This window comes from Prevotella communis (assembly GCF_022024115.1).
GTDB classification, from domain to species: Bacteria; Bacteroidota; Bacteroidia; order Bacteroidales; family Bacteroidaceae; genus Prevotella; species Prevotella communis.
On sequence record NZ_CP091792.1, the window covers coordinates 2,534,960 to 2,592,630 of the forward strand.

The 57,671-nt window shown below is 47.5% G+C and carries 61 protein-coding genes, 1 tRNA gene and 3 pseudogenes (2 of these 65 running past the window's edge); 48 read left to right on the forward strand and 17 right to left on the reverse strand.

Going from position 1 to position 57,671, the window contains the following annotated elements; translation table 11 throughout:
* Positions 1 to 596: the 5' portion of a histidine phosphatase family protein gene (locus L6468_RS10620; protein ID WP_237793215.1), read on the reverse strand. Its footprint begins 73 nt before the window's first position; 596 of the gene's 669 nt are visible here — the first part of the coding sequence; its start codon is at positions 594 to 596; its stop codon lies off the left edge, out of view.
* 294 nt (positions 597 to 890) lie between these two features.
* Between L6468_RS10620 and L6468_RS10625 the strand changes: the two genes are divergently transcribed.
* The 7 genes from L6468_RS10625 (at position 891) to epsC (ending at position 10,749) form a co-directional block, all read left to right on the forward strand.
* A complete protein-coding gene (locus tag L6468_RS10625; protein WP_237793216.1) occupies positions 891 to 2,021 on the forward strand; it encodes a pentapeptide repeat-containing protein in 1,131 nt (376 codons plus the stop codon).
* A gap of 65 nt (positions 2,022 to 2,086) precedes the next feature.
* The gene (locus L6468_RS10630; RefSeq protein WP_237793217.1) at positions 2,087 to 3,781 is read left to right on the forward strand and encodes a hypothetical protein; all 1,695 of its coding nucleotides are present in this window, start codon (positions 2,087 to 2,089) and stop codon (positions 3,779 to 3,781) included.
* 38 nt (positions 3,782 to 3,819) lie between these two features.
* Positions 3,820 to 4,914: an alpha-amylase family glycosyl hydrolase gene (locus L6468_RS10635; RefSeq protein WP_237793218.1), complete on the forward strand. Its 1,095-nt coding sequence runs from the start codon at positions 3,820 to 3,822 to the stop codon at positions 4,912 to 4,914.
* A gap of 50 nt (positions 4,915 to 4,964) precedes the next feature.
* Positions 4,965 to 5,321 carry a hypothetical protein gene (locus L6468_RS10640; protein ID WP_237793219.1) on the forward strand — a complete coding sequence of 119 codons (357 nt, stop codon included), beginning with the start codon at positions 4,965 to 4,967 and terminating at the stop codon, positions 5,319 to 5,321.
* A gap of 622 nt (positions 5,322 to 5,943) precedes the next feature.
* Complete coding sequence (locus L6468_RS10645; RefSeq protein ID WP_237793220.1) at positions 5,944 to 7,488, forward strand: AAA family ATPase; 1,545 nt, start codon at positions 5,944 to 5,946, stop codon at positions 7,486 to 7,488.
* A gap of 129 nt (positions 7,489 to 7,617) precedes the next feature.
* Positions 7,618 to 9,810, forward strand: coding sequence for a glutamine synthetase III family protein (locus tag L6468_RS10650; protein WP_237793221.1), 2,193 nt, complete (start codon positions 7,618 to 7,620; stop codon positions 9,808 to 9,810).
* A gap of 24 nt (positions 9,811 to 9,834) precedes the next feature.
* Positions 9,835 to 10,749, forward strand: coding sequence for a serine O-acetyltransferase EpsC (epsC, locus tag L6468_RS10655; RefSeq protein WP_091819082.1), 915 nt, complete (start codon positions 9,835 to 9,837; stop codon positions 10,747 to 10,749).
* Between the two features lie 31 nt (positions 10,750 to 10,780).
* Here epsC and L6468_RS10660 read toward each other — a convergent pair whose 3' ends face one another.
* The 3 genes from L6468_RS10660 to L6468_RS10670 are packed head-to-tail and all read right to left on the reverse strand — an operon-like array spanning position 10,781 to position 16,902.
* Complete coding sequence (locus L6468_RS10660; RefSeq protein ID WP_237793222.1) at positions 10,781 to 11,950, reverse strand: MFS transporter; 1,170 nt, start codon at positions 11,948 to 11,950, stop codon at positions 10,781 to 10,783.
* Between the two features lie 24 nt (positions 11,951 to 11,974).
* Complete coding sequence (locus L6468_RS10665) at positions 11,975 to 13,249, reverse strand: MFS transporter (protein WP_371836492.1); 1,275 nt, start codon at positions 13,247 to 13,249, stop codon at positions 11,975 to 11,977.
* A gap of 20 nt (positions 13,250 to 13,269) precedes the next feature.
* A complete protein-coding gene (locus tag L6468_RS10670) occupies positions 13,270 to 16,902 on the reverse strand; it encodes a DUF4922 domain-containing protein (RefSeq protein ID WP_237793223.1) in 3,633 nt (1,210 codons plus the stop codon).
* A 151-nt stretch (positions 16,903 to 17,053) separates the two neighbouring features.
* Here L6468_RS10670 and rlmN point away from each other — a divergent pair, with 151 nt between their 5' ends.
* From rlmN to L6468_RS10715, 9 genes and pseudogenes are all read left to right on the forward strand, one after another.
* Positions 17,054 to 18,151: a dual-specificity RNA methyltransferase RlmN gene (gene rlmN, locus L6468_RS10675; RefSeq protein ID WP_237793224.1), complete on the forward strand. Its 1,098-nt coding sequence runs from the start codon at positions 17,054 to 17,056 to the stop codon at positions 18,149 to 18,151.
* Positions 18,152 to 18,156: 5 nt separating this feature from the next.
* Positions 18,157 to 19,239, forward strand: a complete 1,083-nt coding sequence (pdxA, locus tag L6468_RS10680) for a 4-hydroxythreonine-4-phosphate dehydrogenase PdxA (protein ID WP_091819077.1) — start codon at positions 18,157 to 18,159, stop codon at positions 19,237 to 19,239.
* A 58-nt stretch (positions 19,240 to 19,297) separates the two neighbouring features.
* Positions 19,298 to 20,491: pseudogene (locus L6468_RS10685) on the forward strand (sigma-54 interaction domain-containing protein); the annotation flags it as partial.
* A gap of 93 nt (positions 20,492 to 20,584) precedes the next feature.
* Positions 20,585 to 20,977 (forward strand): annotated as a pseudogene (lptE, locus tag L6468_RS10690) (LPS assembly lipoprotein LptE); the annotation flags it as partial.
* Between the two features lie 53 nt (positions 20,978 to 21,030).
* Positions 21,031 to 21,816, forward strand: coding sequence for a DUF8458 domain-containing protein (locus L6468_RS10695; protein WP_237793225.1), 786 nt, complete (start codon positions 21,031 to 21,033; stop codon positions 21,814 to 21,816).
* A 15-nt stretch (positions 21,817 to 21,831) separates the two neighbouring features.
* A complete protein-coding gene (secG, locus tag L6468_RS10700; RefSeq protein ID WP_091819096.1) occupies positions 21,832 to 22,200 on the forward strand; it encodes a preprotein translocase subunit SecG in 369 nt (122 codons plus the stop codon).
* A gap of 78 nt (positions 22,201 to 22,278) precedes the next feature.
* A tRNA-His gene (locus tag L6468_RS10705) sits at positions 22,279 to 22,355 on the forward strand.
* A gap of 156 nt (positions 22,356 to 22,511) precedes the next feature.
* Positions 22,512 to 22,751: pseudogene (locus L6468_RS10710) on the forward strand (aldo/keto reductase); the annotation flags it as partial.
* 137 nt (positions 22,752 to 22,888) lie between these two features.
* Positions 22,889 to 25,384, forward strand: a complete 2,496-nt coding sequence (locus tag L6468_RS10715; protein ID WP_237793226.1) for an NPCBM/NEW2 domain-containing protein — start codon at positions 22,889 to 22,891, stop codon at positions 25,382 to 25,384.
* A gap of 59 nt (positions 25,385 to 25,443) precedes the next feature.
* On the opposite strand, the gene L6468_RS10720 is transcribed toward L6468_RS10715, so the two are convergent.
* The 7 genes from L6468_RS10720 to L6468_RS10750 all read right to left on the reverse strand — a co-directional run bounded on the left by L6468_RS10720 (position 25,444) and on the right by L6468_RS10750 (position 31,948).
* Positions 25,444 to 26,031, reverse strand: a complete 588-nt coding sequence (locus L6468_RS10720; protein WP_237796674.1) for a 3'-5' exoribonuclease domain-containing protein — start codon at positions 26,029 to 26,031, stop codon at positions 25,444 to 25,446.
* A gap of 40 nt (positions 26,032 to 26,071) precedes the next feature.
* Positions 26,072 to 26,341 carry a DUF1294 domain-containing protein gene (locus L6468_RS10725; protein ID WP_237793227.1) on the reverse strand — a complete coding sequence of 90 codons (270 nt, stop codon included), beginning with the start codon at positions 26,339 to 26,341 and terminating at the stop codon, positions 26,072 to 26,074.
* Between the two features lie 174 nt (positions 26,342 to 26,515).
* Positions 26,516 to 28,138 carry a hypothetical protein gene (locus tag L6468_RS10730; protein ID WP_237793228.1) on the reverse strand — a complete coding sequence of 541 codons (1,623 nt, stop codon included), beginning with the start codon at positions 28,136 to 28,138 and terminating at the stop codon, positions 26,516 to 26,518.
* Positions 28,138 to 29,166 carry an HlyD family secretion protein gene (locus tag L6468_RS10735; RefSeq protein ID WP_237793229.1) on the reverse strand — a complete coding sequence of 343 codons (1,029 nt, stop codon included), beginning with the start codon at positions 29,164 to 29,166 and terminating at the stop codon, positions 28,138 to 28,140. Before L6468_RS10735 ends, L6468_RS10730 begins: the two co-directional genes overlap by 1 nt.
* 4 nt (positions 29,167 to 29,170) lie before the next feature.
* Positions 29,171 to 30,553, reverse strand: coding sequence for a TolC family protein (locus L6468_RS10740; protein ID WP_431356688.1), 1,383 nt, complete (start codon positions 30,551 to 30,553; stop codon positions 29,171 to 29,173).
* Positions 30,554 to 30,899: 346 nt separating this feature from the next.
* Positions 30,900 to 31,457 carry a sugar O-acetyltransferase gene (locus L6468_RS10745; protein ID WP_091852740.1) on the reverse strand — a complete coding sequence of 186 codons (558 nt, stop codon included), beginning with the start codon at positions 31,455 to 31,457 and terminating at the stop codon, positions 30,900 to 30,902.
* Positions 31,454 to 31,948 (reverse strand): NimIJ family nitroimidazole resistance protein, encoded by a 495-nt coding sequence (locus tag L6468_RS10750; protein ID WP_237793231.1) that lies wholly within the window; start codon positions 31,946 to 31,948, stop codon positions 31,454 to 31,456. Before L6468_RS10750 ends, L6468_RS10745 begins: the two co-directional genes overlap by 4 nt.
* A 144-nt stretch (positions 31,949 to 32,092) precedes the next feature.
* Between L6468_RS10750 and L6468_RS10755 the strand changes: the two genes are divergently transcribed.
* A complete protein-coding gene (locus tag L6468_RS10755; RefSeq protein ID WP_237793232.1) occupies positions 32,093 to 32,299 on the forward strand; it encodes a hypothetical protein in 207 nt (68 codons plus the stop codon).
* A 109-nt stretch (positions 32,300 to 32,408) separates the two neighbouring features.
* Here L6468_RS10755 and L6468_RS10760 read toward each other — a convergent pair whose 3' ends face one another.
* The 4 genes from L6468_RS10760 to L6468_RS10775 form a co-directional block, all read right to left on the reverse strand.
* A complete protein-coding gene (locus L6468_RS10760; protein ID WP_237793233.1) occupies positions 32,409 to 32,645 on the reverse strand; it encodes a hypothetical protein in 237 nt (78 codons plus the stop codon).
* Positions 32,642 to 32,968: a thioredoxin family protein gene (locus L6468_RS10765; RefSeq protein WP_237793234.1), complete on the reverse strand. Its 327-nt coding sequence runs from the start codon at positions 32,966 to 32,968 to the stop codon at positions 32,642 to 32,644. Before L6468_RS10765 ends, L6468_RS10760 begins: the two co-directional genes overlap by 4 nt.
* A gap of 77 nt (positions 32,969 to 33,045) precedes the next feature.
* On the reverse strand, positions 33,046 to 33,651 hold the full coding sequence (locus L6468_RS10770) for a GNAT family N-acetyltransferase (RefSeq protein WP_028908272.1): 606 nt from the start codon (positions 33,649 to 33,651) through the stop codon (positions 33,046 to 33,048).
* Between the two features lie 340 nt (positions 33,652 to 33,991).
* A complete protein-coding gene (locus L6468_RS10775; RefSeq protein ID WP_237793235.1) occupies positions 33,992 to 34,336 on the reverse strand; it encodes a winged helix-turn-helix transcriptional regulator in 345 nt (114 codons plus the stop codon).
* Positions 34,337 to 34,644: 308 nt separating this feature from the next.
* Here L6468_RS10775 and L6468_RS10780 point away from each other — a divergent pair, with 308 nt between their 5' ends.
* The 30 genes from L6468_RS10780 to L6468_RS10930 all read left to right on the forward strand — a co-directional run bounded on the left by L6468_RS10780 (position 34,645) and on the right by L6468_RS10930 (position 55,349).
* A complete protein-coding gene (locus tag L6468_RS10780; RefSeq protein ID WP_091818607.1) occupies positions 34,645 to 35,100 on the forward strand; it encodes a cupin domain-containing protein in 456 nt (151 codons plus the stop codon).
* A gap of 5 nt (positions 35,101 to 35,105) precedes the next feature.
* Positions 35,106 to 35,555 (forward strand): pyridoxamine 5'-phosphate oxidase family protein, encoded by a 450-nt coding sequence (locus L6468_RS10785; protein ID WP_237793236.1) that lies wholly within the window; start codon positions 35,106 to 35,108, stop codon positions 35,553 to 35,555.
* A gap of 306 nt (positions 35,556 to 35,861) precedes the next feature.
* A complete protein-coding gene (locus L6468_RS10790; protein ID WP_237793237.1) occupies positions 35,862 to 36,266 on the forward strand; it encodes a NifB/NifX family molybdenum-iron cluster-binding protein in 405 nt (134 codons plus the stop codon).
* 6 nt (positions 36,267 to 36,272) lie between these two features.
* Positions 36,273 to 37,070, forward strand: coding sequence for an MBL fold metallo-hydrolase (locus L6468_RS10795; protein ID WP_237793238.1), 798 nt, complete (start codon positions 36,273 to 36,275; stop codon positions 37,068 to 37,070).
* The gene (locus tag L6468_RS10800; protein ID WP_237793239.1) at positions 37,067 to 37,360 is read left to right on the forward strand and encodes a nitrous oxide-stimulated promoter family protein; all 294 of its coding nucleotides are present in this window, start codon (positions 37,067 to 37,069) and stop codon (positions 37,358 to 37,360) included. Before L6468_RS10795 ends, L6468_RS10800 begins: the two co-directional genes overlap by 4 nt.
* A 230-nt stretch (positions 37,361 to 37,590) precedes the next feature.
* A complete protein-coding gene (locus tag L6468_RS10810; RefSeq protein ID WP_237793241.1) occupies positions 37,591 to 38,820 on the forward strand; it encodes a permease in 1,230 nt (409 codons plus the stop codon).
* A gap of 105 nt (positions 38,821 to 38,925) precedes the next feature.
* Positions 38,926 to 39,171 (forward strand): C1 family peptidase, encoded by a 246-nt coding sequence (locus tag L6468_RS10815; RefSeq protein WP_237793242.1) that lies wholly within the window; start codon positions 38,926 to 38,928, stop codon positions 39,169 to 39,171.
* A gap of 483 nt (positions 39,172 to 39,654) precedes the next feature.
* A complete protein-coding gene (locus tag L6468_RS10820) occupies positions 39,655 to 40,110 on the forward strand; it encodes a cupin domain-containing protein (protein WP_091818607.1) in 456 nt (151 codons plus the stop codon).
* Positions 40,111 to 40,115: 5 nt separating this feature from the next.
* The gene (locus L6468_RS10825; protein ID WP_237793236.1) at positions 40,116 to 40,565 is read left to right on the forward strand and encodes a pyridoxamine 5'-phosphate oxidase family protein; all 450 of its coding nucleotides are present in this window, start codon (positions 40,116 to 40,118) and stop codon (positions 40,563 to 40,565) included.
* Between the two features lie 306 nt (positions 40,566 to 40,871).
* Positions 40,872 to 41,276 (forward strand): NifB/NifX family molybdenum-iron cluster-binding protein, encoded by a 405-nt coding sequence (locus L6468_RS10830; protein WP_237793237.1) that lies wholly within the window; start codon positions 40,872 to 40,874, stop codon positions 41,274 to 41,276.
* Positions 41,277 to 41,282: 6 nt separating this feature from the next.
* Complete coding sequence (locus tag L6468_RS10835) at positions 41,283 to 42,080, forward strand: MBL fold metallo-hydrolase (RefSeq protein ID WP_237793243.1); 798 nt, start codon at positions 41,283 to 41,285, stop codon at positions 42,078 to 42,080.
* The gene (locus L6468_RS10840; RefSeq protein ID WP_237793244.1) at positions 42,077 to 42,370 is read left to right on the forward strand and encodes a nitrous oxide-stimulated promoter family protein; all 294 of its coding nucleotides are present in this window, start codon (positions 42,077 to 42,079) and stop codon (positions 42,368 to 42,370) included. Before L6468_RS10835 ends, L6468_RS10840 begins: the two co-directional genes overlap by 4 nt.
* A 140-nt stretch (positions 42,371 to 42,510) precedes the next feature.
* Positions 42,511 to 43,740 (forward strand): permease, encoded by a 1,230-nt coding sequence (locus L6468_RS10845; protein WP_237793245.1) that lies wholly within the window; start codon positions 42,511 to 42,513, stop codon positions 43,738 to 43,740.
* A gap of 156 nt (positions 43,741 to 43,896) precedes the next feature.
* A complete protein-coding gene (locus L6468_RS10850) occupies positions 43,897 to 44,124 on the forward strand; it encodes a hypothetical protein (protein ID WP_237793246.1) in 228 nt (75 codons plus the stop codon).
* A 2-nt stretch (positions 44,125 to 44,126) separates the two neighbouring features.
* Positions 44,127 to 44,528 (forward strand): type II toxin-antitoxin system VapC family toxin, encoded by a 402-nt coding sequence (locus tag L6468_RS10855; protein WP_237793247.1) that lies wholly within the window; start codon positions 44,127 to 44,129, stop codon positions 44,526 to 44,528.
* Between the two features lie 885 nt (positions 44,529 to 45,413).
* Positions 45,414 to 45,740, forward strand: coding sequence for a hypothetical protein (locus L6468_RS10860; protein ID WP_237793248.1), 327 nt, complete (start codon positions 45,414 to 45,416; stop codon positions 45,738 to 45,740).
* A 29-nt stretch (positions 45,741 to 45,769) separates the two neighbouring features.
* Positions 45,770 to 46,180, forward strand: a complete 411-nt coding sequence (locus tag L6468_RS10865; RefSeq protein WP_237793249.1) for a hypothetical protein — start codon at positions 45,770 to 45,772, stop codon at positions 46,178 to 46,180.
* Between the two features lie 2 nt (positions 46,181 to 46,182).
* Positions 46,183 to 46,473, forward strand: a complete 291-nt coding sequence (locus L6468_RS10870; protein WP_237793250.1) for a hypothetical protein — start codon at positions 46,183 to 46,185, stop codon at positions 46,471 to 46,473.
* A gap of 4 nt (positions 46,474 to 46,477) precedes the next feature.
* Complete coding sequence (locus tag L6468_RS10875; protein ID WP_237793251.1) at positions 46,478 to 47,032, forward strand: double zinc ribbon domain-containing protein; 555 nt, start codon at positions 46,478 to 46,480, stop codon at positions 47,030 to 47,032.
* Positions 47,033 to 47,048: 16 nt separating this feature from the next.
* Positions 47,049 to 47,693, forward strand: a complete 645-nt coding sequence (locus tag L6468_RS10880; protein ID WP_237793252.1) for a zinc ribbon domain-containing protein — start codon at positions 47,049 to 47,051, stop codon at positions 47,691 to 47,693.
* A gap of 251 nt (positions 47,694 to 47,944) precedes the next feature.
* Positions 47,945 to 48,328, forward strand: a complete 384-nt coding sequence (locus L6468_RS10885) for a LytTR family DNA-binding domain-containing protein (RefSeq protein WP_237793253.1) — start codon at positions 47,945 to 47,947, stop codon at positions 48,326 to 48,328.
* Positions 48,325 to 49,500 carry a penicillin-binding transpeptidase domain-containing protein gene (locus tag L6468_RS10890; RefSeq protein ID WP_237793254.1) on the forward strand — a complete coding sequence of 392 codons (1,176 nt, stop codon included), beginning with the start codon at positions 48,325 to 48,327 and terminating at the stop codon, positions 49,498 to 49,500. The genes L6468_RS10885 and L6468_RS10890 overlap by 4 nt, the downstream gene beginning before the upstream one ends.
* 4 nt (positions 49,501 to 49,504) lie before the next feature.
* On the forward strand, positions 49,505 to 49,852 hold the full coding sequence (locus L6468_RS10895; protein ID WP_237793255.1) for a hypothetical protein: 348 nt from the start codon (positions 49,505 to 49,507) through the stop codon (positions 49,850 to 49,852).
* Between the two features lie 16 nt (positions 49,853 to 49,868).
* A complete protein-coding gene (locus L6468_RS10900; protein WP_237793256.1) occupies positions 49,869 to 50,534 on the forward strand; it encodes a glycoside hydrolase family 25 protein in 666 nt (221 codons plus the stop codon).
* 604 nt (positions 50,535 to 51,138) lie between these two features.
* On the forward strand, positions 51,139 to 52,476 hold the full coding sequence (locus L6468_RS10905) for an MATE family efflux transporter (protein ID WP_237793257.1): 1,338 nt from the start codon (positions 51,139 to 51,141) through the stop codon (positions 52,474 to 52,476).
* Between the two features lie 14 nt (positions 52,477 to 52,490).
* Positions 52,491 to 53,021, forward strand: a complete 531-nt coding sequence (locus L6468_RS10910) for a hypothetical protein (protein ID WP_237793258.1) — start codon at positions 52,491 to 52,493, stop codon at positions 53,019 to 53,021.
* Positions 53,022 to 53,029: 8 nt separating this feature from the next.
* A complete protein-coding gene (locus tag L6468_RS10915) occupies positions 53,030 to 53,542 on the forward strand; it encodes an NUDIX hydrolase (RefSeq protein ID WP_091817133.1) in 513 nt (170 codons plus the stop codon).
* Positions 53,543 to 53,673: 131 nt separating this feature from the next.
* A complete protein-coding gene (locus tag L6468_RS10920; RefSeq protein ID WP_091817130.1) occupies positions 53,674 to 54,225 on the forward strand; it encodes a LiaF domain-containing protein in 552 nt (183 codons plus the stop codon).
* A gap of 68 nt (positions 54,226 to 54,293) precedes the next feature.
* A complete protein-coding gene (locus L6468_RS10925) occupies positions 54,294 to 54,767 on the forward strand; it encodes an RNA polymerase sigma factor (RefSeq protein ID WP_091817191.1) in 474 nt (157 codons plus the stop codon).
* 3 nt (positions 54,768 to 54,770) lie between these two features.
* The gene (locus L6468_RS10930) at positions 54,771 to 55,349 is read left to right on the forward strand and encodes a hypothetical protein (protein ID WP_237793259.1); all 579 of its coding nucleotides are present in this window, start codon (positions 54,771 to 54,773) and stop codon (positions 55,347 to 55,349) included.
* A 6-nt stretch (positions 55,350 to 55,355) separates the two neighbouring features.
* Here the strand turns inward: L6468_RS10930 and L6468_RS10935 are convergent, their stop codons facing one another.
* Together L6468_RS10935 and L6468_RS10940 are read right to left on the reverse strand one after the other, a co-directional pair.
* Positions 55,356 to 56,213 (reverse strand): LytR/AlgR family response regulator transcription factor, encoded by an 858-nt coding sequence (locus L6468_RS10935; RefSeq protein WP_237793260.1) that lies wholly within the window; start codon positions 56,211 to 56,213, stop codon positions 55,356 to 55,358.
* A gap of 114 nt (positions 56,214 to 56,327) precedes the next feature.
* Positions 56,328 to 56,861, reverse strand: a complete 534-nt coding sequence (locus L6468_RS10940; RefSeq protein WP_237793261.1) for a hypothetical protein — start codon at positions 56,859 to 56,861, stop codon at positions 56,328 to 56,330.
* 264 nt (positions 56,862 to 57,125) lie between these two features.
* On the opposite strand from L6468_RS10940, the gene L6468_RS10945 reads away from it, so the two are divergent.
* Positions 57,126 to 57,671 carry the 5' portion of a lysylphosphatidylglycerol synthase transmembrane domain-containing protein gene (locus L6468_RS10945; RefSeq protein WP_237793262.1) on the forward strand. It continues 456 nt past the right edge of the window, so 546 of the gene's 1,002 nt are visible here — the first part of the coding sequence; it begins with the start codon at positions 57,126 to 57,128; the stop codon falls past the right edge of the window.

Below are 57,671 nucleotides of genomic sequence, written 5' to 3' on the forward strand. Positions count from 1 at the left end.
CCATCATCTTGCAGTTCCAACACCACCAAATCGCAGTTTTTAGGAGCTACCATTCGTTCAAACTCCTCCACTGTCAGGTGAAAGAAGCGCATGACGAACAAGCGGATAGTCAGTCCGTGAGTTACAAGCACGCAGTTCTCAGGGAACTTCTCATCTGTGAAATCCCTGTATAAACTGCCCAACAAATCATTGATACGATCGTAGACATCCGAACCTGCCTCTCCGCCTGGTATGCGATAGTAGAATGTGCCATATTCGCGTCTCTCCTGGCAAATCTTGTCAAACTCATCCTGTCCCCGCAGATAGCCCCATTCCTGCTCCCGCAACCGAGGTTCTTCGCCATACTCAAATTGGGTTTTCGGGAAAGCAGATGCCACGCCTTCGAAAGTGGAACGGGCACGCCAGAATGGAGAGACGTAGAAATACATCGACTCACTCCCAACCAAATCTCTCAGGCGTTTTCCCGCCTCCCGAGCCTGCTCATGCCCTTTGTCTGTCAACTCTATCGTGTAGTCGGGCACCCGTCCAAACAAGTACCGATCGACATTCGCCTGTGACTCTCCGTGTCTGATAAGTATGATTCTTTTAGGTTTCATAGGGCTAGTAAAATATGATGCAAAGATAATCACTAAAATAAGAAATTCCAAATAATCTGCACAAGAATTTGTTCATTTTAGAGAAAAACTATATCTTTGCAGAACCTAAAAGTATTTATTACAAATAAGATTCATATTATGATACTACAATCTTCACTTGGCATTTGGGGATTAGAACATGTCGGGCCTATTTATACTCTAACAATCGTATTGTCTGGAGCCATCCTATATGTCGCAACAAAGATTATTAGGACAAATAATCAAAGACGTCAAGACATACGAGATCAATTTAACATGGCAATAGAACTGTTATCTAAGAATAATGAAACATCTCAACTATCTGCAGCCATTATCTTGCGCCGATTCTATGATGCAGACATAGACAAAGACAAATTCCGTCAAGAAACTATCCGTGAAATCTCTGCGATGTTAAAGATTCACCCAACAGGTATCTTCCAAAAAACATTGGGTGACGGTTTGGCATATGCAGGTAATTTGAATTATGCAGACCTGATGCGAACAAATATGCAGGATTTGTATCTTGGGAGAAAGAACGAAAAAGATGACAATCTTGAGAAGAAGGGGCTTTCACCAAGACATACCAATGACGAATCATGGAAAATAACGATGGATTTCACAGACATGTTTGGAGCAAACCTATCTTATGCCTTAGTTGAGAATGTTGTTGGTTTTGGCACAATATTTAATAGTGCAATATTAAATCATACTAATATCAAAAACTGCACTTTCAAAAAAGCAGATTTCAAATATGCGGATTTAACCAATGTGTATTTCGAGAATGTTAAGCTCGAAGGTTCAAACTTCAAGGGTGCAATAGGCATCCCTGAAGAGTTGCTGAGTCATCTGGAGTGGGTTGATCAGGGGACGAAAGATGAAGCTTATGTGTACAAAGGCTCTGATGCGATTACATTAGACAAGACAAAGAAGAGGGGGGAACATAAAAGGGTGTTCTTTAGTATGCCTGGTTCCCTAACTGCATCAGAAGAAGCCTTAACGCTTTTCTATAAAGACCTGTTAGAAAAAAAGAACATAGAGGCTGTTATATATACACGCGATCATTATCCGAAAGATAGTCAGTTAACGAAGGTCAAGGAAGCAATAAAACAGTCTGACGCAATGATTGCTTTTGGTCTGAAACAGATAGAGATAAAAACCGGTCGTCTAAATCCCGATATGAAAGAATACAAAGAAGACTTATGGCTACCAACGCCCTGGAATGAGATAGAGGTAGGAATGGGAGTGATGGCAAACTTGCCAATCTTATTAGTAAGAGACGACAAGGTGGAAATAGGAGTCTTTGATAAAGTAATCTCTGAATATAAAATCAAAACCCTATCTTCTGCAATTCTCTTAAAAAACATTGAGCATAGTGAGGAGTTCAATCAATGGCTTGATTTATTTTAAGTTGTTAGTATAATTTTCTAGTTAGAAAAAAAATGCCTGCGGAAGATATTGCTAATTAAAAATAAATGTCTATCTTTGCAGACACCAAACTTAGAATTATTATGGCACAATCGGTGAAACAGTTTTATGCCAAAGATGGCTATCTTGCCTTCATCATCCCGTTTTCATTCACTACCGATAACAAGAAAGAAACGAACGTGTGTAAAGACCTTTTTGCTAAAATAAGGCCAGATGATGATCGTGAACAATATGAATACTATAATGATAAATTAGTTGCAATCATTAGCAAGGCATTTCCGAATGCCGCAAATGCATTCTTTGGAGCAACTGAACGAGATAAAAAAGGCAAGGTTGTTCACACCTGTCATTATGGAAAGGTAAAAACGAATTGCAACTCATATAAAGGCAGAAATCTTTGTCATTGTTTTTCTGTTTGCCGTAAGTTTCATGACGATCAGTCACAGGGTATTCCTCGTCTTGAAATATACCTGGGAACATATCGTGTACGTTATGAGATCAGTCAAAAGGAAGAAAAATTCTTTGAGTTCGATATAGATGCTTTACTCCTTCTTACAAATGCTACTGGTGGTGAGGGAGGATATCTGTTGTTCAACATCTCTTTAGCATCTGTTCAAAAGGCAGGAATAGAATCTTTGGAAGAAAACGACCTTGACAGTTTTATCTTTATAAAACATCTTTTTTATAAGAGTAGATTAAAGTGTACTATCAATGGAGAGCAGAATATCTCCATCTATGAATGGGCAGGCGCAATCTTCAAAGATTTAATGTATGCTTTGGAGATAAAGAATGGTGGTGATGTCGCGTTCAGATACACCATTATGGAACTGAATGATTTGAAAGACTCACCAGATTCGTCTGAAAAATCAATTATTTTTGAACCAATTGGTAGGTTCTTGATGGACTATAGGAGGCAAGTCTATGGTCTACTGACGAGTGATGAAGGTTGGCGCTATGTATCGAATGGAGAATTAAGACAGGCGTTCAAAGATAATCATTGGTCGTCGAGACGATATACAACAGCTTTCTTCTTAGGTCATAATGCTCTTATTATTAATCAATATGATGGTGAGGAATACAAAAGGGAACTCCCTGAAAAAGAACTATCAAAAGAGACACAATCCAATGGAGGTAAGAAACTAGGAGATAAAACAGAGGCCTATAATGAATTCTCAAAGACATGGTTTAAACCCTATACGGAATCGCCTGAATCAGGTTTTTATGAAGAGTATGTCCAATTGCGTCCCTGTGTGCCTGGTGTACAATCTTTGGTGTTGAATGCTTATCTAAAAGCAATCTATAAAGAAATGGTGCTGGCAAAAGTTAAGGAAATGTATGAAGGCAACTCATTTACAGATGAAGAAAAATACAACAGATTGGCATTTGCCCTGCAACAGCATTCCATGTCTTTAGATGTTATAAAAAATATCGAAGATTGCATCTATTCTCAATTTGGTATTCCTGCAGAGTTGCATGCCCTTCGTGAGAGCTACATGCGAGAAGCAAATAATGTGCAGAATCAGAAAATCATGAATCTTACATATATCACAGCTATCATTTCCATCTCTGCATTAATCATTGCCGTTCTTGCATTAGGCGTTGAAGGTGGCAATTCATTATTCGCTGCTGGTATGGATTGGACGATTGGAATACTTGTTGTTGCGTTGGCTGCACCAATAATAACATGTATCGTTGTGCAGAAAAATCTTTTGGATAAGCGTAAAAAGAAAAGGCAATATTGAGATGATTATTTTTGTTTTTAGCATAAAGAAATATACATATGATATATCAGATATTAATAGACCGTTTTAATGGAGGATGGACTATTCCACCTCAAAATGCCAATGCATACTTAGGAGGTACTTTGCAGGGCATTAAAGATAAACTGGATTATATAAAATCTCTTGGTGCAACGTCTATATGGCTTTCGCCGTTCTTCAAGAACGCAGCCTATCACGGCTATCATACCATTGATTACGAAGAGGTGGATCCTCATTTCGGAACATGGTCTGATTTGTCTGATTTGATTAATACTGCACATCAGAAGAATATTCGTGTCATTGCAGATTTTGTCCCAAATCATTGTCATGTAGAACATCCATTCTTCTTGGATGCAGTCGATAATCCTTTTACAAGCAAGTATAGGGACTGGTTTTATTTTAAGAATGAGACGTCGCCAGATTGCTTACATTTCCTGGGGTATCAGGAACTGGTAAAATTTAATTTGGATAATCCTGCAACAAAAGATTATTTCATAAAAGTGGGTGAGCATTTGTCTTCTATTGGTATAGATGGCTTCAGAATAGATCATGCACTGGGTATTCCTATGGAATTTCTCAAATCTTTCCGCAAGAGGATGCATGAGCTGAATCCGAATACAATCGTCTTGGGAGAAGTGTGGCCGTTCAATATCCAACGTCGCTATTATAATACTTTGCGTTTCCGCTCTTTCTGGCGTAAATGTTCCTGCTGGCTTTTTGGCTTTAACCAAGAAACGATGCAGTTGGACTATTATGACTGTTTGGATGCTGTTCTGGATTTTACATTCCAACAGATTCTTATCGATGAGGTAAAAGCAGGTAGGCGCTTGGATAATAATGACAAATTGAATCGTAAATTAGCCAAACATTTTTCGCGCTATCCGTCAGAATCCTTCCAAGTGATACCTTTTATAGATAATCACGATACAAATCGATTCCTATTCTATTGTAATGGTGACAAGACGCTATTAGCGGAAGCTTTGGCACTATTAGAGAAAACAGGAAAGGAATATGCGTTTTATTATGGTACTGAGTGCGGAATGAATAATGATCATTCGATTTTTAATGCTGAGCCATATGCTGACCTCATTGTTCGTGAACCTATGAAGTGGTAATTTGATGCAAGAAAGAACTAACTAAATATAAACAATTAATTACTTTTGATATGATTACAATCCTATTACAATGCTGTCAAGACAGTTTGAATGTGGTTAAGTGTATCTGTGCAAATGATGCAATGGCTATTCAAGAAAAGAGTCAGAATTTAGAAATAATCTGCAACATGATTATCTGGGTAACAGCGATTATCGTAGGAGGGGTTATTCTATGGAAATTTCTTGATTTAGTTTTCTATGGGGTTTCAGAAACATGCAAAAGAGATTACGATGTTGAAGATCGTAAGAATAAGCAGAGAACTAATTTACTTGAAAAGAAATTTGCTTTACTAAAGGAAAAAAATGATGAAGGCAAATCGTATGCCCAAGCAATTGATGAAGCATTAGATAATTTCCCCAATTATTAGTAGCGGATATAAATCTTGTTTGATAAAGGACACCCGAATTGGTTCGAGTGTCCTTTATTCTTTTATTACGCCATAAGTCTATCATCAAGCTGATAGACAATTTTGATAAAAATATCAGAGTTTTTCTTGGTGATATGAAAATTAATATCTACTTTTGTCCCCGAAATCATTAAACTATCACAAACAAAACAATTGTAACAATGAAAGGAAGGATTAAGGAAACATCTTTTTGCCGAGCGGTTCTGAGACGAAGGTAACACTTTGACTGGGAATCGGCAGGGGGTAGTGTGCGGTCTTTGAGGCTTCACCCCGAAGATTGGCGGCGCCTCAGCAAAGCCTGAAAGCGAGCTTTCGCTTTGCGTTCGGCTTGCGCGCTGACCTAATAAGGTCGACACTGCTCACGCTCGACAGATAGGAAACGAGTTTCCTTCTGTTCTCGCTTAACCGCAGCGTTCTTTGACTTATTGTTACAATTGTGTGTGATGTGATAGAGAACTCTGAGAAGAAAACTCTATGATAGTAAGGACGGATGCCCGCTGGGCATTTGTCTGAAGACTCTTGCGCCCCTTTTGCTAAGGGCATTCTAATGTGATTTTTGGTTGTTTTTAAAGATGTTTATAGGATGAATAATTTTTTGATTGGAATAAGGAGACTTATCTACGGTTTTCAGAAACAGACAAGAGAGACCATTTGGCAATACATGGATGAACTGGCCACAGAATCGGATATATACTCTAAGGAACTGAAGGACTTCTGTCCGGAGGTTGCCAACGACAGACTATTTGTCTATGCCTCTAACCACAACCTGGTGGTGGTGCTGCTGGATACCAGTGGCAGGGAGGAGAAGACGGGGCCTGAGGCGCGTGTGAAGGCGGTGCTCAACATCATAGAGACGCGTCTGGAGAATAGCCGCCACTATGTGAGCCTGTTTGGCGTGGTACTCACGGGAAAGACGATAAAAGAGCCCGCTTTGTCGCCCCTCGATGAGGAGTTTGCCGAGATCAAGGTGTTTGACAAGATGACGAACCTGAAGCGCCGCAGGGTGAAGCTCTACGAGGACCGTATGCCGTACGGCAAGGTGCTGGTGGAGGATGCCACGAACCCGTTCAACGACCTGTATGTGCCTATGGGCAATGAGGAGGACGAGGTGGACGAGGAGGATGACGACTACGACATGAACGACGCTGTAACAGGGGATAAGGAGGATGAGGATGAGGATGACGACGAGGACGAAGACATCACATTCCCCTCGGGCGAGATAGAGCAGAACCTGAACCTGAGTGTGAAGGTGAAGATACTGCGTCCGATTCCCAATCCGCGAAGGGAACTGGAGAAGCTGGTGGGTTGCGAGGACATCAAGCGGAGGATGGACGAGCTGGTGGCGCTGACGCAATACAACAAGATGATGCAGAAGTCGTTCCCCATGAGTAAGCAGCACGAGGTGTCGCTCCACAGCGTGTTCCTGGGCAGACCGGGCACAGGTAAGACCACCGTCTGCAAGATATTCGGCTCACTGCTCCATCAGGCGGGGGCACTGTCGAAGGGGCATGTGGTGATGTGCGACCGCGGCACGTTTATCGGTACGCTGTGGGGCGACGAGGAGCGCTCCATGAACCAGGTGCTGGAGATGGCAAAGGGCGGCGTGCTGATGATTGACGAGGCCTACCTTCTGAACGGCAAGCACGAGACGGACCCGGGCAAGCTGGTGATACAGTTGCTGATGAACATCCTGGCCGACGAGACGCAGCGCGACATTGCCGTGGTGCTATGCGGGTATAAGGAACCGATGCAGAAACTGCTGGACAGCAACCCCGGATTGCAGTCGCGCTTTCCCAACAAGTTTGAGTTTACGGATTTCTCCATCGAGGAACTGCTGGAGATTACCCGCAGGCGCGTGAGGGAGTACGAATATGAGTTTACCCCCGAGGCGTGGGACAAATACCGCGACGTGCTGGCGGAGGCCTATCAGCAGCGCGACCCACAGACATGGGGTAATGCCCGTTTTATAGGCAACCTGCTGGACCGTATCTATATCCAGCATGCCAAGCGCTGCGTCAGGGAGCGTCCCACGGAGAAAGGTATGCTCCGCCTGCTCACCCCTGATGATATCTGTCAGATAGAAGTGCCCAAACCACGTCCCTCCATCGGCTTTGCCATCAGCCGGTGAGGGGCGTAGGGCTACTAAAAGCACTACCTCTGACCTACGGTCGAAGGTACTTACGCTCGAAAAAATCCAAATAAATTTGGTTTTTTACTCACTTAATCGTACCTTTGCACCTAAATTTTAGAGAAGGCAATGGCAAACAACTTAAGATTTCAGGTAGTAGAAGAGGCGTTTAAGAAGCACGCCCTCGATGTGAAGGCGCCCTCAGAGCGCCCTTCTGAGTATTTTGGCAAGTATGTTTTCAATCGTCAGAAGATGTACAAATACCTGCCAAAGGACATCTACGACAAGATGATTGACGTGATGGACAACGGTGCCCGACTGGACCGCTCGATAGCCGACGCAGTGGCTGCAGGCATGAAACAATGGGCACAGGAGATGGGCGTGACGCACTACACACACTGGTTCCAGCCCCTGACAGAGGGTACTGCCGAGAAGCACGATGCCTTCGTAGAGCACGACGGCAAAGGTGGCATGATAGAGAAATTCAGTGGCAAGCTGCTGGTTCAACAGGAGCCCGACGCCAGTTCATTCCCCAACGGTGGCATCCGTAACACCTTCGAGGCACGCGGCTACTCAGCCTGGGATCCCACATCGCCCGTGTTTATCATCGACGACACGCTGTGTATCCCCACCATCTTTATCGCCTATACGGGTGAGGCCCTGGACTACAAGGCTCCCCTGCTCCGTGCTATCCACGCCGTGAACAAGGCCGCTAAGGATGTTTGCCAGTATTTCTATGACGACGTGACCAAGGTGCAGGTGAACCTGGGTTGGGAACAGGAGTATTTCCTCGTGGACGAGGGTCTCTACTCTGCCCGTCCTGACCTGCTGATGACGGGTCGTACGCTGATGGGTCACGAGAGTGCAAAGAACCAGCAGATGGACGACCACTACTTTGGTACCATCCCCGACCGTGTGCAGGCCTTCATGAAGGACCTCGAGATACAGTCGTTGGAACTGGCTATCCCCGTGAAGACACGTCACAACGAGGTGGCACCCAACCAGTTTGAGTTGGCTCCTATCTTTGAGGAGTGCAACCTGGCCGTGGACCACAACATGCTGCTGATGAGTCTGATGAAGAAGGTGGCCCGCAAGCACGGTTTCCGCGTGTTGCTCCACGAAAAACCCTTCGACGGCATCAACGGTAGTGGTAAGCACTGCAACTGGAGTCTCAGTGCCGACAATGGCGTGCTGCTCCACGCACCTGGCACCACACCTGAAGAGAACCTGCGTTTCATCACCTTCATCGTGGAGACGCTGATGGCCGTATATCATCACAACGGTCTGCTGAAGGCCAGCATCATGAGTGCCACGAATGCCCACCGTCTGGGTGGCAACGAGGCACCTCCTGCCATCATCAGCTCGTTCCTTGGCACTCAGCTCACTGAGGTGCTGAACCATATCGAGACATCAGAGACCAACGAGCTCTTCAACCTGAAGGGCAAGCAGGGCATGGAGATTGACATTCCACAGATTCCTGACCTCGTGGTGGATAATACCGACCGTAACCGCACATCACCCTTCGCCTTCACCGGCAACCGCTTCGAGTTCCGTGCACCGGGTTCGAGCGTGAACTGCGCCAGTGCCATGATAGCCCTGAACGCAGCGATGGCAGAGGCACTGAATTCTTTCAAGGAGCGCGTTGATGCCAAGATCGCCAAAGGCGAGGACAAGATCCAGGCACTGCTCGAGGTACTGAAGGACGATGTGAAGACCTGTAAGCCCATCCGCTTCGACGGCAACGGTTACTCTGAGGAATGGGTTAAGGAAGCTGCCAAGCGCGGACTGGATGTAGAGAAATCGTGCCCCGTGATTTTTGAGCACTACCTCGACGACTCAAGCATCAAGATGTTTGAGAGCACGAAGGTGATGAACAAGAAGGAGCTGGAGGCCCGCAACGAGGTGAAATGGGAGATGTATGTGAAGACGGTGCAGATCGAGGCACGTGTGCTGGGCGACCTGGCCATGAACCACATCATCCCTGTGGCTACCCACTATCAGAGCAAGCTCATTAAGAACGTTCAGGGCATGAAGGAGGTATTCCCCGCAGAGCGTGCCGAACGCCTGTCTACCCGCAACATGAAGCTCATCGAGGAGATTGCAGAGCGTACGGAGAGAATAGAGCAGTTGGTTGAGGAACTGACAGATGCCCGTCGTGTGGCCAACCGCATCGAGGATATCCACGAGCGCGCCATCCAGTATCACGACACCGTTTGTCCCCACATGGAGGCTATCCGCAAGGAGATCGACAAACTGGAACTGATCGTGGAGGACGGCCTGTGGACACTGCCCAAATATCGCGAACTGCTGTTTATCAGATAAGACAACCCAAACAGACTGACACAGATGGAACAGGACAAGCTGAACGAGGTGCTACAGAGAAACGTAGCCAAACTGTCAAAGCTATCGGAACGCGAGCGTGACATGATGCCCGCAGGTACGGCTCCGATGCCAAGTGTAGAAGAGGTAAGACGTATTGTGAGTCTGTGTAAGGACATCATCTTCACCGACTATTTCCACAAGCGTCAGAGCGACGAGAAGATGCGTTCTTACCATATTGGCGTGAGCATGGACGAGCTCTACAACCTGCTGAAGCGCCAGATAGCACGCGGCATGCAGTTTTGTGAGGACTGTGACTGTTCCGAGGAGCAGATACTCCGTTCGGCAGAAGACCTGGCCCTACAGTTCATAGACCAACTACCCGAAGTGAAGCGCCTGCTCTATACGGATGTGGAGGCGATGTTCCAGAGTGACCCCGCCGCCACCAACTATGGTGAGGTGATATACTGCTATCCCGTGATGAACACGATGACGCACTACCGCATTGCTCATGTGCTGCACCTGATGGAGGTGCCCGTCATTCCCCGTATCATCACGGAGCAGGCTCACTCGAGGACGGGTATCGATATCCACCCGGGTGCCAAGATTGGCGAATACTTCGCCATAGACCACGGCACGGGTGTGGTGATTGGTGAGACAGCCATCATCGGCAACCACGTGACGCTGTATCAGGGTGTGACTTTGGGTGCCAAGAGTTTCCGCTACGACGAGAACGGCAACATGCTGAACATCCCACGTCACCCGATTATCGAGGATCATGTCACCGTGTATTCCAACGCCTCAATCCTTGGACGTATCACCATTGGCCATCATTCTATCATCGGTGGTAACATCTGGGTAACAAACGACGTACCACCCTACTCCCGCATCCAGCAGAGCAAGGCCGTGGACCTGTCGTTCCAGGGAGGACTGGGGATTTGAGAATTGAGAATTGAGAATTGAGAATTGAGAATTAAGAGTTAAGAGTTATATGCTTTCTTAACATCAAGGATGAGAGTATCGTTAGGAACGAGAGCGCTAGCGACAAAACAAAGAAAGCGTTATAGCCCAACGCATACACCAGCGGACCAGAAACCAAGCATCCTAACAGCAATGAGAGAGCCATGAGCGACTTGCCGCACTCGCGGTAGTGGGTGAGCTTCAGGTAGGACAGGTAGGCGGCGAAGCCCAGTCCGTAGGCCAACTGGTCTACCAGTACGCCGGCGCCCACCAGCAGCAGGTCCTCGGGTTGCCAGTAGCTGAGGGCCACATAGACCACGCAGGGTATCAGCATGCAGAGCGTCATGGGCATCAGGCAATGGTAGAGTCCGAAACGACGGACAGCCTTCCTGCCCAGGAAGCCACCAAAGGTCAGGGCCACGATACCCACGATACCCATCACGAAGCCAAACTCCTGGGGCGACAGGCCCACACCGCCATTGCGGAAGGTGTCTATCAGGAACAGGATGCTCACCTTGCCCACCATGGTCTGTGAGAAGGTATAGAAGAGCAGAAAGAATACTGCACGATACCAGCCATGCTGCCTCTCGGGCAGAGAATGCCCCTGTTCCTCGTCAGTGCGGCGCGCACCCGGCAGTGTCCATACATGCCAGATGAAAAGGAACATGAAGAAACCCGACAGAAAATAAAAGAGTACCCGCCAGGCATAGAGCATATCATAACGATAGAATATCTGCAGATTGCCAGCCACAACCAGCAACACGCCCTGACCAATGACCAGGGCGAATTTACGGAACAGTTCCTGAACAATGGAATGATGAGGAGCTAAGGGATGCGAGCGCGAGAACTCGTCGGCAGCAACATTATGCAGGGCAGTAAGCCATGAAATAAGTACCAGCAGGCCCCACATAACACTTTCGACAGACAGCGAACAGGCCAAGAAACCGAATGCCGCCGCTAATAGAAACTGCGTCAGCAAAATCCACTGACGATAGTTCATCGCCTTGCCCACCCATGGTTTCCACCACACCTTCAGCACCCAGGGCAGATACATGACTGACACACCACACAGACAGGTTCTCATATCCAGTCCCATCTGACGCAGCATCAGCAAGGTGATGACAAAGATGACAACACGTGGCATCCCCTTTGCGAAATACAAAGAGGATAGCCATGGTGTCATTCTGCCCCGATTGCTCATCACGTCTTATTTCTTTTTACCAAATTCAGGGTCAATCTTCACGAACCAGGCCACCAGGAAGGTGACGCCACACAGCGCCATGACAATCAGGAAGAAGGTCTGATAGCCCACCGCATCCTTCAGGAAACCGGAGAACATGGCCGGTACCTGCAGGCCCAGGTACGAGAGACCCGTGCAGATAGCGTAGAACGAGGTCTTGAACGGACCCATGCTGAAATAGAGCATATAGAGGGTGAGCGCCGTGAAGCCAAGGCCATAGCCAAACTGTTCGATGAAGATGCACGAGCTGACCAGCACCATGTTATCGGGCATGGCATAACTCATATAGACATAGACCACATCGGGCAGGGTGATGGCACATACCATAGGCCACAGCCAGCGCTTCAGTCCGTCGCGACTGGCCAGCCAGCCACCGACGATACCGCCCAGCAACAGGCCGATGAGTCCCACGGTGCCATAGCTGATACCATACTCGGCCAGCGACAGTCCCAGTCCGCCATCCTCCTGCGAACGTGTCAGGAAGGTCTTGCTCATGGCATTGAGCAACGCCTCGGGGAAACGGTAGAACATGATGAACACCACCGCGCAAAGCAGTTCGCGCCAGGGCATACGGGTGAAGAACACCTTGAACATATCCAGCAGGCCACTGGCCACTTCCTTGGCCGTGACGTGATTGCGCACATCGGCATCCGACTTGGGCATCAGGTAGCAATGCCACAGCCAGAAGGCGATAAACAGGGCTGCCACGCCATAGAACACCAGGCTCCAGGTAAAGGCGTTCCGGTCTGGATAGAGGGTCTGCAGGTAGCCCGCCAGGGGTACCAGCGCGCCATTGCCGAAGATGACGGCCAGACGGTAGAACGTGTTACGGATACCTACGAACCACGCCTGCTGGTGTTCATCGAGCTCCAGCATGTAATAGCCATCAGCGGCGATATCGTGCGTGGCACTCGAGAAAGCCATCAGGAAGAAGCAGAACATGGTGCCCTGGAACCAGAAGTCCGTGTTGAGCGTGAAGGCGATACCTGCCAGGGACGAGCCCAACAGCAACTGCATGGCCAGTACCCACCAGCGCTTCGTCTTACACAAGTCGACAAACGGGCTCCAGAAGGGCTTGATAATCCACGGCAGGCCCAGCCAACCCGTATACAGACCTATCTCGGCATCGGTCAGTCCCATCTGCATGTAAAGCACCACAGCGACAGATGTCACAATCACATTTGGCAGTCCTTCTGCCATATAGAGCGTAGGTATCCACGCCCAGGGATTACGTTTATTCATCATATTAGTATTTATTGTTTTTAGTATTCCTGCTTTATTTCTGCACCTCTATAATAATATAAGAGGATATCATCGTAATCATAACCTTTCTCACCCATCACGGCGGCACCAATCTGACAGAGACCTACACCGTGTCCCCATCCACGACCTTTGAGGATGAAACGGCCATCGCGCTTCTCCACCTTGAAGGCACTGCTGTAAAGATGTGTCTCACTGAGGGCTCGACGAATCTCGAGTTCCTTACCGATGATGAAGGAACGCTTGCTGCCCACAATCTGCAGGCGCCAGATACGTCCGCTCTCACCACGGTCCAGCGGCACCAGGTCCAGGATATCACCCAGGTCGAGCTTCGTCTTGCGGTTCACCAGTTCGGTGAGTTCCTCCTGCGTATATTCCACACGCCACTCATAGAAGTCGGGCGTCTCCTGGTCATAGTCGTTGAGCACCTGCGAGAGGATACGCTTGTCGGAGGTATGACAGAAGGGGTCGCTCACCGACACCAGGTAAGGTTTCCTGATATTCTCCCAGCAATACTGGAACTCCTCCGTCTGACCACCGCAGCATTTCGAGAAGCGGGCATCACAGAGTTCGTTGTCATAGACCAGCACCTGTCCGCGGGTAGCCTTGATAGCCTCGGCCACAGCAGGCGACGAGGCACGGGTGATACCCTGATAGCGCTGACAGTGGTCGTCGGCACAGACATCAAACAGGGTATGGTCCTCACGGTCGTACCAGCGAAGCAGCTCGTCCTCCTTCTTCACAAACGAGAAGAAATTATTATCCTTGCGCTCGCCACTCTCGGCACGTTTCTTGATCTGATAGAGCAACCACGAACGGGAGATGACGGCATGCGCCTTCAACAGTTCGGGCGAAGAGGTGGCACTCATCTCACTGGAAATCACACTCTCCAGGTACTGCTCCACAGGCAGTTCGTTGATAGCCAGCACCTTATCAGCCTCGACCACCAAGCGCAACGTACCGCGGAAGGTCTGTTTCTCCTGTCGTTCCCAGTGGAACCCTACACCGATGGTGACATCATGGAGCGTGAACGACACCTCGTCGCCCTGAGGTTGGAAGCGCAGCTCACGATAGTTCTGGCCACGCCAGAGCAGTCCGCCCTCAGCCAGTTCCACGGTCTGGAGCCCCGTGATGGTCTCACCCTTTGCGGCATAGTCGCCATTCAGGCAGAACACAATCTTCTGTCCGCTGACGATACCCACGGAGACCTGTGGCTCCTCACCCATCTTCGACAGACGCTTCACATTGACCACATCCTTCTTCAGGCGCTCCTTCAGTGCCTCCATCTCCTCCTCAGAGAGGGCGCACTCCTTCAGGATAGCCTCAGCCATCTCGGGCGTGATGCGGTCGAAGTCCTCACGGCGCGGCGTGATGAGGTAGCCCGACATATCCAGGGCACCGGGACTCACCAGCAACTGTTCGTCGCCAGTCTTGTAATAGCAGTCGGGACGGTGCTTCCTCCTGGGGAACACCACCGAGATAAACTCTTCCTCAGCATGCCATGCCACAACATTCATCATGGGCTCCGTCTGTTCGGGCAACTTAGGCAGGGCGTGATAGAGCGTGGCAAACATACGTTCACTGCTGCGGCGACTGCGTGCACGGATCACCAGTGCGGCACAGGGATAATCCTCGACCACACTGAGCGTGGCGTCATCACCGCGGCGGGCCACTTCCGTGAGGTTGCGCGACAGGCGCTGCCACTCTTTCTGCAAGGGAAGGATACCCGAGGTACCTGCCTGCAGATGGGCATGGTCGGGTGCCGAGGCACCACAGAGCGGTCCGTTATAGAAGACCATCAGTTCGGGATAATGACCCAGCAACTGTATCATCTCGCCATACATGCCACGGATCTGCTGGGGCTGATGCCTGCGGGCAGGAATGGTGAAATGCATGGGGAGGATGGGATATGGGTTGACCAGCAGTTCATAATCCACATCCTGTATTTTCGTCAACTGCTGTGCGGGACGGTTCTTCCTGCACAGGAAACAAGGACGGGCTGCAACGGCCTCCTTGGTGATGGTGGCACCTGTAGAACAGATACGTGCGGGGTTGAACTGCACCTCAAACGTAGAGGTACCCACGTTCAACTCGCGTGTCTCCACATGACTCAGTTCCCGATAGCGGTTGCGCGTCTCAGGCCACAGCGTCAGCTGACGGTCGAAATAGCGATCCAAAGGTGAGAGCTGGGAGTTGAGAGATGAGAGTTGAGAGTTCTTAGTCTGGCGTGCCTTGATCTCAAGGGTGCGCAGACGGTCCTTGTACAGGTTGTTGGCATTGACCTTGTCCACAGAGAGGGCGGCATCACTATTGCCTCCCCAACGGCGACAGAGGTAGAGCTCGTCGTAGATACGTCCGATGCGGTAGTTGCGCGAGAACCAGAGGCCCATGGCGTAGTCCTCACCATAACTGGTATTGGGCAACTGCACCTGGCGCAACAGGGGCGTGAAGAAAGCACGCGGTGCTCCCAGACCATTGATACGCAGGGCGTTATTGGGTCCGTTCTCATCCGTCCACTCCTTATGGGCGATGAGTCCCGGCGGCAGGGTGTTCAGGTCGAAGTCGCACATCCTGTAAGAGCCCACAATCATCGCCGCCTTCTGCTTATAGAAAGCATCCACGATGGTCTGCAGCGTCTTGGGCGAAGAATAGAGGTCGTCACTGTCCAACTGCACCGCAAAGCGTCCGCAATGGGTATCATTGACCGCCATATTCCAACAGCCACCAATGCCCAGGTCCGTGCGCTCAGGAGTGATTACATGGAGTTTGTCGCTGTGGCATAGCGACATACCCGACAGAATCTCTCCCGTGCCGTCCGTGGAGTGATTATCCACCACGATGACATTATACTTGAACTTCGTCTCCTGTTCCAGCGCACTCTTCACTGCATCGGCGATGGTCTTGGCGCGGTTAAAGACAGGGATGATGACTGAGACCTCCACCTCGAAGGGCTGCTCGTCGAAATCCACGGTCTGCAGACTGGTGGTATCCACCAGGGCATTGATGGCCTCCAGATGGCGGGTGGCCACCTGTTCCATCTCTATCTGCACCTCACGGTTGGCAGGATTCACGTAGTCAAACTGCTTTTCGCCGGAAGCACGTGTATCGCGCTCCACCTCGGTATAGAGCAACTCATTCAGGTGCAGTATCTGTCCCTGACGACTCAGGTAGAGACGCAGGTCGTAGAGTCCGCCATACTGATATTTCGCCGTGGCCTCATGAGCCCACTGGCGCAGCATGTCGCCACGTACCAGCCACAACGAGCCGAAATCAAAGTCATCGCGTACAGAGCCCAACTGGTAGTCGATGGCAGGGTGTTTTTCCGTCTTCCACTCACCATCCACCTCCTTCTTCTCGTAATGGTCGGCATAGACCATCATGGCACCACTGTCAGAGGCCACCTGCACCATACGTTCCAAGGCACCCTGACCCAGTTGCAGCGAAGCATCCTTCACCACCAGGGCCACATAGGGTGATGCCGACTGGGAGGCTATCTCACTTAGTGATTCGCTGGAGCGCATGCCGTCAACAAACCACACATCCTGTACCAACGTGCTTGTTAGTAGTTCCGTCTTTAGTTGTTCTGCCTGTCGCTCATCCGTACAAGGCAGGAATATATCTATGTGTTCTTTCATTCCGTAAATAGAAAAAATTTCTGCAAAGATAATAAAAACCCTGCATTTCGCAAAAACTTGTGCTTATTATTTTATGAATCGCGCCTATACAATAATAAAAAAGATTAAACACTTTGCTAATTCAACATTTTTTCGTACTTTTGCACCTTACATGGAAAAATCGGCCAACGATAGTAATACAAGCAAAAAGAGACTGCTGGGTCTGACGACTGCGGAACTGAAACAGGTGGCGCAGCAGTTGGGCATGCCTGCCTTCACCGGCGGACAGATAGCCAAGTGGCTCTACGAGAAAGGTGTGATGAGCATCGACGAGATGACGAATCTCTCGAAGCAGAACCGCGAACGTCTGAGCAATGAGTATTGCGTAGGCGCCATGCCGCCTATCGACTGCCAGCGCAGCGTGGATGGCACCATCAAATACCTGTTCCCGGTCGTGACGACCGGAAACTCCGGAGATTCCGGAATTTCCGGACATTCCGGCTTATTCGTCGAGACGGTTTTCATTCCCGACGGTGACCGTGCCACGCTCTGCGTGTCCAGTCAGGTGGGCTGTAAGATGAACTGCCTGTTCTGTCAGACTGGTAAACAGGGATTTGAAGGCAACCTCTCTACTGCCGACATCTTGAATCAAATCTACGCCCTACCCGAGCGCGACCTACTGACCAACGTGGTATTCATGGGGCAGGGCGAGCCGATGGACAACTTGGACAACGTGCTAAAGACGACAGAGATACTGACGGCAGCCGACGGCTATGCCTGGAGTCCCAAGCGTATCACGGTGAGCAGCGTGGGCGTGAAGAACAAACTGAAGCGTTTCCTCGACGAGAGCCAGTGTCACGTAGCCATCTCCATGCACTCGCCCCTGCACGAGCAGCGTCTGTCGCTGATGCCAGCAGAGAAAGCCATGAACATCAGTGAGGTGGTGGAACTGCTGAAGCAGTATGACTTCACCCACCAGCGCCGCTGTTCGTTTGAGTATATCTGTTTCAGTGGCCTCAACGACACCCTGGAACATGGTCGCGAGATTGTCCGTCTGGTCAAGGGACTGGAATGCCGTGTCAACCTGATCCGCTTCCACCAGATTCCCAATGTTGACCTGCCGGGTGCCGACCTCAGCAGGATGGAGCAGTTGCGCGACTACCTCACCGCCAACGGTGTATTCACCACCATTCGTGCCAGTCGCGGACAGGACATCTTTGCAGCCTGCGGTCTGCTGAGCACAGAGAAGAAGAAAAATCAAAAACAATAAATATTATGGAAGAGAGAAAAATTCGCGTAGCCATTACGCACGGCGACATCAACGGCGTAGGCTATGAAGTCATATTGAAGACCTTTGCCGACCCCACAATGCTGGAGCTCTGCACGCCCATCGTCTATGGATCGCCCAAGATTGCGGCTTTTCATGGCAAGACACTGAGCATCGACACGCCCTTTACCGTGATCAGGAATGCCAGGGATGCACAGGACGGCAAGCTGAATATGCTCGCTGTTGTTGACGACGAGACGAAGATTGAGATGGGTACTTCTACGCCTGAGTCGGGTGAGGCTGCCAAGGTGGCTATCGACAAGGCATTGGAGGACTACAAGGCCGGCTTGTTTGACGTGCTGGTCACAGCACCTGTCAGCAAGAACAGCATCAAGGGCTTCAATGGTCACACCAACTATATTGAGCATGCCCTCAATGATGGCAAGAAAGGACTCACCATCCTGACCAATGACGACCTGCGCGTGGCGCTGGTAACCAACAACGTGGCTATCAAGGATATCGCGGAGTCTATCACCAAACAGAAGATTGTGGAGAAAGCCACCATCTTCTATCAGGCACTGCGTCGCGACCTGCGTGTCAGCAGTCCCCGTATCGCTGTCCTGGCGCTGAATCCCCGTTGCGGTGAGGATGGCGTGCTGGGCGATGAGGAGCAGACCGTGATCACCCCTGCCATCAACGAACTGGCTGAGAAGGGTATCCAGGTATTCGGTCCCTATGCTGCCGACGATTTCTTTGGCCGTAGCGCCTACTACCGTTTCGACGGTGTGCTGGCCATGTATCACGACCAGGGTCAGACGCCCTTCAAGGCTGTGGCCTACGAGAACGGTGTGCGTTTCACCACTGGTCTGGACCTGATCCGTACGGCTCCTGCCCACGGTGTCAACTATGCCGCAGCAGGCAAGAACATCACCGACGAGCAGTCACTTCGCAACGCCATCTACGTGGCTATCGACGTATGGCGCAACCGTCAGAACTACGACAAGCCCTACGAGAATCCACTGCCCAAGCTCTACCACGAGCGTCGCGACGAGAGCGAGAAGGTACGCTTCCACAAGAAACCCGAGGAATAATTTTTTCTGCCATTTTTGCAGCCGTTTCAAAAAAAATATGTAATTTTGTCAGCCAATTATGAACAACGCTGAGTTACAACGCATCAAACAGAGGTACAACATCGTGGGCAACTGCGAGGCTTTGAACCATATTCTGGACGTCGCCCTTCAGGTAGCGCCCACCGACCTGAGCGTGCTCATCGTTGGCGAGAGCGGTGTTGGTAAGGAGATTATCCCACGCGTGATTCACGACAACTCACCACGTAAGCGTGAGAAATATTTCGCCATCAACTGCGGTTCTATCCCCGAGGGCACCATCGACTCCGAACTCTTTGGTCATGTGAAGGGTTCCTATACGGGTGCCATCAACGACTCACCAGGTTATTTCGGTGTGGCCAACAAGGGCACGCTGTTTCTTGATGAGGTGGGCGAACTGCCGCTGGCTACGCAGGCCCGTCTGCTTCGTGTGCTCGAGACAGGCGAGTATATCCCCGTGGGTGGTACGGAGATCCGTAAGACCGACGTACGCATCGTGGCGGCAACGAATGTCAACATCCGACAGGCCATCAGCGAAGGCCGTTTCCGTGAGGACCTCTATTACCGTCTGAACAGTATCCCCATCCAGATGCCTGCCCTGCGCGAGCGCGGTGAGGATATCGTACTGCTGTTCCGTCTCTTCGCCATGCAGATGGCAGAGAAATACCATATGGAGCGCGTCACCCTGACCGACGAGGCCAAACAGATGCTGATGCGCTATAAATGGCCGGGCAACGTACGTCAGCTGAAGAATATCACCGAACAGATTTCCGTGCTCAGTCAGGAGCGTATCATCACGCCCCAGATTCTCTCCCGTTTCATCCCACAGGACCAGGAGACGACGCAGCTGGCTGTTATCAAGAACAACAGCGACCACTCGTTTGAGAATGAGCGCGAGATTCTCTATAAGATCCTTTTCGAACTGCGCGGCAATGTGAACGACATGCGTCGCGAGATGAGTCAGTTGAAGAAGCAGATGGAAGACGTGAAGACGTCTCCCTCGCCTGCTATAACCCCCATTCAGCCCATTAACCCCATCTCCCCCATCCTCGAAGACGCCGAGGCCGAGGAATACATCGAGCCTACGCCTGAGCAGGAGAACCTGAACCTCAATGACCTGAGTCGTCAGATGCTGGAGAAGGCATTGGAGCGCAACAACGGCAACCGAAAGAAGGCGGCACAGGAACTTGGTATCAGCGACCGTACGCTCTATCGCCGACTGAAGCAATACGGACTGATGCTGGTGTTCTTCATCTCAACACTCTTCATGTCGTCGTGCTACACCTTCAACGGTGCCAGCATCGACTACAACAAGACGAAGACCATCCAGATTGCCGACTTTCCCCTGCGCACCAGTTATGTGTGGGGACCTATGGCCAGCATCTTCAACAACCAGTTGAAGGATCAGTATGCCAACCACACCAAGCTCATTCAGGTGAAGCGTAATGGCGACCTGCAGATATCGGGCGAGATTGTACGCTACGAACAGCGCAACAAGTCGGTATCTTCTGAAGGCTATTCTGCACAGACGGAACTGTCGATGACTGTCAACGTGCGTTTCACCAACAACGCCAAGCACGACGAGGACTTTGAGCGCCAGTTTACGGCCACCTCTACCTACGAGACCACACAGTCGCTCAATGCCGTGCAGGAAGAGCTGGTCACACAGATGGTCAAGGAAATCACCGACCAGATATTCAATGCCACAGTGGCCAACTGGTGATTTTAAGGGTAAAGTGAAGAGTGAAAAGTGAAAAATTTGCTACCGCAAGAAATATGGATATAGTAGAACTCATAGAACACCCAGAGAGAATGGACCGCGACACGCTTTACGAGTTGCGCTCTATGCTGGCACTATACCCATACTTCCAGACGGCACGCCTGCTCATGCTGCAGAACCTGTACCTGCTCCACGATCCATCGTTCGACCAGGAACTGCGCCGTGCAGCTATCTATATCACCGACCGAAAGGTACTCTTCCAGATGATTGAGGCTGCCCACTATATGGTGAAGGCCGTACCGTCATCTGAAGCCCAGCACCCCGCATCCAGCGCCCAGCGCCAGACACCTGAGGAGCGCGACAGTCGTACTATCTCCCTGATTGACGACTTCCTCGATTCCCTGCCTAAGGAGGAAGAGGAGGAGACCTCCCAGAAGAAAGGTAAGCGCAAGCCTACACCAGCCGATGCCGCAGTCGATTATGTGGCCTATCTCCTTGAGAGTGAAAGCGATGAGGATCGCGAGAAGGCTGCCGAGGTACCCCAACTGATAGGTCACAGCCTCATCGATTCCTTCATAAATAATGACAAGGGAAAGATAGTGCTCAAAGAGACCCCTACCCTCAAGCCAGAACTCGACGATACAACGCCAGATACGCAAAATGGTGTGCAACAGGGGTATTTTACGGAAACTTTTGCCAGAATTTACATCAAACAGGGCAATTATTCCAAAGCTTTAGAAATTATTCAGCAATTAAGTTTGGATAATCCGAAAAAAAATGTTTACTTTGCAGACCAAATACGCTTCTTGCAGAAATTAATAATAAATAATAACAAAAAATAATTAACAACAATGGGAATTTATTTTCTTTTAATCATCCTCATCGTGATTGCTGCCATTCTCATGGTAGGCATCGTGTTGATTCAGGAATCTAAGGGTGGTGGTTTGGCTTCAAACTTCGCCTCTTACAACCAGATTGGTGGTGTACGTAAGACCACCGACTTTATTGAGAAAGCTACTTGGACACTCGCAGGCTTCATGGTAGTTGTCAGCGTAGCATGTGCATACGTAGCTCCTAAGGCTCAGAGCACCAACCTGATTGATCAGGTAGAGGTAAACACTGCTACCAGCCCAGTTAATGCTAACGGCTTGGAAGCCAGCCCCGTTGAAGAGGCTCCTGCAGCAGCTCCAGAGGCAACAGAAGCACCTGCCGGTAAAGAAAATTAAAAAAAGTACGCAATTTATTTGGTCAATTCAAATAAATTGCGTACCTTTGCACTCGCTTTTAAGGAAGCGACCAACATGGTGCCCGTAGTTCAGTTGGTTAGAGCGTCAGATTGTGGTTCTGAATGTCGACGGTTCGAGTCCGTCCGGGCACCCCAAGAAAAAAGTCCTGTAATCCGAGAGATTGCAGGACTTTTACATTTCCAGTGCATGAGATTCTATGTCATAGGTCTTACCAATATACAAGTTACCATGTTTCTTAAAGCAGTACCTTCTCTAGAGTAAGCATATGCGCTTACGTTCTTTGCTAACAAGGATCAAAGTACAATAAGACAGCAGCTCAGGTAGCCCTCCGTTGGCTCACCCAGCGTGGCATCGTAGCTATTCCCAAGTCGAGTCATCAAGAGCGCATGGCACAGAATATCGACATTTTTGACTTCTCGTTGAGTGACGACGAAATGGCACAGATTGCCAAGATGAATCAGCACGATGCAGGAACCAGAGATTTCGGTGACCCGCAGTTCGTGAAATACTTAATTGAGAATTACGGATAATATCCCAAATATTCATAAATCCCAAGGCAAAATCAATCTGCTTTGGGATTTTATTTGTATATTTGCGGGCAGAAAACTACGATTACACCGCTTGGTGGTTTTGGCTGCTAACAAACACTTTAATTTAATCAAAAAAAATGAAACAACTAACACTAACTATCATTTCCGCGCTGCTCTCATTAGGCATGGCGCAGGCACAGAACACAGAAGAAATGGCAACCTTCCGCACCTGGGCTATGACACCGCCGATGGGCTGGAACTCGTGGGACTGCTACTACTCTTCGGTGACAGAGAAAGAGGTGCTGCAGAACGCGCAGTACTTAGTTGATAACGACCTGGTGAAATATGGCTGGGAATATGTGGTGGTGGACATCCGTTGGTATTGTAACCATCCGTCCTTGGGCGGCGGCAACTACAACCAGCGGGGCGATCAGGATTATGTGCTCGACGAGTACGGACGCTACCTGCCGTCGCCTTCGCGCTTCCCGTCGTGTATGGTGGATGGAAAGAACGAAGGCTTCAAGGCTCTGGCTCAGAAGATTCATGACATGGGTCTGAAGTTCGGCATCCATATCATGCGTGGTGTGCCTAAGAGTGTGATGGGCAGCACATACAAACTGAAAGGTAGCGAATCTACGCCTTGGAGTCAGGTATATAACGGCACCACCTCGCCCTGTACATGGCTGAAGGACAACCTGCTGGTGAAGAACAATGAGGCCGGACAGACCTATTATAACAGTATCATGGACCTCTATGCCGAGTGGGGCGTGGATTTCCTGAAGATCGATGACCTCTCGCGTCCGTTCTATACCGATGAGATTCACATGATCCGCAAGGCCATCGACCAGACAAACCGTCCCATCGTGCTGTCGCTCTCGCCTGGCAAGACGCAGTACCAGTATGCAGGAGAGTGTCTGGAGAATGCCAATATGTGGCGCATGATGGATGACTTGTGGGACAACTGGAGTGACGTGGATGCCGTTTTCAACGAAGCCCATGCCTGGGAAACAGTAACCCGTCCGGGCAACTATGCCGACTGCGACATGCTGCCTCTGGGACAGATTGCTATGACCATCGGTGATGCAGGCTATACCGCAGCCGACAATGGCCGTTGGACCAATCTCTCGCAGAACGAGCAACTGACGATGATGACCCTTTGGGGCATCTGTCACTCACCCTTGTTCTTCGGTGGCGAAATGACCAAGAACGATGCCTTCACCCTCTCGCTCCTGAACAATGAGGAGTACCACCAGATGCACAAATACGGTGAAGATGCTCATCAGGTGATGAATGATGAGGATAACGGTCGCGTGGCTTGGACCTCGCACATCGGTGACACCCGCTATCTGGCCCTCTTTCAGCGCGATAACACTCGCTGGGTGATGGGCAACAAGGCTCTCTACAAGAGCGAGGTGGTGGCCTATACCACCGACGGCCATGCGGTGGATGTAGATATTGAATGGCCCGAGGGCGAGAAGACGCTCGTGCTAGTGGTTGACGACGGTGGAGACAACTACAACTACGACCATGGCGACTGGATCAACCCCACGCTCGTATTGCGCGATGGTACGGAGGTTCCCCTCACCGGCACCTACAAGACCCGCCAATACACCAAGTCCTACTTCAACCGCGTGTATGAGAACAAGAACGTGGACAACGGCGGCAAGATGAAAGTGATGGGCGTCACCTACGACTGCGGCTTCTCCACCGATGCCAATGCCGCTATCTTCTTCACGATACCTGAAGACATGGACGTGGTGCGCTTCAAGGCTATGGCCGCTGCCGATGACTCAGGTATTGGTCAGCAGGGAGCCACGACGAGCATCCGCTTCATGGTGTTCGCCCAGAACCCGCTCACCGACGAACAGGACGATGCCGCTGCCCGCTCAGGTCTCATCAGTCGCACAGGCACGAAGAGTAAGACCTTGGAAACCGACATCACAGGAGCTGAGCAACTGAAGATTGTGGTGAGCAACTGGGGCGACGGTTTTGCCTACGACCGTGCCGACCTCATCAACCCCGTGCTCATCGATGCTGAGGGTAACGAGACCTCGCTGACCACGCTGAGACAGACTTCTTACCAGTCGGAGTGGGGGAGTCTGCATGTAAACAAGAACGTGGAGGGCGGCACACTCAAAGTCGATGGTCAGTCATATGATACGGGCCTCGGCATGAACGCCCAGTGTACCCTCATTTACGACCTGCCATCAGGACACTCATGGAAGACCTTCCGCGCCCTCTGCGGTTACGATTCCAGCTGCGATACCGACAACAGCTCAGCAGCCGGCACCACGATGGAGTTCATCTTCTATGTCACCAAGAAAGAGACTTACGACTTCGACCTCACGCAGCTTGGTTACGGTGCCACCGAGTCCGTTCCCGTCCACGACATCTGGGCAGACGAAGACCTAGACACCGCCACGGGTTCCTTCAGCACCACCGTGCCTAGCCACGGCGTAAAACTGTTCCGTCTGGGTAACAAGGCTACAACGGGCATCAACAACCCAACCACCCCAGCAGTTCAATCTTCAATCTTCAACCTTCAACCTTCAATCTACAACCTACAAGGACAAAGGGTTAGTGCTGACTGGAAGGGAATACAGATACAAAACGGAAAGAAACGGGTAAAATAATGAATACGAATATGAGTAAGGGAGTGAATTAGACAGATATCACAACATTGCTAAGTTTGCTATAAGATGTATAGCGCTATGGCAGCACAAGCTTCAGCATCGGCCAAAGCGTGGTGATGATTTTTAAGGTCGTAGCCGCAAGCAGCAGCAACGGTGTGGAGCTGATGATTGGGCAACATATGACCGAACTGGCGGCGTGAGGCTGCGAGGGTATCGTAAAAGCGATAATCGGGATAGTCCATCTGATAGACCTTAAAAACCGCTTTCAGGCACCCTTCGTCAAAGCGAGCATTATGGGCTACAAAAGGAATTGACGCAATCTGGTAGCGAAGATTATTGATTGTCTGTTGGCCAGAAAAAAGTCCGACATCTGATTGTTTGCTGCCATCGGTGCACAAGAAAATATCTGCGATGCGTTCTTCCAATTCCTCCCATACTTTTGAGAATACTGGAGCATCGTCTGTATCACATTGGCTCAGCCCATGCACCTGCTGACACCAATAGCTGTAGTAGTTTGGCTCGGGCTGGATAAGACTATAGAAACTGTCAGCAACCTGCCCATTACGCACCATGACTACTCCTACAGAGCAGACACTCGACGGCTGCTGATTGGCCGTTTCAAAATCGATGGCAATAAAGTCGCGAATCATATCTTCATATATTTAACCTTCGGTCGATGATAGCCTTCTATATCCATTTTAACAGATAGCCAATTATTATTATATGGATCATGAGAATTGCAGGAATGCCATACTTAAACTTCTTATGCATCGTCTTATGGCGCCATACTCTCATACCCAGCCATGCGCCAATACTTCCTCCGATAACGGCAAACAATAGTAAGGTAGCCTCAGAAATGCGCCACTTACCCTGTCTGGCCTGCCACTTATCTATGCCATAAACAAGGAAAGTCAGTACGTTTACACATACAAAATAATATAGCAATGATTCCATCATCCGTCATATGTTTGCAGAGCTACCTGTTTTTGCTGCAAAGTTACTTATTTTTGCTGAAAAATTACCATTTTCGCCGTAAAATCACCATTTTCGTAGCAAATCAATGTCAGCGTAACCTTCATTTTTATTCCTCCACAGTCGCTCAGGCAGCTGTGGAGGAATAGTTACACTGTTCTATTTTTTCCTCGCCAGATACTCTATCGCCAACACCGGCCATAGGGGCACTTTGCGTATGTTGGTTCTCACAGCGGGAATATCGCACAACAAGAAGATGGACGCCAGGAGCAGGGCAAACCAGATGACGTAGCCATACACCTGCTTGATGGCCACAAGCATCATGGTGTGCAGATAACTGTCGCCCATGAACGCCCCGAAATCAAATTGTGAGAGGTCGAGGTTGGTGAGTGTCAGTTGGCGACCGTAGTTCATCATGTCCTCATTCAGAAAATGCGAGAAGATGGTGGTATAGAAACCATAGCCCATAGCACCACCAAGATACATGTGCAGGATGTTGAACACGAACAGTCCCATGAAAAACATCTCAAGACTGGGAACCGACTCGTCTAAAGCCCACATCAGGGTTGGTGCAAGAACGCCATAACCAAAGCCGCGGAGCATGATGGCCAGCTGGTATTGCTCGATGTTCACCGCCATACCTACCGTGGAATACATCAGCAAGGCGTAAGCGCTGATGGAGAGGAAGGCTATACCTATCAGTTTCCATACCTTCCACTTCTGAACCTTCAGCCAGTAGAGGTCGAACGCTATACCCAGAAACATGCCTGGCAATGCCCACATATATTGACTCTCCTTGGTGAGTTCTTCCAGTCCGACGACCTCTGTATAGAGTATCTCCTCCAGTGTATGCTCGGCGCCGAAAGCCAATTCAGCCAATATGGTAACGATGAGTATGGGTACCACGTTGCGACATTTCAGCAGGCGAAGCTCTACGTATGGATAGCGATTATGAATCAGTCGGTAGAGGGTGAGTCCTGCAAAGATGAGCGTAAAAGCTCCCAGCACTCTGATGTGCTGACTGGCAAACCATCTGTAGTGATCACCATAGACAAAGATGTACGAGAACAGAAGCATCGTGACGCAGATGAGTAAAGCTCCCTGCCAGTCGGTCCCCTTCAGCGAGAACCTGTTGGGCATAGGACAGAACGGACGACACAGAACAATCTGTGTCAACAGCACAAACGACATGGTGCCTACGGTAAAGGCGTGCATCATCTGCCAGGTAAAATGATGCCCCATCCAAGCAGCAAGCCATCCACCGCCTTCAATGGCTGTGAGAAGTATGATGTGAAGCACGGGGAAGAAGACGGCGAAGTCACGCTTTGGCGTAATCCACAACTGGATGTTGCTCATACACTCGAATGTTCCTTGAATCTTGGCAATGCCTGCAATGAAACATGCCACAACGAGTACAGGCATCGACTGACTATGCATCGTGATGATGTTACAGATGCCCATCACGATGGCCGAGGTGCATAGCAACTGCTGATTAGTGAAGCGGAACTTCATCCTAAATAGCATAGGAAACCACACGGCCATGCCTGCCAGCGTGGCATAGAGCAGAAACATCACATCCTCGATCATGAAGTTGGTGGTGCCACGAATCTCGTCGAGGGCACCCAGATAGATGCCTCCTGAGAATTGGAAGCACAAAGCCGTTAGGACGTAAATCCATGGTTGCAACTTGCGAGGCACCCACCCTTTCATCATCGGCATACAGAAAGGCATGCCAGCAGGTGGTGACGGTGCCTTCATTAAAAATTCAGTCAGTTTTCCCATTACTCTTCTACCTTACAAACCACGTTATAACCACCATGCAACTTCTTCACCTCATCGCACGCATCAATCCGCACACGCACCGTCACGCGCTGCTCCACCTTGACGAAATTGCCTGTGGCATTGTCGATAGGAATCAACGAGAACGCACTACCTGTGGCGTCGCTGATGCGCTCTACCACACCTGAATATTCCACATCAGGAACGGCATCGGCAGTAAAGCGCACCTTATCACCCACCTTGATATTTGGCATCTGCGACTCCTGGTAGTTGGCCTCCACCCATTTCTCATGCTTATCGACGATGCTCACCATTGTCTGACCGGGATTGACCAACTGCCCCACATGAATATCCTTGCTGCCCACCACACCATCGCAAGTGGCAATGATGTAGCAATACGACAGGTTCAACCGGGCTATCTCCACCTGTGCACGTGCCAGTTCGATGGCAGCTTCTGATGCTGAAAGATGATGCCCTTGCTCAGCCACAACGGCCGTCTGCGTAGAGCGTGAACGGACTGCCTGCTCATAGCCAGCTTTGGCACTCAGATAACCCGTGTGGACATTGTCATACTGCTGCTGTGTAACGGCATCCTGTTCCAGCAGTTTCTGAAAACGCGCATCCTCTTTCTGTGCATTCTCCATCTGTACACGGGCTGCTTCAATACCTGCTTCGGTCACGCTGATACTGGTCTTGGTGGTATGGATGCTGCTTGCCGTACCCTGAGAACCACGCTCAGCACGGGTAAGGTCGGCTTCTGCCTGAGCCAGACGCAAACGGAACTCGGCATCCTCAATGACAACAAGTGTATCGCCCTTCTTCACCTCCTGAAACTCATTGAAGCGCACCTCGCGTATAAAACCCTGCACACGGCAGTTCTGTGGCACAATATTCTGGCACACACGGGCATTATCCGTGACTTCGCCACCACCGTAATGCATAAACTGACTAGCTGCATAAACGACGCCACATACGATACAGAGTATCACAATCGCATTATAAATATAGGTCGTTATCTTATTCTTTTCCATCTTATTATAGGGTATTTGTTATATATTTAAGTTTGAAATAATTGTAAAGCATATTGATGCGGGCATTGACCAAAGCCATATCGGCAGAGAGCTTCATGTTTGAGGCATCAAGCATATCGGTGAGCAGAGCCAGGTCGTTGTCGTAACGGTTCTTCACCACCGCATAGTTCTGGTTGGCCAGTTCCACCTGTTTCTCCTGTGTGTTAACCTCTACCGAGCTGGTCAGCAGATTGGTATAGCAGGCCTGTACACCATTCTCTACGCCTTCGCGTGCCAACTGCACTCGCTCGCGTGCCTGGGTGTTTTCATGCTTCGCCTTACGGATAGCATGCTTGTTTTTCCAGAGACTTGACAGATTGTATTTCACGCCAATGCCTACAAACCACACGTTGACGTTGGCATCTTTTGGAATCAGGTCAGAGGTGTATGGGCCAAACAGATTGTTTTCTGCCACTACAGCCACTGATGGCCGCGAGGCCGCACGCGTGTTTCTGATCTTCTGTTCTGACATCTCTGTGGCAAGTGAAGCCTGACGGATATCAATATTGTTTTCCGATGCGGTCTGTTGCCACGACTCTTCTGAGGTGAATGCCTTGAGTACCCTACCTTCCTCTTCGAGCGACTGCGTATCTACCTCAAAATCCTCACCTTCAGGCAGGTGGATGGCTGTGCCCATCTGATGACGGATAATCTTCTGCGCATCATCAAGTTGTGTCTTTGTAAGCAGAAGACTCTGCAGTTGCAGTTCGTATCGCGTCAGGTCGTTCTTCAACACCGTCCCCTGCGCTCTGCGCGCCTTCATCTGTTCGATTACCTTCTCAGTCAGTTCAATGTTCTTCGCTATCACCTGCTGCTGGTTCTGCTGTTTGCAGAGGTCAAGGTAGAAACCAGTCAGCAGGAACCGCACCTCCTGACGATTCTTCTCTACATCAAGCTCTGCCAATTGATGCCCTAACTTTGCCATTTCAATGCCTGAGCGGATGGCACCACCAGCATAGATGACCTGACTCGCCTGGGCTGTAAAGCTGTTACCCCAATGTGGTGTGGGCTGTTTGCCATTCTGCACCTGTTGAGGTCCCAATCCGGGGACAATATACTCTGTAGTGCCACTGGTAGAAAAGCCTCGCGACATCAGGAAAGCATTGCCCGTATAAGAGCCTTGCAAGCTAAATTCAACACTTGGCAGCATGGCTGATTTTGCCGATACGACCCCTTCTTCTGCAGCCTTCAATGCCACTTCACTCACCTTGATGCGCTGATTCTGACGGTCAGCCAGGTCAAAAAGCGACTGAAGACTCATCTTGTGCTGTGCATACGTAGGTACACAGCAACCTGCTCCGACTATCATCGAGACTGTCAGAGCACAAAAATACTTGTGACTACTCATTAAAAAGAAATTTTTTCTCTTATAATTCATTACTCGTACTAAAAATATTCCTTCCCTCGGAAATACGAATAATGAACCTTCATGGTTCGGACAAACCTCCCGTTTGCCACAATGCGCTACAAACCTCTCGGATTAGGGAACAAATCCAGAGATGAATTTCGAGCACTATTAATTGCGAAATCCTAAAAACGGGTGCAAAGGTACAAAAAAAACGTTAAATACAATACGTTTTTCATCTTAAAAAATCGAAAAAGTGATGCTCTGTAGCGTTCGTAAAATCGACTTTTTTAGGCATTCACCACCGTTCGAATCTCATCTTGCGTGCGCCATATGGAATCGTAGTCAGTTATCTTACTATCTTTACTACTTTGCAGGGGTTGCCTACTGCAATGGAGTTCGAAGGAATATCTTTCGTCACTACACTACCTGCACCTATGGTCACGTTGTCACCAATTGTCACACCAGGCAGGATGGTCACACTGCCACCAATCCATACATTATTGCCAATGGTGACTGGTTCTGCCCACTCTCTACGGCTGTTGCGCTCCACGGGGTCTGTACTATGGCAGGCCGTGTAGATGCTTACATTAGGGCCGATAAAACAGTCATCTCCAATGGTGACACGTGCTTCGTCGAGCACGGTGAAGTTGAAGTTGGCAAAGAACCGCTTGCCCACACTAATCTGCTTGCCATAGTCGCAATAGAAGGGCTGGTTAATCAGAATATTGTCATCAGCGATGTGTCCTAAGAGACCTTTTAGGATCTCCCTTGCCTCCTCCTTCTCCGACGGGCGCAACAGGTTATAGTCATGGATTATCTCCTTCACTTCCGTCAGTTCTTCTATCAGCTGCGGGTCAACAGCGGAATAAATTTCGCCCGCCAACATCTTCTCTTTTTCTGTCATATATTTCTTTGTCTTACCAATTCAATGGCCTCCTTGCCCGTCAAATGCTCGATGTCAAAGCGTATCATCAGCATACGTGAGAAGCCACTTTCGATTTCCTTTTGCAGACTCTCATCATCGTTTGGATTGTAGCGGTTGCCAAGCATTCGGGCTGTTTCCAACTTCTCCTGTTCATCCTCGATGATATGGATTCTGCCGAATGCTATCACGCTGCGGAAGAAGGTAGTATACTTCTTCGGTTGCACATCATCCTGCTCAATAACACAGAAAGATGCCTTATCGCACTTGCGGATGGCATCAACCTTATGGCCAGCCAAAGCACTATGGAAGTATAGTTTCCCATCATGATAGACATAGCTGATAGGAACAGCATACGGATAATCATTATCACCTAGCAAAGCCAGAGTTCCTGCCGTAGCTTTCTCCAAAATGGCAATGCTTTCTTCTTCTGCAAGCTGCTGGCGCTTGCGTCTCATTTCTCTAAATTCCATATACCACAATTTTATGGCTGCAAATTTACAAATTTTCTAGCAGAATAAGGATGCTGGAGGGGAAAATCCCCCGAATCTTTAGGACTTTACCCCTATCGTGGTGGAAACAACCGCCGCGATGTCCGCTTCTATGCTGACCGCAAGGTGACAAAGCCTGCTGTACATCATGCTAACAACGTTCCTGCTAAAGTCAACAAGTCCAGCAACGGCTCTACTTGGAGAAATACAGGAAATACCTCTCGTCCTGCTACCACAACGAAGCCCAACGGTCATTCTAACGGCAATCGCCAGATTGCAATGAATACAAACAACAATCGCAGTGGTTCAGGCCACTTCGGAGGACGCAGATAAAAGCACACGTTTTGCCTTTATATATGCCTTCAAAAAAGGACACGGGGAATTCTCAGAAATGGGAGTTCTTGCGTCCTTTTAGTAGCAAGCGACAAGTCGATTACCCTTTTTACATGTAAAACACGAACTTTGTTCCCTTCGAGCCTACACCGTCATAGTCTGCCGGAACTGGAAACTGATTGATAAGCGCATCGGCATCTTCCTCCTCCAGACACTTGGTAATCTCCAGCTCAATGGCCATCCGTCGTTCATTATAGATCAGATTCCAGATACATTCACCCAGAACGGCATTTACTACCGTTCTTATCTCGTCCTGAGTGCGCCAAATGGAATCGAAGTCAGTCATTGTTCTGAAAGCGTAAGAAATCGGTTAATGTTGTATTTCAATTCCTCCAAGTCAATGAACTGAGATCCACGATATACTTCCTTGCCATCCATCAGAAGCAATACCGTAGGGCCTGAATAGACTAGGAATCTACCTGCAATCAAAGGTTCTTCGGTGATATCTGTATAGAAAGAAGTCAGAGACGGGTACTGACCTGCCAACCTCGCCACTTTGTCAAGCATGACATTGCAGACTCCGCAATCTGGAGCCTTGATGTAGAACAGACATATGCCGTTATCCGTTATGGTCTGCTCTATATCTATTATGTTAGTCAGGTGCTTCATCAATTCTTACCGTAAATTCGGATTTATCTAATGCGTCTCCATTTTTGAGAACAGGTTGATTATTATAACGCCAGCTTTCATTTGCTCTCTGATGATATGCCCTTCTTATAGATATACGTGGTATAGCCAGGAGCGTAGGAGTCATAGACCTCGCTGAGGAACTGACCTACCAGTGTGAAACCATGTTGTGGGTAGTATTCGTGGGTGCAACTGGTGTCGGTCCAAAGGTATAGATGCCTCAGGTCTCTGTGCAGGAACTCATCCATCATTTCCTGCAGCAACAGTTTCCCACAGCCTTTCTGATTGCTGATGAAGAGCGATAGTTTCACTTCGCCGTCACTCATGCACTGCACCGTTTTTCCGTCAACCTCCAGCATATAGTCGGCCAATAGACGGAAACGTTCAAGCTCATGGTCGGTCATCTGTGCCTCAATGTTCTCGCGCCATTGGCTGACATCTGCCTTGTCGTCATGGAAGTTGGCAAACAGCACCCCATGAATCACGCCATCATCGCCCACGGCCTTCAAGGCAAGCGAGGGATTGCTATAGTTATAGCGAAGGATATACTCTGCCACTGCATCGATAAACCACTGCCGTTCGTCGGCATAAAAATCGCCCCATGCACCAGCAGCCAGTGGTGCTGCTTTAGCAAAGTCATCATTCGTGAATTTCTCTATTTTCATTTCTATTATTGCCTCATGCTTTATTAAGTTATGTAATACTCTGAAAATTGGAATTTACTTGATTGAAATCCCCTTTAGACATGAACATTATCTGACAAACCAGAATCCCCAGTGCATCGTATTCAGCTGTCCAAACACAGGAACCCAGAATGCGCCTAACATTTCCGTGTAGCGAGACATGGAAATATCGCCCATGTCGAAAGTGTCTGTCCATCCAAAATCATGAAGGATTTCCATATTTCATTTAAACGAATTTATTTATCTCATTAAAATCTTTATTTGAATCTTTTGAAATCAGATATCTCCATATCGATGACAAAAGTCATTAATGGTTCCAATGTTAATCTGTTACCACTTCAGAGAAATGCTGCTGTCCCCAGGCTATTAGATCCGTAAGCACCGGCATGAGTGAACGGCCTGTATCAGTCAGGGAATACTCTACACGAGGAGGAACCTCTGGATAGACCTCACGATGAACAAGGTGACTCTGCTCCAGATTCTTCAACGTTTGCGAGAGCATCTTCTGGGAACAATCAGACATCAGCTTACGGATTTCATTAAAACGCAAAACGCCTGTCTCGCTTTTATAAAGTATATAGAGAACGAGCATCGACCACTTGTCGCCAAAGCGACTGACAACGTGCCTGATAGGACAGGCTAAATATTGTGCCTTTATATCTGCCATAATTCATGATTTTAATGCAAAAGTAACCAATAGTTACTGAATTACCAAATTACACTTAGTTAATCTAAGTTAACGCCACTTTCGCAGAAGTCTGATAACATCCCAATTCCTACTTTTTGGTAACTATCCCACCCAAAAGTGCCTTCTTGTGGGAATGAAATAATCGCCGTACCTTTGCGCCCAGTTAAGAACTGGTCGCGATGATGCTCACGCTCGGCAGAGCTCAAACGAGTTTGGCTCTGCTCTCGCTTAATCGCATCATTGTCAGCGTCAAAACGAACAAATAACATTTTAAACGAATAAGAATTATGAAACAGATTGAAACAATTAAGAGTGGTAAGAATTTCAGCGCAGTAAGCGTAGGTAAGATGAGTGAGATTATCGAGCATGTGCTTCCGATGGGACCGAACGTAACCATTCAAGGTAAGGTATTCGCAGGTCAGGCCGTAGGTGCTACAGGAAGCGAGTTCTCGTTCCAGACACTCGTTCCAGGTCAGGACAGTGGTTTCTTGCATACCCACAAGACTCATGAGGAACTATACTTCATCTTGAAGGGCGAAGGCCAGTATCAGGTGGATGGTGAGATCTTCCCTGTCAGCGAGGGCACCATTATCCGCGTCGCTCCTGATGGCAAGCGTGCGCTGAAGAACACCGGCAGCGAGAACCTGACTATGCTCTGCATCCAGTACAAGGCCAATGCCTTCACCGAGGCTGACAGTCCCATGACTGATGGTGTCATCCTGCAGGAAGAACTGAAATGGTAAGCGAGATGTTCGACAAAGCAATTCAGTTTCTGAAAGACCACAAAGAGATTGCCCTTGCCACGTGCGAGGGCAATCTTCCTAAGTTGCGCATCTTCCAGATTATGAAGCAGGAAGGGCATGTGCTCTACTTTGCCACTTCTGACCAGAAGGCAGTCTATCGGGAGTTGCGTCAGAATCCCAATGTTGAGATACTGGCTTATGCTGATAACATCTCTGTTAGATGTTCAGGCATGGTAAACTTCAATGTAGAGGATGATGTGAAACAATGGATATACAATCATAATGATGTTCTCTCGCGTCTCTACAATAGCTACGACCAGTTGGAATACTTCTGTCTCCCTATCGCTGACCTCGACTATTTCGACCTCAGTCCAACGCCCCCTGTCAACCTGCATTTCGACCTAATGGCAGGCGAAATTGCTAATGGTTTCGTGGGTGAGCGCTTTTGCAAATAATCAATTCGGGTGTTTTTCCTATTCAGGTTTAGGGAAAACACCCTTTCAGTTTAGGATGTATCCTTTCCAACCTGGGCAGAAGTTGATATGCCCGCTCGACCTATGGTCGCTTGCCAGAGCAAGAACGCCAGAACTTTCCCAAGAACGAATTGGGCTTCTGATCATATTTAGCCTTCAATTTGCACTTTTCACAATTATCTGCCATATTGATAAATCCTAAAGTATTGTAAAGTTGGATGCAAATGTACAAATAATCAATTAGAAATCAGTACCTTTGCAGTGAAAATTAGTATGTTTTGTGAAATTATGATGAAGAAAATAGCTATTCCTACACGTGAGGATATGGTTGATGACCATTTTGGTCATTGTGCTTATTATACAGTTATAACCCTCGATGATGAGAATCAGGTGCAGAATACTGAACGCCTGGATTCACCAGAGGGATGTGGATGCAAGTCAAACATCGCATCTGTCATGCAGGAAATGGGCATTACCCTGATGCTCGCCGGCAACATGGGTATGGGAGCCTATAACAAACTGTCAGCCCATGGCATCACAGTTATTAGAGGCTGCCATGGCAAGGTGGATGATGTGCTCAAGTCATACCAGAACGGCGAGCTGCGGGACTCACTGGAATCCTGCGACCATCATGACTGCAGCCACCATGAAGCCAAGCCTGTGTACATGATTTCCAAGTTTGGAAAGAAATAAGGAAGAATGAAGTGGACTGTACTATCAGATAATCGAAGCAGGGATGGCCGACTCTCTACAGAGCATGGCCTGTCAATCCTTTTGCAAGCCCAACGGCACAAGATCCTGCTTGATACTGGAGCAAGTGACGTGTTTATCAAGAATGCAGAGCAGTTGGGCATAGATCTATGCGATGTTGACTATGTTTTCATTTCTCATGGTCACAGCGACCATGCTGGAGGCTTGCGATACTTCTTGGAGCATAATCAAAAGGCTAAAGTCATCGTCTCACCTAATGCAATGAGTGGTACATTTTATTCAAAGCGAGGGAATCTTCATAGCATTACTACGGAGTGGCCAGAGTTAGACACTGACAGGCTTATCGCGATAGACCAGACCTGTGAGCTAGCAAAAGGTCTTCACGCCATTGCTCATATACCTCAGAATCATATAATACCCAAGGGCAATCAGAATCTCTACGTGCAGGATGTCAATGGAGACTTTGTCCTCGATGATTTTCGTCATGAGCTAGCCCTGTATATCGATGGTCTGCTATTTACAGGTTGTGCTCATAGTGGTCTGGAGAATATCCTGTCCGCATGTCCATGGCCCGTTCATACCGTTGTAGGTGGCTTCCATTTACTTGATGGTATGGAACCAGAGGAAGAAATACAGGCCTTGGCACAAAGGCTGAAAGAAAAGTATCCTAAAACGCTGTTCTATACAAGCCATTGTACAGGTGACAATGTGCTTGAGGTAATGAAGAGCGTGATGGGAGAACAGCTACAGTCCTTCAGATGTGGAACATTGAACGAAATGGTATGAGCAGGATTGAGCGAGAGAAGCTGACTGTCCGCAAGATGATAGAACTGTATTGCCGTCATCATCTTCATCAGGACCAGATGCCAGAGGAGTATCAGCATCTGGCAGACTTCGCTTGTCGCCGTCTGGATCATTGCAAATATGGAGAAAGGAAAACAGCATGCAAGCATTGTCCCACTCATTGCTATGCTCCTAAAGAGCGCGAGGCCATCCGCAAGGTGATGCGCTGGGCAGGGCCAAGAATGATATGGTATGCCCCAAAGGATGCAATTCTACATATACTCAAAAAATGATATTTTATAATATCAACTATGACAAAGAGTATTAAGATTTCGGTTCTGTGGCTGCTGGTATTATGAACATCAAGACGATGCAAGGCGACGTTGGCGCACTACCTTTCGAGGAAGGTTCATTCGACTACTTCCACGTAGAAGGAGCCATGTTATACTTCAGGGCCAAAAAGAAATATTAAATCTTTTAGGTATTATAATTCATTATTTTATTGTACCTTTGCAGCATGGTTATGGATTTACAGGGTTTCCTCACATCGCTTCTGAACGTGGTCTGCGAAATGGCTCCCTATCTGTTGTTGGGATTCTTCATCGCGGGAGTGTTGCACGTATTCGTACCGCAGAAGTTCTATGCCAACTATCTTTCGCGTAACAATAAGCTGTCCGTGCTATGGGCAGCGCTGTTGGGTGTACCCCTACCCCTCTGTTCATGCGGCGTGATCCCAACGGCTATCGGACTCAGAAACGAGAAAGCTTCAAAAGGCGCTATCGCTTCGTTTCTCATCGCCACGCCACAGACGGGCATCGACTCCATTCTGGCCACGTTCTCTCTGATGGGACTGGGGTTTGCTATTATCCGACCTACAGCAGCACTAATCACAGGTGTCTGCGGAGGATTGTTGGTAAACCGTCTGGTTCGTGAGGATGATTTAAAGGATGATTCGTTCACTTCATGCCTAGTAGAAAGCGGAAACAGGATTTGGCGCGTACTGAAGTATGCCTACTATGATATGCTTCGCGACATCGGTCTGCGACTGCTTATTGGACTTGTTGTTGCGGCATTGATTCAGGTAGCTGTGCCAGATGAGTTTTTCCTCTCCTTCGGCAGTCAGCCGTTGCTACAGATGCTGGTGATACTGGTCATCGCCGTACCGATGTATATCTGCTCGACGGGTAGTATTCCCGTGGCAGCAGCCCTGATGATGAAAGGACTCTCGCCAGGAGCGGCACTGGTGATGCTGATGGCCGGGCCTGCGGTAAATCTCGCCTCTATCCTCGTGGTTCACAAGTCGATGGGGCGTCGCTTTACATCGATTTATCTGATGACCATTGTTGGTTTCGCGGTTCTATTCGGCCTGCTGCTCAATGCTACGGGAATCGACTTCTCCGTCGCTGCCCAAGATGCTTGCTGCATCAGCACATCCGCCTTGCCCAGTCCGTTTAAGATTATTTGCGCCACAGTATTAACATTATTAATTATATTTGCTCTTATGATGAAGTTTTTCAGCAAGTTTTCCGCCCAAAAGCCCTTAGCCCCCGACGTGACCGTCTATCGTGTCGAGGGCATGCATTGCAGCCATTGCGAGGCAGCCGTAGTCCGTGCCGTCGAGGATCTGCCTGGCGTAGAGAAAGCCAAGGCCAGTGCCTCTGCCAACACCCTCACCATCAAAGGCCCTGCCACAGAAGAGTCTATCCGTAAAGCTGTTGAGGGTATCGGATATACGTTCAAAGGAAAGGCTTGAAACCTATGAAATATACTTTGAAACACCTTCTCTGCCTCGTGGCAATGATGGGCGTGCTGACCGTTTCAGCGCAGGAGCACTTACAGAAAAAGGCATTGGCATCGGATGCCAAGAAGACTTTTACCGTTATGGGACAACTGGCAGATGACCTACGACCACGTGATAGTAATCTACGGTAAGGCCACCGACGAACAGGGCAAGCCCTACTACATGGTGAAGAACTCATGGGGAAAGAGCGGACTGTACAAAGGCATCTGGTATATGTCGCGCGACTATATCATGCTCAACACCACCTACCTCTTCCTCAATCGTCATACCCTGCCTAAAGCGTTACGCAAGGCAATAAAATAAAGTCACGTAGTAATTCTCGAGAGAATTCATCCATAATTAAGTGATTTAGCATTTGCAACTTAGTTATACAGGAAAAAATTCTCTCGAGAATTTTCTTACTACCATGTAGAAGACGGATTGAAAGTCGGTAAGATTGTTTTTGTTTCTAGGTTAATCAGCCCTCAGACATCAGCCATCGGCCATCTTCCATCGGAGCGAGACACTCACCCGTCCCCTCTGTTCTTTTACACTTAGTTAATCTAAGTTAACGCCACTTTCGCAGAAGTCTGATAACATCCCAATTCCTACTTTTTGGTAACTATCCCACCCAAAAGTGCCTTCTTGTGGGAATGAAATAATCGCCGTACCTTTGCGCCCAGTTAAGAACTGGTCGCGATGATGCTCACGCTCGGCAGAGCTCAAACGAGTTTGGCTCTGCTCTCGCTTAATCGCATCATTGTCAGCGTCAAAACGAACAAATAACATTTTAAACGAATAAGAATTATGAAACAGATTGAAACAATTAAGAGTGGTAAGAATTTCAGCGCAGTAAGCGTAGGTAAGATGAGTGAGATTATCGAGCATGTGCTTCCGATGGGACCGAACGTAACCATTCAAGGTAAGGTATTCGCAGGTCAGGCCGTAGGTGCTACAGGAAGCGAGTTCTCGTTCCAGACACTCGTTCCAGGTCAGGACAGTGGTTTCTTGCATACCCACAAGACTCATGAGGAACTATACTTCATCTTGAAGGGCGAAGGCCAGTATCAGGTGGATGGTGAGATCTTCCCTGTCAGCGAGGGCACCATTATCCGCGTCGCTCCTGATGGCAAGCGTGCGCTGAAGAACACCGGCAGCGAGAACCTGACTATGCTCTGCATCCAGTACAAGGCCAATGCCTTCACCGAGGCTGACAGTCCCATGACTGATGGTGTCATCCTGCAGGAAGAACTGAAATGGTAAGCGAGATGTTCGACAAAGCAATTCAGTTTCTGAAAGACCACAAAGAGATTGCCCTTGCCACGTGCGAGGGCAATCTTCCTAAGTTGCGCATCTTCCAGATTATGAAGCAGGAAGGGCATGTGCTCTACTTTGCCACTTCTGACCAGAAGGCAGTCTATCGGGAGTTGCGTCAGAATCCCAATGTTGAGATACTGGCTTATGCTGATAACATCTCTGTTAGATGTTCAGGCATGGTAAACTTCAATGTAGAGGATGATGTGAAACAATGGATATACAATCATAATGATGTTCTCTCGCGTCTCTACAATAGCTACGACCAGTTGGAATACTTCTGTCTCCCTATCGCTGACCTCGACTATTTCGACCTCAGTCCAACGCCCCCTGTCAACCTGCATTTCGACCTAATGGCAGGCGAAATTGCTAATGGTTTCGTGGGTGAGCGCTTTTGCAAATAATCAATTCGGGTGTTTTTCCTATTCAGGTTTAGGGAAAACACCCTTTCAGTTTAGGATGTATCCTTTCCAACCTGGGCAGAAGTTGATATGCCCGCTCGACCTATGGTCGCTTGCCAGAGCAAGAACGCCAGAACTTTCCCAAGAACGAATTGGGCTTCTGATCATATTTAGCCTTCAATTTGCACTTTTCACAATTATCTGCCATATTGATAAATCCTAAAGTATTGTAAAGTTGGATGCAAATGTACAAATAATCAATTAGAAATCAGTACCTTTGCAGTGAAAATTAGTATGTTTTGTGAAATTATGATGAAGAAAATAGCTATTCCTACACGTGAGGATATGGTTGATGACCATTTTGGTCATTGTGCTTATTATACAGTTATAACCCTCGATGATGAGAATCAGGTGCAGAATACAGAACGCCTGGATTCACCAGAGGGATGTGGATGCAAGTCAAATATCGCATCTGTCATGCAGGAAATGGGCATTACCCTGATGCTCGCCGGCAACATGGGTATGGGAGCCTATAACAAACTGTCAGCCCATGGCATCACAGTTATTAGAGGCTGCCATGGCAAGGTGGATGATGTGCTCAAGTCATACCAGAACGGCGAGCTGCGGGACTCACTGGAATCCTGCGACCATCATGACTGCAGCCACCATGAAGCCAAGCCTGTGTACATGATTTCCAAGTTTGGAAAGAAATAAGGAAGAATGAAGTGGACTGTACTATCAGATAATCGAAGCAGGGATGGCCGACTCTCTACAGAGCATGGCCTGTCAATCCTTTTGCAAGCCCAACGGCACAAGATCCTGCTTGATACTGGAGCAAGTGACGTGTTTATCAAGAATGCAGAGCAGTTGGGCATAGATCTATGCGATGTTGACTATGTTTTCATTTCTCATGGTCACAGCGACCATGCTGGAGGCTTGCGATACTTCTTGGAGCATAATCAAAAGGCTAAAGTCATCGTCTCACCTAATGCAATGAGTGGTACATTTTATTCAAAGCGAGGGAATCTTCATAGCATTACTACGGAGTGGCCAGAGTTAGACACTGACAGGCTTATCGCGATAGACCAGACCTGTGAGCTAGCAAAAGGTCTTCACGCCATTGCTCATATACCTCAGAATCATATAATACCCAAGGGCAATCAGAATCTCTACGTGCAGGATGTCAATGGAGACTTTGTCCTCGATGATTTTCGTCATGAGCTAGCCCTGTATATCGATGGTCTGCTATTTACAGGTTGTGCTCATAGTGGTCTGGAGAATATCCTGTCCGCATGTCCATGGCCCGTTCATACCGTTGTAGGTGGCTTCCATTTACTTGATGGTATGGAACCAGAGGAAGAAATACAGGCCTTGGCACACAGGCTGAAAGAAAAGTATCCTAAAACGCTGTTCTATACAAGCCATTGTACAGGTGACAATGTGCTTGAGGTAATGAAGAGCGTGATGGGAGAACAGCTACAGTCCTTCAGATGTGGAACATTGAACGAAATGGTATGAGCAGGATTGAGCGAGAGAAGCTGACTGTCCGCAAGATGATAGAACTGTATTGCCGTCATCATCTTCATCAGGACCAGATGCCAGAGGAATACAGGCATCTGGCAGACTTCGCTTGTCGCCGTCTGGATCATTGCAAATATGGAGAAAGGAAAACAGCATGCAAGCATTGTCCCACTCATTGCTATGCTCCTAAAGAGCGCGAGGCCATCCGCAAGGTGATGCGCTGGGCAGGGCCAAGAATGATATGGTATGCCCCAAAGGATGCAATTCTACATATACTCAAAAAATGAAATGAGATTGCCAGGGGACTGTATCTGCCATCCTCAACTTCCACGTAGAAGGAGCCATGTTATACTTCAGGGCCAAAAAGAAATATTAAATCTTTTAGGTATTATAATTCATTATTTTATTGTACCTTTGCAGCATGGTTATGGATTTACAGGGTTTCCTCACATCGCTTCTGAACGTGGTCTGCGAAATGGCTCCCTATCTGTTGTTGGGATTCTTCATCGCGGGAGTGTTGCACGTATTCGTACCGCAGAAGTTCTATGCCAACTATCTTTCGCGTAACAATAAGCTGTCCGTGCTATGGGCAGCGCTGTTGGGTGTACCCCTACCCCTCTGTTCATGCGGCGTGATCCCAACGGCTATCGGACTCAGAAACGAGAAAGCTTCAAAAGGCGCTATCGCTTCGTTTCTCATCGCCACGCCACAGACGGGCATCGACTCCATTCTGGCCACGTTCTCTCTGATGGGACTGGGATTTGCTATTATCCGACCTACAGCAGCACTAATCACAGGTGTCTGCGGAGGATTGTTGGTAAACCGTCTGGTTCGTGAGGATGATTTAAAGGATGATTCGTTCACTTCATGCCTAGTAGAAAGCGGAAACAGGATTTGGCGCGTACTGAAGTATGCCTACTATGATATGCTTCGCGACATCGGTCTGCGACTGCTTATTGGACTTGTTGTTGCGGCATTGATTCAGGTAGCTGTGCCAGATGAGTTTTTCCTCTCCTTCGGCAGTCAGCCGTTGCTACAGATGCTGGTGATACTGGTCATCGCTGTGCCGATGTATATCTGCTCGACAGGTAGCATCCCCGTGGCAGCAGCCCTGATGATGAAAGGACTCTCGCCAGGAGCGGCACTGGTGATGCTGATGGCCGGGCCTGCGGTAAATCTCGCCTCTATCCTCGTGGTTCACAAGTCGATGGGGCGTCGCTTTACATCGATTTATCTGATGACCATTGTTGGTTTCGCAGTTCTATTCGGCCTGCTGCTCAATGCTACGGGAATCGACTTCTCCGTCGCTGCCCAAGATGCTTGCTGCATGAGCACATCCGCCTTGCCCAGTCCGTTTAAGATTATTTGCGCCACAGTATTAACATTATTAATTATATTTGCTCTCATGATGAAGTTTTTCAGCAAGTTTACCGCCCAAAAGCCCTTAGACCCCGACGTGACCGTCTATCGTGTCGAGGACATGCATTGCAGCCATTGCGAGGCAGCCGTAGTCCGTGCCGTCGAGGAAGTGCCAGGCGTAGAGAAAGCCAAGGCCAGTGCCTCTGCCAACACCCTCACCATCAAAGGCCCTGCCACAGAAGAGTCTATCCGTAAAGCTGTTGAGAGTATCGGATATACGTTCAAAGGAAAGGCTTGAAACCTATGAAATGATTACCAGGGGACTGTATCTGCCATCTTTAAAGTAACGGATATCCTTTTTTTATCCGTTTTGCTTGTTATTTCATTTTTTATTTGTATTTTTGCAGCAGAAATCAAAACCAATAGGCTTATGACATCATTTGCATTAAACAACTTGTGGACATATCTGCAGGGGCTTTCGCTCTCGCAGACTGATCGTGAATGGTTGGCTAACAAGCTCATCATGCCCAAGGAAACAGTTTCAAGCGAAGATGACAATGCTCGCTTGGATGAAGCATTAGCAAAGTTCAGTGGCAACTTCGGTGGCTCTGCTGATGCAATGACTGTTGCAAAAGAGCTCCGACAGGGGGCTGATATGGTTAGAGATGTAGAAACCTGGTGATTATGAGTACAAGCAACACCTATCTCCTTGACACATGCATTTGTATTGCATTGCTAAAGAAAAATCAAAACGTAATTCAACATATCAGAGAAGTTGGCACACACAACTGTAAGATTTCTGACATCACATTGGCAGAACTTTACTTTGGTGCGTTCAAGTCAGGAAAAGAAAAACACTTCAACGATGTTTCTGAGATTTCCAAACTCTTTGATAAATTTCCAATACAGTATACACGCAAATACGGAGAAATACGCTGGGAACTCGAAAAACAAGGTCTTCGTATTGGCGACATGGATATGTTCATCGCAGCCACCGCTCTTGAAGAAAATCTTATCTTGGTGACAGGTAACATCAAGCATTTTGAACGAGTACCAGGTTTGGCAATTGAGAACTGGATGGACTAACATCTTCCATCAATCCTCTTACATTATCCTTCAGCCATCATACATTATCCATCCTTCTCCCCATACTGCAGCCATAGTCTAGGCTTACTCTAGTCATACTCACGAGTAAGGCACGAAGCAGCCTAGAAGCAGAGTGATAGCAGCCTGAGAGCAGGCTAAGCATTTCTTAATAGTAAAGAAACGAAGAAATTCTCGAGAGAAATCATCCCTAATTAAGTGATTTAGTTTTTGCAACTTAGTTATACAGGAAACAATTCTCTCGAGAATTTTCTTACTATTATGTAGAAGACGGATTGAAAGTCGGTAAGATTGTTTTTGTTTCTAGGTTAATTAGCCCTCAGACATCATACTCCTGCTTTCAGACATCAGCCGAGACGCTCACCCGTCCCCTATGGACTTTTTTGTTTCTAGGTTAATTAGCCCTCAGACATCATACTCCTGCTTTCAGACATCAGCCGAGACGCTCACCCGTCCCCTATGGACTTGGTGATATGACTTACCAATGGTTTCTTGGTTAGTTGATAGAGCGGAGGGCATCACCTAATATATATAGGTGGTGTCCTCTTTTCTAATGTGTTCAACGGACTAAGACAGAATTTGAATTAAAAAGATGGTGCATTTCATACAATTAGGTGGATATTTCACACAAACAAATCGAATTATCTGTCTGATTTCTTGCATTATTCAGAACTAATTGCTACTTTTGCAGGTGAGTTTCAAGTACCCAACGTGTTGGAGTGCGTTTTAATGACTTAGACATAGCAAAAGAGCGATTGACGTTTATCCTGTCATAGAATCTGGACAATTCTTAGCTACAAGGATGATGGCAATATGCTCACATCGTTAGGATTATTGTACCCTTATGGGAATGATATATTCTAAGGTGTGGGCTATTGTTCATTGTTTGTAGCAGGTAGTCCAGAACCTTATGACGATAATGGCAATAGTCCCACACTCTTAAACAATAATCCGCTGAATCTTGGTGGCTATAAGCAAACTATAATTATGGTACTATATCCAGATTGTCCTTATTGCAATAATACTGCATTGTCCATCGTTGACGTAGAAATAAATGGTGTAACCCTAAAGGGAGTACAATGTAATGATTGTAAAAAGTTCTGTGGATTCTTCCAGGATGTAAAGTCCCAATTAGATGAATTGAAAGAAAAAGTAGATTCATTAGAAGGTGATGTCTCTGAGCTAATCCAATAAAACAATTATCTAAAATATAACAACTATAAATGGGACTTCTCGATAGATTTATTAAGTGGTTTAAAGATTCTGCTGAGCGGAGAAGATTCATTAACGAATTCAATGCCAATGCTGCAGGAGCTTTTCAAGCACTATCTGTAGACACACTCTTAGAAGCCAGATCTTGTTCTGGTAATGCAGATAATTCATATCGTCACGAGCTGTCTGCTCCTTTCATGTTTAGCGGCATAGCCATTGAAGCTAAAGCAGGCTCTCAAATACCTGTTGATGACATTATACTCATTGGTAAAATCATCCTTTCTAATCAGGTTCTTGTCAGGAGAATGTTTGTCTTACACTGGGACACTCTCATTGTTAGAGATACAAGAACAGGGAAGTTTGTTGACTGGCGAATAAGAGATTTTATGAGTTTTGGTGGGCTTCTATATGAAAGGAGGTAAACATGTGGTTCTTTAAAAAGAAAAGAGAGACTGAACAAGATATTCTAATAAAGAGAATCAAGTCTGAGCAAATTGACTTACAAGGAATTTTCTCCGATATAAATAAACGGGGAGAAGTCGAAACTCTTTTTAAGGAACTTTCAAAGTTGTCTCATCCAGATAAGTTCGAAAAGAATCCTGAAAAAAAAGAGATTGCAAAAGATCTATTTGCTCAAATACTAAACAATAGAAATAATTACACTCGACTGATAGAGTTAAAACGAAGTGTAGAAGATAAACTATTAAATAATTAGTTCTATGAAATGCGCTGTATGTGGAAAAGAGTTTGGTACTGGTTCAAATTGTAAACATTGCGGTTCTGATAAGTTCACAGGGTTAGGAAATTACAGTGGCTATAATGCGCCTGTTGTAAATGATAATACGCAGGTTTCCTTTGAGAGTGCAGAGAGACAAAATCTAAATTCCAGTCCTCAACCAGATAATCCAGGTTCTATTATTTGTTATGCTTGTGGAGAAATCATTCCCTCTGATTCTAAGTTCTGCCCCTATTGTAGTACGGGATTATTTGTTATTTGTCCTAAGTGTGGACATAAATATTCTTCTCAATATCCTGCATGCAATCAATGTGGAACTAATCGAGAAAAATTCCATGAGCAGGAAAAACGAAAAAAAAATAAAGATGGACAAAAAGCCAAACCAAAGAGACCCAAAAAAGAAACTCCAGTTGAAAGACTTACAAAACTAATAGAAGCTAAGCGAATAATAAAAGCAAGCACTCCAGAAGGACGCGCAGAACTGGAAAGAGAAAGAAAATACATAGATGAATGCAGAAAAAAGTGGAGAAACCAATAATTACATTAGTTAAGATATGAGATGTTCAAAATGTGGAAAAGAATTCGGTGAAGGAGTAAACTGTCAGAACTGTGGAGTTGACAGAGTTACAGGACTTGCCAACTATAGTAGCTATGGTACTTCAGATTACCAAGGAACAAATGCATCATACAATGAATCATCATATAGTCCATCTCCTAAGACTACTGTTTGCTATGCCTGTAGTGAGATAATACCTCTTGGTTCAACGTTCTGTCCTGTTTGTGGCAAGAAGCTATTAGTAACATGTCCTAATTGTGGCTTCGAATATTCGTCTCAATTCCCTGTTTGCAGTAAATGTGGAACAAACAGAGAACAATACAATAAACAGCTAGAAGCTAAGAGACAAAAAGAATTAGCAGAGAAACAGGAAAAAGAAAGAAAACAGAGAGCATGGGAACAGATGCAAAGGCAGCGTGAACAAGAGTATGACCAACAAAGCAAACAAAGCATGATGGGGTGCCTCAACTTTCTTGGATATTTTTTCCTATTCTTTGGTGCGCTGTTAATTGTGGTTGGATTGTCACAACATGGTTCTGAAAATTTCAGAATTAATCCAGGAAAAGAGATTTCGGTCTACATATTTGTAGCAGTTCTTCTTATTGGGGGAATAGCTCTAATTTTTAATAATAAACTCAAATAAAGGGTTGATAATAATCATATCCAAGAATAAATTCTGTTGTCTTTTGTCTTCACTATTGATGCACAATATAATAATCACCTCAATTATGTTGAGTTCTATTTAGTGGGATGTTCTGCCCCCATTTCGTCATATATCGCAGTGAGTGGTTGGACTTTTCATACAATAAGACTTATATTTCGTACAAGCTACTATCGATTATGACTATTTTTCATGCATAATGAACTATCTTTGCAACCAGAAAAAGAGAGTACATGAGCAACAAGGTACTAATCATATCAAACTCAAACGAACTGGTCAGGATAAGACCTGAACGAATCGTTTATGTGGAGTCAGACGGGAACTATTCCACTTTGGTGTTGCATGATAAAACAGAACAGGTGTTTACTATGAACCTTGCTCACTGTCAACAACTGATGGAGGAACAGCTGGGTAAGGAGGCTATGACTTTCATCCGTTTAGGTAAGCAGCTGATAGTAAACAGAGCATACATCTTTAAGATTAATCCGAATAAACAACAGTTATTTATGTCTAATTCGGAAGTGAATATTGCTTTTGAGTTACAGGCTTCTAAGGAGGCATTGAAACAGTTGAAGACTTTGCTTGAATCAGAGAAGGGAAAGGAGGATAGACTATGAAGAATACTGACGAACTACAGGTGCTTGGTAGTGACACCAAACAAAAAAGCTGGAAATGGATAGCCGTTGTTGTAAGTGTGATTCTACTGGCAATTGCTTGTCTTTTATATAATAGGTGTAGCTCTACAGATCGTTCCTTACCGATGACTCAGGAAGGATCTACCATTTCACCTGCATTACAATACGTTGCAGACTCATTGCTACAGGATAAGCTAAAAGAAATAAACGGCCTGCAAGGTCAGGTAATTATCATGAATGTTCAGACAGGTGAGGTTCTTGCTATGGTTGGTCGTGAGCGTGACTATGAAGGAGAGTTTCAGCCTTGTAAGAATTTTGCCTATCAGCAGGAACAAGGTTCTTTGGTAAAGACTGCGTCACTTCTTGTCGCATTGGAAACTGGGAAGGTCACATTAGATGATGTCGTAGATACAAAAGATGGTGTCTGGATAATTGATGATGACAGAACATTGAGAGACCACAATTGGCGAAGAGGTGGATATGGCTTGATGACACTGGAACGTGCCTTGGAGGTCAGTTCAAATATCGGAATAAGTAAGACCATCTGGAATTTGTTTAAAGGTCACGAACAAGATTATTTCAACAAATTTGACTCTATGAATTATGGACAACCTGACAGCATTGTTGGAATAGAAAACTTAAGTCCAACATCCTATCATACTCCCAAAGACTCCGATTGGATAAACAAGGATATTATTTGGAGCTCTATAGGTTACAATCGGAAAATGGCAGCAATACAAATGCTGACTTTTTATAATGCCATCGCTAATAATGGAAAGATGGTGAAGCCAACGTTACAGCCTGGGATTACAAAGGTGATAAATGAACAGATTGCTAGCAGAAAGAATATTGAATCAATACAGCAAGCATTAGAGCATGTTGTTAGTCAAGGCTTGGGGAAACTTGCTGGCAGTAAACGCATAAAAGTTGCAGGAAAGACAGGCACAACACAGGTAGGAGAATACTATGAAGGAGAGAATACTGTCTCAGAATATCACCTTGCATTCTGTGGCTACTTCCCTGCTGATAAACCTAAATACAGCATGATTGTAAGTCTGAATAAGCTCGGACTACCTGCAAGTGGTGGCGCAATGGCTGGTGAGGCTTTTCATAATATCGTTGAATGGATGATTGATAACGAAATGATAAAATAAAACTATGGTGAACGATACGATTGTAAACGCAAGGAACTTTTCGGATAGGTTCTGTAATGAGGTTATACTTTTCAGCAACGACTTCGCACGCGACCTCGGTGTTACATACGGGGAACTATGGGCTGGGATAACTATCTTCGTAGTATTTATGATAGTGTTCTACAACGCTATGCTGTTGCTCTCATTGTACTGTCCCAAGCTAAAGAAAACTATCAAATACACTTACTGGACTATACACGGGCTTATTGTCCTATTTCTCTTTTTCATCTTTTTATTGATTGGTGTGGCTGCTAGGGCTGATAATGAATTAGGCAGACCATTCATTGGCACAAAGGAAATAATCATCAAATAATCAAAATGAACGACTTTTGAAGAAAAAACTACTTTGGATTATTTCAATTCTATTAGTCTTTTTGGCTATTTGGGGGCTGACAAAGTTTGATCTACAGCAGAAGAGAACAGTCGATGGCATAGATCTTTCCCATCACAACACGGTTACTGACTGGGACAAGGTGAATGTGAAGTTTATCTATGCCAAAGCTACAGAGGGTAAATCTCACAAGGACAGTAAATACAATTCCTACAGGAAAAATGCAACGAAACGTGGGATACCTTTTGGAGCATATCACTTCCTCTCTACCAATGTGTCTGCTAAGAAACAGTTCCAGAACTTTAAGAACGCAGTACCAAAAGGCAGCACCACACTCATTCCCATGCTTGATATTGAAGGTAAACTTTCTATATCAAATGACAATTTGCATGCTTTGGTTGGTGGTTGGATCAAGGAATGTCACGATTACTATGGGGTCTATCCACTGCTATACTTCAGTCCGTCTCATTACAAAAGATTAATGGGGACTCCTAACTTCTGGAAGTGTCAGATATGGTTTGGAGCAATTGACTCCCGTTGGGATATAATAACATTCAATACAGCGAAGATTGTCCAGTTCAAAATGGATAAGGTCGATGGAATTTCAGGAAGGATTGACTGTAACCATCTGAACGGATCTCTGGATGATATAAAAATGAACTAGTGGCATTTTGAAGAAAATTCACCCTATATAGCTGAAATCATGAAATGACTCGAGTGATTTCATGACTTGAGCTAACTAAATCGATGAATTCACTCGAGTGAAGATTTTGGGGGTATGAATACATTAAACATGAAACATTAAACATGAAACATTAAACATTAAACATTGAAATTATGACTCGAAATTTTGGGGTTAGAAAGAGAAACGTCGTTTCTCGATGAGCAACTCGTCGTTTCTCTGTCAGAGATACGACGTTATGGTCATTCGTGTAGCATCGCAGACAAAAATATCCATGAATAATTCAAGTAAGACAAAAAAGTAAACAAAAAACGGGCATTAAAAATGGCTCGTTAACTTAATTAATCGTTTGAGTTAACTCGATACATGATTTGAGTTAACTCAATCGATGATATGAGTTAACTCATATTTTAAGGGGTATTTGGGAAATAAAAAAAATATCTTACAAAGCAACCTGATTACGTGCATTTCGCCTGCTTATTCGTACCTTTGAGCTGTCGCTCTAAGGTACTCACGTTCGAAAAAACACAAATAAATTTGCTTTTTTACTCACTTAATCGTACCTTTGCAGCTCAAAATAAAAGGCATGGCTGAACAATCCCTGAAAAGACAACTGAAAGTGCTCACCATACCAGTGTTTATCGAGATGGCACTGGTGATGCTGCTGGGTGCCGTGGACACCGTGATGCTGAGTCGCTATAGCGACAACAGCGTGGCCGCGGTGGGACTGGACAACCAGTTGATATCACTGGTATTCCTAGTGTATCAGTTCTTCTCGATGGGTGCCGCCATCCTCTGTGCACAGTATATCGGTGCCGGACTGAGGAAGCGACTGGTGCAGGTGGTGGGCATGGCGCTGGTGGTGAACCTGATGCTGGGAATGGGCGTGAGCGCCCTACTCTACTTCAAAGCGGAGGCCCTGCTACAACTGATGGGACTAAGACCAGAACTGATGGGCGATGGCGTGGTGTATCTGAAGATAACAGGTGCGCTGTCGTTCTTCCAGGCCCTGTCGCTCACCTTCTCGGCCTCGCTACGCAGTGCCGACAAGGTGGTGTATCCGATGGTGGTGACGGGTATCGTGAACGTGCTGAACATCATTGGCAACTATGCCCTGATATTCGGACGCCTGGGCTGTCCGCAACTGGGTGTAGAGGGTGCCGCCATTGCTACTGCCGCGAGCAGGGCCGTGGCTATGGTGCTGCTTGCCGCCATCCATTTCAAGGTACACATACCACGTTTCCCCCTGAGCTATTTCCGTCCGATGCCCTGGCAGGAACTGGGAAACCTGCTGAGGATTGGTGTGCCAGCCATGAGCGAGAACATCTCCTATAGTCTGTCGCAGGTGGTGATCACCTATTTTATTAATCAGATCAGCAATGAGGCACTGGCTGCCCGCACCTACTGCTTCAACATGATTACCTTCGTATTCCTGTTTTGCATCAGCATCACACAGGGCGGCGGCATACTGGTGGGACACCTCGTGGGCCAACAGCGGCATCAGGCGGCCTACGTGCTGGGCAACTATTTCTTCCGCTGGTCCATGATTATCACGCTGACAGGCTCGGCCCTGCTGGCACTGTCGGGACGCGGCGTGCTCAGCGCCTTTACGGACAACGAGGAGATTATCGCCATGGGCGTATGGGTGTTTGTGGTGGATTTCTTCCTGGAGATAGGACGCACGTCAAACATCTTTGCCGTGGGCACCCTGCGCGCTACGGGTGATGCCATCTATCCCGTGGTGATAGGCATCATCTTCCAGTGGAGCATCGCCGTGGGGCTGAGTTATGTCATCGGCATCCCCCTGGGCTACGGACTGGTGGGTATGTGGATAGGCTTTGCCCTCGACGAGAATATACGCGGCATCATCCTGATGCGCCGCTGGCGCTCAGGAAAATGGCGCGACAAAGGATTTGTGAAGTAAAAAACAATAAAGATATGGAGCAATTTGAGCAACAACTGAACAACGACCTGCATCAGTATCTGCTGAGCCTGGACGAGGTGGACGACAGACAGCCGGAATGTCCTGATGTAGAGGAGAAATGGGAGACGATAGCCAAGGCTTATCTGCCCGACGGCATCCGTGAGTTCCAGGATTTCCCCTCGGCCTCACTGGGCTGGATGATGTATATCGGTCTGGCCGTGGCCAAGATGTGGGACACGGAATGGGAGATCTACGGAAACATAGAGGACCTCTATGCCTATATGCGCGACAAGCGTGGCTATGACGCGATGGACGAATACATCCGCGAGGAGATACTGCTGCTGAAGGGCGATGACTACAAGCAGCTGGAGAACCTGGTGGGCGAGTGTGCCTCACGCGTCCATAACGCCCTGGTGCACCAGCATCTGGAGCCAGGCACAAAGGCGGCTTTCAACGGTTTCGTGAGCTGTCTGCACCAACTGTACCTGATGGGTGCTGCCATCCAACTGAAACGGATGGGCTATCACATGACAAAAATGAATTAAGACATATCATGGATAATCTGGAAGAGAAATTCCCGCTGGTCGACGAGGAAGGACGCGTGATTGGCTCGGCCACGCGAGGCGAGTGTCATAACGGATCACGACTGTTGCACCCCGTAGTGCACCTGCATGTGTTTAACTCTGCTGGCGACATCTACCTGCAGAAGCGCCCTGAATGGAAAGACATACAGCCAGGGAAATGGGATACGGCCGTAGGCGGACACATGGACTACGGCGAGACACCGGAGCAGGCCCTGCGCCGCGAGGTGAGCGAGGAACTGGGCATCACGGATTTCGTGCCTGAGTTTGTAGACAAATATGTGTTCGACAGTAAGCGCGAACGGGAACTGGTCTACGTAAACCGCACCACCTACGACGGACCTGTGCGTCCCTCTGCAGAGGAACTGGACGGCGGACGCTTCTGGACCATGCAGGAGATAAAAGAGGCGATGGGAAAGGAGATTCTGACCCCGAATTTCGAGAGCGAGTTCAGACGCTGTTTCCCGGATATGGCCTGCCATTAAGCCCAAAACATGTGCCATTAGGCCCAGATTCATACCATTCATCACAAAAGGTTGCAGATTATCCCAGAAATTTGGAGGAGTCTGCAACCTTTTTTAATTTTGCACCGTCAAATTATTAAACGCATGAAGTTATGAAACTGAGAACGATTATTGGATTATTGCTGATTGTGGCCGGCGGATGGAAGCTGGCCAACATGTGGAACATCGTAGACAATGACTGGCTGTGGAGTCAGCCCTGGACCGTCTACGTAGCCCCGGTCCTGCTGCTATACGTGGGTGCGGGTACCATAGTAAACAGTTTCCGCAAGGATCCCGACCAGTGGTTGCGCCGCCCCCTGCCTATCAACGAAGACGGCAAGCGCATCAATTGCAGCGTGCACTATGGAGGCGATGAGTATATCTATCATGGCGAGAGTTTCCACGGTGCCCGTCTGGATGCTTTCTGTGGCGGCATCCGCATGGACCTGCGTGAGGCCACCATCACGGAAGATGAGGAGATAGAGATCTGCACTTTCTGCGGCGGCATCGAACTATTTGTGCCAAAAACGGTGAACGTGGTGGTGAAGAGCCGTTCATTTATTGGTGCCGTAGGCAATCACGCCGCACGCATCGTGGACCCCAAGGCTCCCTGTCTGCATATCATTGCCGACAATTTCCTGGGAGGAGTGGATATAAAAAATTGAAAAAAAATTCTGTTTTTCTGTAATAAATTAGTTGTTCCTACGTCTAAAGTATAAAATCGGATTTAATGATGAAACAAGAAGAAGAGATTTTCGCCCGATTGGTGAGGGAGCATAAGAGCACCATCTACACCGTGTGCTACATGTTCTCGAAAGATGAGGATGAGGTTCAGGACCTCTTCCAGGAGACACTTATCAACATGTGGAAGGGCATGGGTGGCTTTCGTGAGGAGAGCAAGATAGACACATGGATATACCGTGTGGCCCTGAACACCTGTCTGACACAGGAGCGCAAGAAGAAGCGCGAGGTGAAGAAGGTGCCTCTGAACATGGACGTCAACTTCTTTGAAGACAATGACGCCAATGCCAAGCAGGCGCGCATACTGCATCAGCGCATCAGCCAGCTGGCCTATGTGGACAGGGCCCTGGTGATGCTATGGCTCGACGGTATGAGCTACGATGAGATTGGTGCCGTGGTGGGCATCAGTGCGCAGAACGTGGCTGTGAAGCTCTTCAGAATCAAGGAACAACTAAAAAAGATGTAATATATGGAAGAACAGTATTTCAACGAAATGCGCCAGCAAATGGCGGCACTCAAGGAACAGCTGGACAAGCAGGAGATTGTCAGCGACCGCCTGATTCGCGAAATCATGAAGGCCAAGAAGAAGGACATCAACAGCACGAAGAATGTGTGTTATGTCTGCGTTGTTATCGCCTTCATCTGCTTCCCGCTCAACTCCCTCACGGAGACATGGAGCTGGACCTTCACGGCAGTCACGGCACTGATGCTTATCTTCTGTCTGGCAGCAACGGAATATATCCACCGTCCTGTGGATAAGTTGAACCTGATGACAACAGACCTGGCTACGGTGGCTCGCGTGATGGCAAAATTCAAGAAGCAGTACGACAACTGGCTGCACTACGTCACACCAGCGCTGCTGATTCCCTGGATAACCTGGGCCTGCTATGAGTTTGCATGGAAGAGATGTCCGGAGGGCATGAACCCGCTATGGTTCACACTGCCCATCCTCATCGGTGGAGGCATAGGCGGAGCCATTGGCTACTACTACCACTGCAAGGCTGTGAATGCTGCCAAGGATATCCTGAAGCAGATAGAAGAGAAATAAATATTTTTACTGGACGCTTTTTATGGCTTCCTTGATCTGGGCCATATTACTGCGTGAAACGGGTATGTATTCGTGACTATGCTTGATAAGCAGTTGCATACTACCCGTTTTTGCTATGATCTGCTCTACTTGACAGAGGTTGACGAGGAAGGCACGATGACAACGCACAATCATGGGACAGGCCTGCAACTCGTCCTCCATCTGTTTGGAGGTGGCACGCAGCAAGTCATTCTTCACCACACCATCACAAAGATGGTACACCTTCACGTAATTACCCACGGTCTCGATATACAGCAGGTTGGCAACCTGCAGGGTCACGGACTCATTGGTATTACCTGTCAGGGTGATGTCACCACGCTCCACAACCGTCTCCTCACGTTCCACCCTTGACAGCTGCTCGTTGAGCTGACGCGTCTCTTCCAGTTCTGCAGCCAGATAGCGACTGCGGTACTTGAAGCGCCAGTACAAGCCGATGGTAAAGGAACAGAAGGCCATGATGAGCAGGGTCTCAAAGAAATTACCCATGCTCAGACGGTTACCCTCTATATGACTGCTCATCACGAAATGACGATACAGGCAGATGGCGATGGTGACGAGCACCGTATTGATAAGCTGGAACCACAGGTTGCGACGGATGATATAGCTGACGCCCCGTTTCAGCGAACGAGGCATCTTGACGATATACTTCAGGATGATGTCGGTCAGCATACAGACACAGACGCCTACGCACCACAGCGCCAGCAGATGGGTATAGGCCTGCCACTGTCCATCGAGTCCAAAGGGTTTGAATATAGCTAAGGTCAGTATCACAAACGTGGTACTGATAACCCTGGTGGTTAAGGTTTCTTTCCGTTCTTGTTTCATACGAAAGGCAAAAGTACAAAAAAAATATCATACAACAATCATTTTACACACAAAAAAAATACTCTCGCACGATTTCTCGCACGAGAGTATTTTTATGTAATCAAAGAATTGCTATTACTTCGTCTTTTCAGCTACCAACTGTGAAAAGTACATGACAACTTCCTGTTCGTTCTGGGCACGCTTCATGGTAATCTGGTCAGTGCCTTCATCCAGGTAGCGCTTAATGGTTACCTCATTGTCAGTCAGTTTCAGGATATCAGCCTTTCTCTCAAATCTATCCTGATCAATAATCAGATAGAATTTCACCGTATTCTTGTCCAACTCCCAAGTAATCTGAGCTCTCTCTACTTCGGGTTCCCAGTTATACTTAGCCTTTGCCTTTAATTCTGCATAGTAGCCTTGACCTCCGGACATGAAATTGACCATGAAGACATTAATCTTATTGTCGCTGTTTTCGTCAACGGCATACCAAAGACCCTTCAGCTTGTCCTGACTGACACTGACAGTAGTCGAGTCATTGATAACAATAGTACTACCAGGGTCCTTACCCTTACCTTCGTCCTCTTTATCATCGCCACAAGCCACGAATCCGAAAGAACAAACCAGCAAGCCCACCATGAGGCTCATCAAATAAAAATGCTTTTTCATAATGTTAATTAATTAAGTTAGTTAATTCTATTACTTAGGTTTCTTTTGCAAATATATGGAGAAAAATTAATAAATGCAAGAAAAAATTCAACTTTTTTTCTAAAATCGACTAATTTTGCTCTAAAATAGGCAAATTTGTTTTGTATTTTACTCACTTATTCGTACCTCTGACCTACCGGTCGAAGGTACTTTCATTCGGAAATGAAAAGAAAAACAAGTTTTCCTTTTGCATTTCGCTCATTTATTCGTACCTTTGCGGATGCAATGAAAATAATGCAGACCATAGCCAAAGTCATCTTGCCGTTTATCTTAGGCGGTGCGATACTCTATTGGATGTATCGTGGCGAAGACTGGCAGCGCATCATGGATGTAATGCTGCATGAGATGAACTGGACATGGATGCTCCTGTCATTTCCCTTCGGTATTCTGGCTCAGGTATTTCGTGGCTGGCGCTGGCAACAGACGCTGGAGCCCCTGGGCGAGAAGACGCGTTCGTCGGTAGCTGTCAACGCCATTTTCCTAAGCTATGCCGTTTCGCTGATTATCCCTCGCGTAGGTGAGTTCACACGTTGCGGCGTGCTGAACAAATGGGAGGGAACATCTTTCCCGAAGGCACTGGGAACGGTGGTAACGGAAAGAGCCGTGGACACGCTGATAGTGATGCTCTATTCTGGCATCATCCTGCTGTTTGGCATGAGTACCTTCGGCACGTTCTTCGAGAAGACAGGTACCTCGTTCGAGAATATCCTGAGCAGGTTCTCGCTGACGGGTTGGGTGGTAACAGCTATCTGTGCAGCAGCCGTGATGCTG

Bases quoted from the DNA above. Each gene is read 5' to 3' on its own strand.
- L6468_RS10640 (WP_237793219.1), top strand. From the start codon at position 4,965: ATGATTACAATCCTATTACAATGCTGTCAAGACAGTTTGAATGTGGTT.
- L6468_RS10635 (WP_237793218.1), top strand. From the start codon at position 3,820: ATGATATATCAGATATTAATAGACCGTTTTAATGGAGGATGGACTATT.
- L6468_RS10880 (WP_237793252.1), top strand. From the start codon at position 47,049: ATGAGATGTTCAAAATGTGGAAAAGAATTCGGTGAAGGAGTAAACTGT.
- L6468_RS10815 (WP_237793242.1), top strand. From the start codon at position 38,926: ATGCCAAGAAGACTTTTACCGTTATGGGACAACTGGCAGATGACCTAC.
- L6468_RS10890 (WP_237793254.1), top strand. From the start codon at position 48,325: ATGAAGAATACTGACGAACTACAGGTGCTTGGTAGTGACACCAAACAA.
- epsC (WP_091819082.1), top strand. From the start codon at position 9,835: ATGGAACAGGACAAGCTGAACGAGGTGCTACAGAGAAACGTAGCCAAA.
- L6468_RS10715 (WP_237793226.1), top strand. From the start codon at position 22,889: ATGAAACAACTAACACTAACTATCATTTCCGCGCTGCTCTCATTAGGC.
- L6468_RS10790 (WP_237793237.1), top strand. From the start codon at position 35,862: ATGATGAAGAAAATAGCTATTCCTACACGTGAGGATATGGTTGATGAC.
- L6468_RS10915 (WP_091817133.1), top strand. From the start codon at position 53,030: ATGGATAATCTGGAAGAGAAATTCCCGCTGGTCGACGAGGAAGGACGC.
- L6468_RS10795 (WP_237793238.1), top strand. From the start codon at position 36,273: ATGAAGTGGACTGTACTATCAGATAATCGAAGCAGGGATGGCCGACTC.
- L6468_RS10735 (WP_237793229.1), bottom strand. From the start codon at position 29,166: ATGGAAAAGAATAAGATAACGACCTATATTTATAATGCGATTGTGATA.
- L6468_RS10725 (WP_237793227.1), bottom strand. From the start codon at position 26,341: ATGATGGAATCATTGCTATATTATTTTGTATGTGTAAACGTACTGACT.
- L6468_RS10835 (WP_237793243.1), top strand. From the start codon at position 41,283: ATGAAGTGGACTGTACTATCAGATAATCGAAGCAGGGATGGCCGACTC.
- pdxA (WP_091819077.1), top strand. From the start codon at position 18,157: ATGGAAGAGAGAAAAATTCGCGTAGCCATTACGCACGGCGACATCAAC.
- L6468_RS10810 (WP_237793241.1), top strand. From the start codon at position 37,591: ATGGATTTACAGGGTTTCCTCACATCGCTTCTGAACGTGGTCTGCGAA.
- L6468_RS10745 (WP_091852740.1), bottom strand. From the start codon at position 31,457: ATGACAGAAAAAGAGAAGATGTTGGCGGGCGAAATTTATTCCGCTGTT.
- L6468_RS10925 (WP_091817191.1), top strand. From the start codon at position 54,294: ATGAAACAAGAAGAAGAGATTTTCGCCCGATTGGTGAGGGAGCATAAG.
- L6468_RS10840 (WP_237793244.1), top strand. From the start codon at position 42,077: ATGAGCAGGATTGAGCGAGAGAAGCTGACTGTCCGCAAGATGATAGAA.
- L6468_RS10765 (WP_237793234.1), bottom strand. From the start codon at position 32,968: ATGAAGCACCTGACTAACATAATAGATATAGAGCAGACCATAACGGAT.
- L6468_RS10875 (WP_237793251.1), top strand. From the start codon at position 46,478: ATGAAATGCGCTGTATGTGGAAAAGAGTTTGGTACTGGTTCAAATTGT.
- L6468_RS10630 (WP_237793217.1), top strand. From the start codon at position 2,087: ATGTCTATCTTTGCAGACACCAAACTTAGAATTATTATGGCACAATCG.
- L6468_RS10650 (WP_237793221.1), top strand. From the start codon at position 7,618: ATGGCAAACAACTTAAGATTTCAGGTAGTAGAAGAGGCGTTTAAGAAG.
- L6468_RS10785 (WP_237793236.1), top strand. From the start codon at position 35,106: ATGTTCGACAAAGCAATTCAGTTTCTGAAAGACCACAAAGAGATTGCC.
- L6468_RS10800 (WP_237793239.1), top strand. From the start codon at position 37,067: ATGAGCAGGATTGAGCGAGAGAAGCTGACTGTCCGCAAGATGATAGAA.
- L6468_RS10760 (WP_237793233.1), bottom strand. From the start codon at position 32,645: ATGACTGACTTCGATTCCATTTGGCGCACTCAGGACGAGATAAGAACG.
- rlmN (WP_237793224.1), top strand. From the start codon at position 17,054: ATGGAAAAATCGGCCAACGATAGTAATACAAGCAAAAAGAGACTGCTG.
- L6468_RS10775 (WP_237793235.1), bottom strand. From the start codon at position 34,336: ATGGCAGATATAAAGGCACAATATTTAGCCTGTCCTATCAGGCACGTT.
- L6468_RS10665 (WP_371836492.1), bottom strand. From the start codon at position 13,249: ATGAATAAACGTAATCCCTGGGCGTGGATACCTACGCTCTATATGGCA.
- L6468_RS10865 (WP_237793249.1), top strand. From the start codon at position 45,770: ATGGGACTTCTCGATAGATTTATTAAGTGGTTTAAAGATTCTGCTGAG.
- L6468_RS10730 (WP_237793228.1), bottom strand. From the start codon at position 28,138: ATGGGAAAACTGACTGAATTTTTAATGAAGGCACCGTCACCACCTGCT.
- L6468_RS10885 (WP_237793253.1), top strand. From the start codon at position 47,945: ATGAGCAACAAGGTACTAATCATATCAAACTCAAACGAACTGGTCAGG.
- L6468_RS10670 (WP_237793223.1), bottom strand. From the start codon at position 16,902: ATGAAAGAACACATAGATATATTCCTGCCTTGTACGGATGAGCGACAG.
- L6468_RS10905 (WP_237793257.1), top strand. From the start codon at position 51,139: ATGGCTGAACAATCCCTGAAAAGACAACTGAAAGTGCTCACCATACCA.
- L6468_RS10930 (WP_237793259.1), top strand. From the start codon at position 54,771: ATGGAAGAACAGTATTTCAACGAAATGCGCCAGCAAATGGCGGCACTC.
- L6468_RS10870 (WP_237793250.1), top strand. From the start codon at position 46,183: ATGTGGTTCTTTAAAAAGAAAAGAGAGACTGAACAAGATATTCTAATA.
- L6468_RS10935 (WP_237793260.1), bottom strand. From the start codon at position 56,213: ATGAAACAAGAACGGAAAGAAACCTTAACCACCAGGGTTATCAGTACC.
- L6468_RS10695 (WP_237793225.1), top strand. From the start codon at position 21,031: ATGGATATAGTAGAACTCATAGAACACCCAGAGAGAATGGACCGCGAC.
- L6468_RS10910 (WP_237793258.1), top strand. From the start codon at position 52,491: ATGGAGCAATTTGAGCAACAACTGAACAACGACCTGCATCAGTATCTG.
- L6468_RS10750 (WP_237793231.1), bottom strand. From the start codon at position 31,948: ATGGAATTTAGAGAAATGAGACGCAAGCGCCAGCAGCTTGCAGAAGAA.
- L6468_RS10625 (WP_237793216.1), top strand. From the start codon at position 891: ATGGCAATAGAACTGTTATCTAAGAATAATGAAACATCTCAACTATCT.
- L6468_RS10940 (WP_237793261.1), bottom strand. From the start codon at position 56,861: ATGAAAAAGCATTTTTATTTGATGAGCCTCATGGTGGGCTTGCTGGTT.
- L6468_RS10825 (WP_237793236.1), top strand. From the start codon at position 40,116: ATGTTCGACAAAGCAATTCAGTTTCTGAAAGACCACAAAGAGATTGCC.
- L6468_RS10770 (WP_028908272.1), bottom strand. From the start codon at position 33,651: ATGAAAATAGAGAAATTCACGAATGATGACTTTGCTAAAGCAGCACCA.
- L6468_RS10660 (WP_237793222.1), bottom strand. From the start codon at position 11,950: ATGACACCATGGCTATCCTCTTTGTATTTCGCAAAGGGGATGCCACGT.
- L6468_RS10845 (WP_237793245.1), top strand. From the start codon at position 42,511: ATGGATTTACAGGGTTTCCTCACATCGCTTCTGAACGTGGTCTGCGAA.
- L6468_RS10740 (WP_431356688.1), bottom strand. From the start codon at position 30,553: ATGAGTAGTCACAAGTATTTTTGTGCTCTGACAGTCTCGATGATAGTC.
- L6468_RS10830 (WP_237793237.1), top strand. From the start codon at position 40,872: ATGATGAAGAAAATAGCTATTCCTACACGTGAGGATATGGTTGATGAC.
- L6468_RS10780 (WP_091818607.1), top strand. From the start codon at position 34,645: ATGAAACAGATTGAAACAATTAAGAGTGGTAAGAATTTCAGCGCAGTA.
- L6468_RS10920 (WP_091817130.1), top strand. From the start codon at position 53,674: ATGAAACTGAGAACGATTATTGGATTATTGCTGATTGTGGCCGGCGGA.
- L6468_RS10820 (WP_091818607.1), top strand. From the start codon at position 39,655: ATGAAACAGATTGAAACAATTAAGAGTGGTAAGAATTTCAGCGCAGTA.
- L6468_RS10895 (WP_237793255.1), top strand. From the start codon at position 49,505: ATGGTGAACGATACGATTGTAAACGCAAGGAACTTTTCGGATAGGTTC.
- L6468_RS10645 (WP_237793220.1), top strand. From the start codon at position 5,944: ATGAATAATTTTTTGATTGGAATAAGGAGACTTATCTACGGTTTTCAG.
- L6468_RS10855 (WP_237793247.1), top strand. From the start codon at position 44,127: ATGAGTACAAGCAACACCTATCTCCTTGACACATGCATTTGTATTGCA.